54 protein-coding genes (2 of these 54 running past the window's edge) are annotated in these 57,671 nt (G+C 50.0%); 31 read left to right on the top strand and 23 right to left on the bottom strand.

The features are described 5' to 3' along the window. Nucleotides 1–1,060 carry the 5' portion of a peptidase U32 family protein gene (locus GC128_RS05070; RefSeq protein ID WP_151993378.1) on the bottom strand. It extends 905 nt beyond the left edge of the window, so 1,060 of the gene's 1,965 nt are visible here — the first part of the coding sequence; it begins with the start codon at nt 1,058–1,060; its stop codon lies beyond the left edge, outside the window. 289 nt (nt 1,061–1,349) lie between these two features. Between GC128_RS05070 and GC128_RS05065 the strand changes: the two genes are divergently transcribed. Together GC128_RS05065 and GC128_RS05060 are read left to right on the top strand one after the other, a co-directional pair. Then, a complete protein-coding gene (locus GC128_RS05065; protein WP_151993377.1) occupies nt 1,350–3,302 on the top strand; it encodes a putative bifunctional diguanylate cyclase/phosphodiesterase in 1,953 nt (650 codons plus the stop codon). A 164-nt stretch (nt 3,303–3,466) separates the two neighbouring features. Then, nucleotides 3,467–4,633: a benzoate/H(+) symporter BenE family transporter gene (locus GC128_RS05060; RefSeq protein WP_151993376.1), complete on the top strand. Its 1,167-nt coding sequence runs from the start codon at nt 3,467–3,469 to the stop codon at nt 4,631–4,633. Here GC128_RS05060 and GC128_RS05055 read toward each other — a convergent pair. Then, nucleotides 4,613–5,485, bottom strand: a complete 873-nt coding sequence (locus GC128_RS05055; RefSeq protein WP_151993375.1) for an AraC family transcriptional regulator — start codon at nt 5,483–5,485, stop codon at nt 4,613–4,615. The genes GC128_RS05060 and GC128_RS05055 overlap by 21 nt on opposite strands. 177 nt (nt 5,486–5,662) lie before the next feature. On the opposite strand from GC128_RS05055, the gene GC128_RS05050 reads away from it, so the two are divergent. After that, nucleotides 5,663–6,568, top strand: coding sequence for a DMT family transporter (locus GC128_RS05050; RefSeq protein WP_151993374.1), 906 nt, complete (start codon nt 5,663–5,665; stop codon nt 6,566–6,568). 45 nt (nt 6,569–6,613) lie between these two features. On the opposite strand, the gene GC128_RS05045 is transcribed toward GC128_RS05050, so the two are convergent. After that, on the bottom strand, nt 6,614–7,276 hold the full coding sequence (locus GC128_RS05045) for a DUF3313 domain-containing protein (RefSeq protein WP_151993373.1): 663 nt from the start codon (nt 7,274–7,276) through the stop codon (nt 6,614–6,616). 200 nt (nt 7,277–7,476) lie between these two features. On the opposite strand from GC128_RS05045, the gene GC128_RS05040 reads away from it, so the two are divergent. Then, the gene (locus GC128_RS05040) at nt 7,477–7,869 is read left to right on the top strand and encodes a VOC family protein (protein ID WP_151993372.1); all 393 of its coding nucleotides are present in this window, start codon (nt 7,477–7,479) and stop codon (nt 7,867–7,869) included. On the opposite strand, the gene tehB is transcribed toward GC128_RS05040, so the two are convergent. After that, nucleotides 7,866–8,453, bottom strand: coding sequence for a tellurite resistance methyltransferase TehB (gene tehB, locus GC128_RS05035; RefSeq protein WP_151993371.1), 588 nt, complete (start codon nt 8,451–8,453; stop codon nt 7,866–7,868). The two genes, GC128_RS05040 and tehB, sit on opposite strands and share 4 nt — an antisense overlap. Nucleotide 8,454: 1 nt before the next feature. Next, complete coding sequence (gene tehA, locus GC128_RS05030) at nt 8,455–9,444, bottom strand: dicarboxylate transporter/tellurite-resistance protein TehA (RefSeq protein WP_151993370.1); 990 nt, start codon at nt 9,442–9,444, stop codon at nt 8,455–8,457. A gap of 111 nt (nt 9,445–9,555) precedes the next feature. On the opposite strand from tehA, the gene ydcK reads away from it, so the two are divergent. Then, nucleotides 9,556–10,488: a YdcK family protein gene (gene ydcK / locus GC128_RS05025; RefSeq protein ID WP_325063686.1), complete on the top strand. Its 933-nt coding sequence runs from the start codon at nt 9,556–9,558 to the stop codon at nt 10,486–10,488. An 11-nt stretch (nt 10,489–10,499) separates the two neighbouring features. Here ydcK and rimL read toward each other — a convergent pair whose 3' ends face one another. Further along, nucleotides 10,500–11,054: a 50S ribosomal protein L7/L12-serine acetyltransferase gene (gene rimL, locus GC128_RS05020; protein ID WP_151993368.1), complete on the bottom strand. Its 555-nt coding sequence runs from the start codon at nt 11,052–11,054 to the stop codon at nt 10,500–10,502. A 176-nt stretch (nt 11,055–11,230) separates the two neighbouring features. Here rimL and hpxO point away from each other — a divergent pair, with 176 nt between their 5' ends. From hpxO to GC128_RS05005, 3 genes are all read left to right on the top strand, one after another. Next, nucleotides 11,231–12,388, top strand: a complete 1,158-nt coding sequence (hpxO, locus tag GC128_RS05015; protein ID WP_151993367.1) for an FAD-dependent urate hydroxylase HpxO — start codon at nt 11,231–11,233, stop codon at nt 12,386–12,388. A 115-nt stretch (nt 12,389–12,503) separates the two neighbouring features. Continuing rightward, complete coding sequence (locus GC128_RS05010) at nt 12,504–12,779, top strand: type II toxin-antitoxin system HicA family toxin (RefSeq protein WP_151993366.1); 276 nt, start codon at nt 12,504–12,506, stop codon at nt 12,777–12,779. Next, the gene (locus GC128_RS05005; protein WP_151993365.1) at nt 12,776–13,138 is read left to right on the top strand and encodes a type II toxin-antitoxin system HicB family antitoxin; all 363 of its coding nucleotides are present in this window, start codon (nt 12,776–12,778) and stop codon (nt 13,136–13,138) included. The genes GC128_RS05010 and GC128_RS05005 overlap by 4 nt, the downstream gene beginning before the upstream one ends. Before the next feature lie 73 nt (nt 13,139–13,211). Here the strand turns inward: GC128_RS05005 and GC128_RS05000 are convergent, their stop codons facing one another. The 3 genes from GC128_RS05000 to GC128_RS04990 all read right to left on the bottom strand — a co-directional run bounded on the left by GC128_RS05000 (nt 13,212) and on the right by GC128_RS04990 (nt 17,058). Then, entirely contained in the window at nt 13,212–14,867 is a 1,656-nt protein-coding gene (locus tag GC128_RS05000) for a glucan biosynthesis protein D (RefSeq protein WP_151993364.1), read from the bottom strand. A gap of 232 nt (nt 14,868–15,099) precedes the next feature. Then, complete coding sequence (locus GC128_RS04995) at nt 15,100–15,876, bottom strand: transporter substrate-binding domain-containing protein (protein ID WP_151993363.1); 777 nt, start codon at nt 15,874–15,876, stop codon at nt 15,100–15,102. Nucleotides 15,877–15,888: 12 nt separating this feature from the next. Further along, entirely contained in the window at nt 15,889–17,058 is a 1,170-nt protein-coding gene (locus GC128_RS04990) for a pyridoxal phosphate-dependent aminotransferase (protein WP_151993362.1), read from the bottom strand. A gap of 120 nt (nt 17,059–17,178) precedes the next feature. On the opposite strand from GC128_RS04990, the gene GC128_RS04985 reads away from it, so the two are divergent. The 7 genes from GC128_RS04985 (at nt 17,179) to fbpC (ending at nt 26,076) form a co-directional block, all read left to right on the top strand. Further along, complete coding sequence (locus tag GC128_RS04985; protein ID WP_193216220.1) at nt 17,179–18,036, top strand: LysR substrate-binding domain-containing protein; 858 nt, start codon at nt 17,179–17,181, stop codon at nt 18,034–18,036. Between the two features lie 202 nt (nt 18,037–18,238). After that, nucleotides 18,239–18,868 carry a response regulator transcription factor gene (locus GC128_RS04980; RefSeq protein ID WP_151993360.1) on the top strand — a complete coding sequence of 210 codons (630 nt, stop codon included), beginning with the start codon at nt 18,239–18,241 and terminating at the stop codon, nt 18,866–18,868. Further along, nucleotides 18,869–20,410, top strand: coding sequence for an MASE1 domain-containing sensor histidine kinase (locus GC128_RS04975; RefSeq protein ID WP_151993359.1), 1,542 nt, complete (start codon nt 18,869–18,871; stop codon nt 20,408–20,410). 87 nt (nt 20,411–20,497) lie between these two features. After that, the gene (gene uhpC, locus GC128_RS04970) at nt 20,498–21,826 is read left to right on the top strand and encodes an MFS transporter family glucose-6-phosphate receptor UhpC (RefSeq protein WP_151993358.1); all 1,329 of its coding nucleotides are present in this window, start codon (nt 20,498–20,500) and stop codon (nt 21,824–21,826) included. A gap of 9 nt (nt 21,827–21,835) precedes the next feature. After that, complete coding sequence (locus GC128_RS04965; protein ID WP_034495116.1) at nt 21,836–22,867, top strand: ABC transporter substrate-binding protein; 1,032 nt, start codon at nt 21,836–21,838, stop codon at nt 22,865–22,867. Nucleotides 22,868–22,933: 66 nt separating this feature from the next. After that, nucleotides 22,934–25,012 (top strand): ABC transporter permease, encoded by a 2,079-nt coding sequence (locus tag GC128_RS04960; protein ID WP_151993357.1) that lies wholly within the window; start codon nt 22,934–22,936, stop codon nt 25,010–25,012. A 14-nt stretch (nt 25,013–25,026) separates the two neighbouring features. Continuing rightward, entirely contained in the window at nt 25,027–26,076 is a 1,050-nt protein-coding gene (gene fbpC / locus GC128_RS04955; RefSeq protein ID WP_151993356.1) for a ferric ABC transporter ATP-binding protein, read from the top strand. 83 nt (nt 26,077–26,159) lie between these two features. Here fbpC and mazF read toward each other — a convergent pair whose 3' ends face one another. From mazF to hglS, 3 genes are all read right to left on the bottom strand, one after another. After that, nucleotides 26,160–26,492 (bottom strand): endoribonuclease MazF, encoded by a 333-nt coding sequence (gene mazF, locus GC128_RS04950; protein WP_151993355.1) that lies wholly within the window; start codon nt 26,490–26,492, stop codon nt 26,160–26,162. Further along, on the bottom strand, nt 26,492–26,737 hold the full coding sequence (locus GC128_RS04945) for an AbrB/MazE/SpoVT family DNA-binding domain-containing protein (RefSeq protein ID WP_064518659.1): 246 nt from the start codon (nt 26,735–26,737) through the stop codon (nt 26,492–26,494). The genes mazF and GC128_RS04945 overlap by 1 nt, the downstream gene beginning before the upstream one ends. Before the next feature lie 162 nt (nt 26,738–26,899). Continuing rightward, nucleotides 26,900–28,243, bottom strand: a complete 1,344-nt coding sequence (hglS, locus tag GC128_RS04940) for a 2-oxoadipate dioxygenase/decarboxylase HglS (protein ID WP_151993354.1) — start codon at nt 28,241–28,243, stop codon at nt 26,900–26,902. A 253-nt stretch (nt 28,244–28,496) separates the two neighbouring features. On the opposite strand from hglS, the gene pcaH reads away from it, so the two are divergent. The 3 genes from pcaH to pcaQ all read left to right on the top strand — a co-directional run bounded on the left by pcaH (nt 28,497) and on the right by pcaQ (nt 30,947). Continuing rightward, nucleotides 28,497–29,234 carry a protocatechuate 3,4-dioxygenase subunit beta gene (gene pcaH, locus GC128_RS04935; RefSeq protein ID WP_151993353.1) on the top strand — a complete coding sequence of 246 codons (738 nt, stop codon included), beginning with the start codon at nt 28,497–28,499 and terminating at the stop codon, nt 29,232–29,234. Beyond that, nucleotides 29,234–29,854, top strand: a complete 621-nt coding sequence (gene pcaG / locus GC128_RS04930; protein WP_151993352.1) for a protocatechuate 3,4-dioxygenase subunit alpha — start codon at nt 29,234–29,236, stop codon at nt 29,852–29,854. Before pcaH ends, pcaG begins: the two co-directional genes overlap by 1 nt. A gap of 169 nt (nt 29,855–30,023) precedes the next feature. Then, entirely contained in the window at nt 30,024–30,947 is a 924-nt protein-coding gene (gene pcaQ / locus GC128_RS04925; RefSeq protein ID WP_151993351.1) for a pca operon transcription factor PcaQ, read from the top strand. Nucleotides 30,948–31,035: 88 nt separating this feature from the next. Here the strand turns inward: pcaQ and pcaC are convergent, their stop codons facing one another. The 6 genes from pcaC to GC128_RS04895 are packed head-to-tail and all read right to left on the bottom strand — an operon-like array spanning nt 31,036 to nt 36,107. Continuing rightward, a complete protein-coding gene (gene pcaC, locus GC128_RS04920; protein ID WP_151993350.1) occupies nt 31,036–31,422 on the bottom strand; it encodes a 4-carboxymuconolactone decarboxylase in 387 nt (128 codons plus the stop codon). 1 nt (nt 31,423) lies between these two features. After that, nucleotides 31,424–32,182: a 3-oxoadipate enol-lactonase gene (pcaD, locus tag GC128_RS04915; RefSeq protein ID WP_151993349.1), complete on the bottom strand. Its 759-nt coding sequence runs from the start codon at nt 32,180–32,182 to the stop codon at nt 31,424–31,426. Further along, nucleotides 32,179–33,534 (bottom strand): 3-carboxy-cis,cis-muconate cycloisomerase, encoded by a 1,356-nt coding sequence (locus GC128_RS04910; RefSeq protein WP_151993348.1) that lies wholly within the window; start codon nt 33,532–33,534, stop codon nt 32,179–32,181. Before GC128_RS04910 ends, pcaD begins: the two co-directional genes overlap by 4 nt. Before the next feature lie 9 nt (nt 33,535–33,543). Then, entirely contained in the window at nt 33,544–34,746 is a 1,203-nt protein-coding gene (pcaF, locus tag GC128_RS04905; RefSeq protein ID WP_151993347.1) for a 3-oxoadipyl-CoA thiolase, read from the bottom strand. Nucleotides 34,747–34,755: 9 nt separating this feature from the next. Next, complete coding sequence (locus GC128_RS04900) at nt 34,756–35,412, bottom strand: 3-oxoacid CoA-transferase subunit B (protein WP_151993346.1); 657 nt, start codon at nt 35,410–35,412, stop codon at nt 34,756–34,758. Nucleotides 35,413–35,423: 11 nt separating this feature from the next. Beyond that, complete coding sequence (locus tag GC128_RS04895; protein WP_151993345.1) at nt 35,424–36,107, bottom strand: 3-oxoacid CoA-transferase subunit A; 684 nt, start codon at nt 36,105–36,107, stop codon at nt 35,424–35,426. A 170-nt stretch (nt 36,108–36,277) separates the two neighbouring features. On the opposite strand from GC128_RS04895, the gene GC128_RS04890 reads away from it, so the two are divergent. Continuing rightward, a complete protein-coding gene (locus GC128_RS04890) occupies nt 36,278–37,090 on the top strand; it encodes an IclR family transcriptional regulator domain-containing protein (RefSeq protein WP_151993344.1) in 813 nt (270 codons plus the stop codon). A gap of 11 nt (nt 37,091–37,101) precedes the next feature. Here the strand turns inward: GC128_RS04890 and smrA are convergent, their stop codons facing one another. Together smrA and GC128_RS04880 are read right to left on the bottom strand one after the other, a co-directional pair. Continuing rightward, nucleotides 37,102–37,665, bottom strand: a complete 564-nt coding sequence (smrA, locus tag GC128_RS04885; RefSeq protein ID WP_151993343.1) for a DNA endonuclease SmrA — start codon at nt 37,663–37,665, stop codon at nt 37,102–37,104. Between the two features lie 57 nt (nt 37,666–37,722). Further along, a complete protein-coding gene (locus tag GC128_RS04880) occupies nt 37,723–38,619 on the bottom strand; it encodes a LysR family transcriptional regulator (protein WP_151993342.1) in 897 nt (298 codons plus the stop codon). 175 nt (nt 38,620–38,794) lie between these two features. Between GC128_RS04880 and GC128_RS04875 the strand changes: the two genes are divergently transcribed. The 6 genes from GC128_RS04875 (at nt 38,795) to uspE (ending at nt 45,690) form a co-directional block, all read left to right on the top strand. Further along, entirely contained in the window at nt 38,795–40,105 is a 1,311-nt protein-coding gene (locus GC128_RS04875) for a M20 family metallo-hydrolase (protein ID WP_151993341.1), read from the top strand. Further along, entirely contained in the window at nt 40,105–41,550 is a 1,446-nt protein-coding gene (locus GC128_RS04870; RefSeq protein ID WP_151993340.1) for a M20 family metallopeptidase, read from the top strand. Before GC128_RS04875 ends, GC128_RS04870 begins: the two co-directional genes overlap by 1 nt. Nucleotides 41,551–41,592: 42 nt before the next feature. Next, nucleotides 41,593–43,116, top strand: a complete 1,524-nt coding sequence (abgT, locus tag GC128_RS04865) for a p-aminobenzoyl-glutamate transporter (protein WP_151993339.1) — start codon at nt 41,593–41,595, stop codon at nt 43,114–43,116. 20 nt (nt 43,117–43,136) lie between these two features. After that, nucleotides 43,137–43,652 (top strand): methylated-DNA--[protein]-cysteine S-methyltransferase, encoded by a 516-nt coding sequence (ogt, locus tag GC128_RS04860; RefSeq protein WP_151993338.1) that lies wholly within the window; start codon nt 43,137–43,139, stop codon nt 43,650–43,652. Between the two features lie 198 nt (nt 43,653–43,850). Then, a complete protein-coding gene (gene fnr / locus GC128_RS04855) occupies nt 43,851–44,603 on the top strand; it encodes a fumarate/nitrate reduction transcriptional regulator Fnr (protein ID WP_134183258.1) in 753 nt (250 codons plus the stop codon). A gap of 136 nt (nt 44,604–44,739) precedes the next feature. Further along, on the top strand, nt 44,740–45,690 hold the full coding sequence (gene uspE, locus GC128_RS04850) for a universal stress protein UspE (RefSeq protein WP_064554050.1): 951 nt from the start codon (nt 44,740–44,742) through the stop codon (nt 45,688–45,690). Nucleotides 45,691–45,823: 133 nt separating this feature from the next. Here uspE and GC128_RS04845 read toward each other — a convergent pair whose 3' ends face one another. The 3 genes from GC128_RS04845 to pntA form a co-directional block, all read right to left on the bottom strand. After that, nucleotides 45,824–45,979, bottom strand: a complete 156-nt coding sequence (locus GC128_RS04845; RefSeq protein WP_151993337.1) for a Hok/Gef family protein — start codon at nt 45,977–45,979, stop codon at nt 45,824–45,826. A gap of 305 nt (nt 45,980–46,284) precedes the next feature. After that, nucleotides 46,285–47,673, bottom strand: a complete 1,389-nt coding sequence (gene pntB, locus GC128_RS04840) for a Re/Si-specific NAD(P)(+) transhydrogenase subunit beta (RefSeq protein WP_064518602.1) — start codon at nt 47,671–47,673, stop codon at nt 46,285–46,287. Between the two features lie 10 nt (nt 47,674–47,683). Beyond that, a complete protein-coding gene (gene pntA / locus GC128_RS04835; RefSeq protein ID WP_151993336.1) occupies nt 47,684–49,213 on the bottom strand; it encodes a Re/Si-specific NAD(P)(+) transhydrogenase subunit alpha in 1,530 nt (509 codons plus the stop codon). Nucleotides 49,214–49,928: 715 nt separating this feature from the next. Here pntA and cho point away from each other — a divergent pair. The 6 genes from cho to GC128_RS04805 all read left to right on the top strand — a co-directional run. Next, a complete protein-coding gene (gene cho / locus GC128_RS04830; protein WP_151993335.1) occupies nt 49,929–50,756 on the top strand; it encodes an excinuclease Cho in 828 nt (275 codons plus the stop codon). 409 nt (nt 50,757–51,165) lie between these two features. Next, nucleotides 51,166–52,110, top strand: a complete 945-nt coding sequence (ydgH, locus tag GC128_RS04825; RefSeq protein ID WP_151993334.1) for a DUF1471 family protein YdgH — start codon at nt 51,166–51,168, stop codon at nt 52,108–52,110. Between the two features lie 187 nt (nt 52,111–52,297). After that, nucleotides 52,298–53,680, top strand: a complete 1,383-nt coding sequence (locus GC128_RS04820) for an amino acid permease (RefSeq protein ID WP_064518598.1) — start codon at nt 52,298–52,300, stop codon at nt 53,678–53,680. A gap of 31 nt (nt 53,681–53,711) precedes the next feature. Then, the gene (gene folM / locus GC128_RS04815) at nt 53,712–54,437 is read left to right on the top strand and encodes a dihydromonapterin reductase (protein WP_151993333.1); all 726 of its coding nucleotides are present in this window, start codon (nt 53,712–53,714) and stop codon (nt 54,435–54,437) included. Between the two features lie 75 nt (nt 54,438–54,512). Beyond that, entirely contained in the window at nt 54,513–55,241 is a 729-nt protein-coding gene (gene rstA, locus GC128_RS04810) for a two-component system response regulator RstA (protein WP_151993332.1), read from the top strand. Nucleotides 55,242–55,639: 398 nt separating this feature from the next. Continuing rightward, nucleotides 55,640–57,671 carry the 5' portion of an EAL domain-containing protein gene (locus GC128_RS04805; protein ID WP_151993331.1) on the top strand. The gene runs 107 nt beyond the window's last position, so the window shows 2,032 of its 2,139 coding nt (coding positions 1–2,032); its start codon is at nt 55,640–55,642; its stop codon lies off the right edge, out of view.

Here is a 57,671-nt window from a genome sequence, read left to right as displayed (position 1 = left end):
TATCGCGCTTGATCAGCACGTTCAGACCATCACCATTGGTCAAAGTGTCGGTCACGCTAACATCCAGGAAGTCTTTACCCACCTTCAGGACCTCACCTATCGGTAAGCCGATATATTTTGGTGAATCAAAAGCGCCGATATCTATTTTGCGCTCATTCACGAAGTAGTCTGTGCTGCCACGGTGGAAGGTTTTATCCGGTGACGGGATAAAGAAATGCGAAGTCTTGCCAGCGGAAGCACGAACCAAATCGGTGCGCTGCTCCATTAATTCATCCAGCAACTGGCGATAATAAGCGGTGATATTTTTCACATAGCTCATATCTTTGTAGCGCCCTTCAATTTTGAAGGAACGCACGCCAGCATCTACCAATGCAGCAAGGTTGGCGCTTTGGTCGTTATCTTTCATCGACAACAGATGTTTTTCATAGGCCACTACGCGGCCCTGATCGTCTTTCAGTGTGTACGGCAAACGGCAAGCCTGGGAGCAATCACCTCGGTTTGCGCTGCGCCCGGTCTGGGCGTGGGAAATATTACATTGCCCTGAATAGGCCACACATAGCGCGCCATGAATAAAGAACTCAATAGTCGCATCAACGTTTTCGTGAATAGCGCGGATTTGGTTGAGGTTCAACTCGCGCGCCAGAACGATTTGCGAGAAGCCCGCATCAGACAGGAATTTTGCTTTTTCTACGCTGCGAATGTCGCACTGAGTGCTGGCATGAATTTCAATCGGCGGCAGATCCATTTCCAGCACGCCCATATCTTGCACAATCAGCGCATCAACGCCCACCTGATACAGGTCGTGGATCATACGACGTGCAGGTTCCAGTTCGTTGTCATGCAGGATGGTGTTGAGCGTAACAAAAATCTTCGCCCCATAACGGTGAGCAAACGGCACCAGTTCAGCAAGATCTTGCAGACTGTTGCCGGCATTATGGCGAGCGCCAAAGCCAGGCCCACCGATGTAGACCGCATCCGCGCCATGCAGAATGGCTTCGCGGGCGATGGAGGTGTCACGGGCTGGGCTGAGTAATTCAAGATGATTGGCGTGCAGGCGCATAGTGGGTCTATTTCTATGTTATGGGCGAAAGGCGGGTATTGTAGTCAGATTAGCCGCGTAAGCATATACCCGTCATACTTCGAGTATCCAGCAACCTTCAATTTGTTAGTTTCCAACATATATGAAACGGCGCAACAACATAGACGGGTAATAATGCTGACGGCTGCTAAAGACGGTGTATTACAAAATGTTTTCACCTATACTTCCACAAGGAATAATTACAAAGAGTGATCATATTAGACCCATTAAAGTGGGCGCTAGTTAAATGACTCAGTTAAGATGATTAGAAATGAACATAAACACAGAACATTCAAGGCTTTATAAGTCAGAAAGCGTTAAGTTGTTATACAACAACTCATTACCAGGCATTCTGATTACTTTTATTGCATCTACCGCCCTTGCCTTCACTTTTATCGACAATAATAATTTCTACGCCAAAATCACCTGGTGGCTGATCATGGCCCTGGTGCTGGCCATTCGCGTCATTGATACCCATATGTGGATAAAAAGTGACGTTGAATGTAAGGGCCGGAAGGACTGGGTGGTGCGCTTTTCAATAGGTTGCTTAATAACGGCTATGTTATGGAGCGCCTACGCGGTCACTTTCTACCCGCAATTTACCATTGAAGAACTTAGCTCTACGAATGTAATACTTGCCGCAATGGCTGGCGGAGCCACAAGTATCCTCTCAGCAAGCTTTCTGCTATCCGCGCTCTATAACATTATTATTTTAATGCCGATGTCCGTATTGCTGATGCTGCAGCCAGAACAATATAAAATTAACCTCGGCGGGCTGGGTGTCTGTTTTACTTTAATCATGATTATCTCTTCTGCACGCTCAGCCAATTATATTAAAGAAGCTATCTTGTTGCGTTACCGAAACAAAAAACTTGTTTCCAGCATGGAAGAGACCATCCGAGAAAGAACGCAGGAAGTGTATGTAATATCCAATATAGACTCCCTCACGGGTCTGTATAACCGCACTGCTTTTTTGTCGGCAGTAGAAGGCATAGAGCGCGAATTTGAGCAGAACCATATTGCGGGCTTCTCCATTTTCTTTATCGACCTCGATGGTTTTAAAAATATTAATGACACCCTCGGGCACAATGTCGGCGACAAGGTACTGATTGCATTAAGTACCAGACTTAAAAGCTTTATCGGTGACGGTAATTTTATGTGCCGTTGGGGTGGTGATGAATTTATTCTTTTGGTTAAGGAAAGTTCTCATGACATTACCAGTGAGCTTGCTGAGAATATCATCGCCAGCCTCTCCCTACCGATCCGTCTTGATGACCAAACCATTGCCCTGAATGCAACAATCGGTATTTCAGTTTGTCCTGAGCATGAGTCTTCCATCACGCGACTGATTCAGCTTGCGGATATCGCCATGTATTCGCAAAAAGGCAAATATCCTGAACGCTTTGCTTTCTATAATCTCGAACTAGAACACAACTTGCGCCGCAAGATGACTCTCAACGAAGCACTAAAAGGTGCACTTGAGCGTGATGAGTTCCGTCTTGTGTATCAACCGATTGTCGACGCAACCGGCCAAATAGTCAGCTTTGAAGCCTTGATGCGCTGGCGTTATCAGGAGCAGGAGATCTCACCAGTTGAATTTATCCCATTAATGGAACAAAGCGGCCGCATTGTTCAGGTGGGAAGCTGGGTACTGGAAGAAGCCTGTAAAACACTGGCGAAAATGCATAAAAAAAATGCGGAAATCTGCATGTGCGTGAATATCTCGCTGATTCAGTTTTACGGCAAAGGGTTCGTCAATAACGTCAACCGGGTTATCGAACGCTATGCAATACCAGGGCATTTACTGCATCTGGAAGTCACTGAATCACTCTTCCAGTCTGAACAGATGATGATTAATGAGAAGGTCAGTCAGTTACAACAATGTGGCGTGAAATTCTCAGTAGATGATTTTGGGACGGGCTACTCAAGTTTGTCAGTCATCCAGAATATGAATATTGATTACATCAAAATTGACCGCTCGTTTATTCAGCATATTGAACACAAAGGCCTATCTATTGTTCAGGCGATGATGAATATGTCCAAAAGCCTCAACTTCAGTGTTATCGCAGAAGGCGTGGAGACGGAAAAGCAGCGCCAATTACTTGAGCAATGTGGCATCCCTTATATGCAGGGTTACTATTTCTCACGACCTCTGGAGCGCCCAAATGCGTTGGCTTATATCAACGTAGCCGTAGAACAAGAATCCTGTAACGAATACGCATAAGACTTTTAATTGCTCTCCCCCAGGAGAGCAATCCTCCCCTATTCTTGCCCTCACCAAACATTTCACATAAGAATGAACTTGCAGAGTTTTCAACATCATCACGTCTGTTGTTAATGAGTTGTGATGTTATAGTTCGACGACGCTATAAACTATGAAGGGAAAAAATGCGCACAATATCTATCCCATTGCCGACGATCCTGGCAGGGTTTGTTGCTGTTTTAGTTGGTTACGCCAGTTCGGCGGCAATTATCTGGCAGGCGGCGGAAGCTGCTGGTGCTAACACGCTGCAAATCGCGGGTTGGTTGACGATGCTTGGGATTGGCATGGGGGTGAGTACTCTCGTGCTAACGATTTGGTATCGCACCCCCATTCTCACCGCCTGGTCCACTCCAGGTGCGGCTCTGCTCGCGACCAGTTTGCCAGGTCATTCGCTCAATGAAGCTATCGGCGTGTTTATTTTCGCCTCATTTTTAATTCTGCTGTGCGGTGTGACCGGCCTCTTCGCCCGTTTGATGCGCCTGATTCCCTCAACACTTTCCGCAGCGATGCTGGCAGGCATTCTGCTGCGCTTCGGCCTGGATGCATTTACTTCTTTGCAGGGTAATTTCTTACTCTGTGCCAGTATGTTGCTCGGCTGGCTATTGGCAAAAACCTGGGCTCCACGTTATGCCGTTGTGGTAGCAATGGTAGTCGGCCTGCTGGTTTGTATCATCAGCGGAAGCCTGCAAAGCGGCAGCGTGCCGGTCGCAATGGTTATGCCAGAATTTACCGCACCACATTTTTCTCTATCGAGCCTGTTGGGCATCGGTATCCCTTTCTTCCTGGTGACCATGGCGTCGCAAAACGCGCCAGGCATTGCCACACTCAAAGCCTCCGGCTATGAGATTCCGGTATCGCCACTGATTGTGGTTACCGCAGCAATTGCTCTGATACTGGCACCTTTTGGCGTGTTTTCTATTTGCATTGCTGCGATCACTGCCGCAATTTGCCAGGGTTCTGAAGCGCATCCCGATCCGTCGAAGCGCTGGCTTGCTGCCGCTGCGGCTGGCGTGTTTTATTTGCTTGCCGGTATTTTTGGCGGCTCTATAACCACATTACTCACCGCACTGCCTGTCGCCTATATTCATACACTGGCAGGTCTGGCGTTGTTGAGTACCATTGCAGGAAGTTTGTATCAGGCGTTAAACCACGAGCGTGAGCGCGATGCGGCAATCGTCACGTTTCTGGTCACCGCATCTGGCGTCAGTTTGCTGGGGATTGGTTCTGCTTTTTGGGGGCTGGTGGCTGGCGGGATATGTTACGCGTTGTTCTCATTTACCCGCCGCGCGTAGCTGCGACGGTGTCACGCCTATCGTCGCTTTAAAACGATTACTGAAATGGCTTGCCGAGCTAAACCCGCATGCCATCGCAATATCTGTGAGCGATAACGGGCTGTTTTTCACTAATGCTTCGGCGCGTAACATGCGTCTTTGCATTACAAATTGATGTGGTGCGAGCTGGGTTGATTGCTTAAACATGCGCGCAAAGTGAAACTCGCTGAGCCCTGCTTCTTGAGCCAGTTCAGCCAGTGTTAATGGCTCACTAAGGTGCTGTTCAATATATGCCTGGATATTTCGCAGCACCGCAGGTGCCAGGCCTCCACGCACATTAGGCAACCGCCACTGCACGTTGCTGTACGTCTGAACCAGGTGGGTCAACAGCAGTGTTGATGCCGTACTCAACATCAAATGGTTCGCCTGCTGTTGCCAATCACTGCTGAGTAGAAAGTGGCGATACAACTGTGTAATACGCGGATCCTCGCTGAAGATTTTTTCATCGAGCTGAAGAGCCGCCGGGCTGCGATCCCAGATTTGCTCCGCAATATGACGCAGATGTTCATCCGTACAATACAGATGTACAAATGAAAAATGGTTGCGAATATCCCAGGTAGTTTCCCCGTCTTTTGGCATCAGACAGAATCGGTCTGGCCCGCCGCCATTTTTCCAACCTGAGTTGGTTTTTTGGTAGGTTTCATAACCTTCATTCACATACATGCTTAACGTATGGTGATCGCTGCATTGCGTCACACGGTCGAGACTGTTTGACCAGGCCGACAGTTGAATCCCGGAACCCAGCTGCACGTTATCTTCCAGCACGGCGTTGTGCTGGCGAAGATTTTCAAATGCGTGATACGGCTGGGTCATAACTTATTACCATTAAGGTTCGGGACTGACAGTGTATGTAGTGCCAGCACTCGTTACCAGCCATTAACAATCCGCCCGGCAAAAAAACCGCAAGAATATGCAAGCCACGCAAGCTGGTGAAAGCAACGAGCGGCATATTTCCGGATACTCCCCTTAACCGTTTGGGGAGATAACAAAATGAATGCATTGCTTTATATTTCGGTGGTGGTGATTTGGGGTACAACCTGGCTTGCAATTTACATGCAGCAAGGTGTGGTGTCGGTACCCGTTTCTATTTTCTGGCGTTTTGCCGTAGCGGCCGTCGTGATGTTGGTGGTATTACTGGCGCTTGGACGCTTGCGCCGTATCAGCTTACGTGACCATCTATTCTGCATGCTGCAAGGTGGCTGTGTTTTTGGTTTTAACTTCTTCTGTTTTTATCATGCTGCGGCATATATCAGTTCGGGACTGGAGTCAGTAATATTCTCCATGGCCGTGTTGTTTAATGCGGTTAACAGCATGATTTTCTTCCGTCAGCGTCCACACAAAAATTTGCTACCCGCCGCAGTTCTCGGCATTGCCGGGGTTGTTGCGCTGTTCTGGCATGATTTGGTCGCGACACAACTTGCCCCTTCTCTACTGTTGGGGATCGGTTTGAGTGCACTGGGCACTTACGGGTTTTCACTCGGCAATATGATTAGCACTCGTCACCAGCGCCGTGGCCTGGAGACGCTTTCCACCAACACTTATGCCATGTTTTACGGCACCGTCATTATGGGTGTGCTGGCACTGGTACGCGGTGATTCGTTTATCCCGGAATTTACGCTGCGCTATCTCGGCTCGCTGTTCTATCTGGCAATTTTCGGTTCGGTTATCGCCTTTGGTGCCTATTTCACGCTGGTTGGGCGTATCGGTGCAAGCCAGGCCGCTTATAGCACGCTGTTATTCCCTCTGGTGGCATTGAGTCTATCTACGGTTTACGAAGGGTATGTCTGGCATAGCAATGCCATTATCGGGCTTATCATGATCTTGCTGGGCAATCTGGTGATGTTTTCAAAACCGGGGATGTTTAGTGCATTGCCATGGCGCAAGCGGGCAGCATAAGAGGTAAAAAAAGGGAGCTTAGCTCCCTTTTCGTGTAATAGCGCGTTATTTAACTTCGAACATGGACGCGTCTGTCGCCATGTCATCAATCACTGTTTTCAGCGAGTCTACGGTAATCGGTGCACTTTCATTGTTTACCGTCTTACCTTCGCCTTTACGTACCACTTTCATCACGACTTTGTTGGTTGAGGAGTCAATAAGCTCCCCTTCAAAATAGAGGTTTGTTTCCATCGTCCGGTGGCCTGTTGCTGCTTGAGTCCCTGCAACAATCATTGCCACTGGAATCACTTCATAGAACTGCAAACCCTGTTTGCTGCTGTCTACGCCCGTAATTGCACCATGGAAAATCAAAGTACGCGGACCTGGCTTGCTGACCAATTGGATGCGCTTCTCAGCACTCGCTTTCAACTGTTGATTGGCGTAAGCAAGGATTTTATCCAGTGTCTGAGCACCCAGTTGGGTGGTTGGTTTCGGCACTGGGTAGTACGTCAACGGATTGAAGATAAGTTTGTCGTAGTTGCTGCTTTTAAAGCTCGGATCAGCCCAACGTAAAATGGTTTTTCCAGATGCAGATTTTGTTTCCTGAAGACCGGAATAATCTTTTAAAAAACCAGAATACTTCTCAGGAGCGGTAACAGACGAGGAACAGCCGGCCAAGGCTAACAGACCTGTCAGGCAGGCGGCTTTAATACATAAAGAAGTGCGCATATTTTATCCCTGTAAATTGCATGTAAGCCTTTCAGTTATAGCAAAAAATTGGGATTGCGCATGAAGTTATAAATGCTATTTTTCCAAACTAAGATAACAATCGCTAAATTTCTTTTTAACATGCTCATTATTTAGCTCGAATTACATATTTTTTCGTATATAAGATAGCCTTGCATACAATAAATAAATATGGAGTAACCATGATTCCACATCTGCGTATTGCTCGTCCGGTGACCGATCTTACTCAAAGCAAAGAGATGTACTGTCTGGGATTGGGTTTGCAAGAACTCGGGGATTTTAGCGAGCACGACGGTTTTAGCGGCGTGATGCTGGGGCGGGATGATTTAAGCTGGCATCTTGAATTTACTGTTTGCCACCGCCATCCGGTTGAACCCGCCGCAACAGTTGATGACCTCTTAGTGCTGTATTATCCGGATAACGCTCAATGGCAAAAAACCTGCCAGCAAATGCTGAATGCAGGTTTTGTAACCATTAACAGTTTTAATCCGTACTGGGATATCGCCGGGCGCACCTTTGTTGATAACGATGGTTATCGCATCGTGCTGCAAAACCGTGCCTGGCCTACAGCTTAGACTTTTCGTGCCAGCATAGTGGCGAATCGCAGTTTAATGCGGTTACCTTCCGCGTCGGTTTTATGTAATTCACCGACATCTTCGTTGTATTTCAGCAATTCCCAACCCGCGTAATAATGACTCAACTCACCTTCAGTAAAAGCAAACGGGAAGCCGACGGTGCAAGGGAAATCTTCGGTATCCATCGCAGCAACAATCAGGTTGTAACCACCAACTTTGGTGCAGCGCTGCATGTTGCTGATAAGCCCTGGTATGGTATTGCGCTCTAAAAACATCATCACCACGGTTGAAAGAATGAAATCGTATTCACCGTCAAAATGTAATGTGTTGAGATCGACCACATCTGCAGTGATGTTTTTCAGCTCCTCCGCTTCTATAATTTTATTCAGGTTGCTGATACTCATCGGGTTTTTATCCCACGCAGTTACATCAAACCCTTTTTGATTCAGATAAAGGCTGTTACGTCCACTGCCGCAACCGAGATCCAACGTTTTCCCAGGCCTGACAACCGTTACCGCATTCACCACATCAGAATGGGTACGAGTTAAGCTATATTTCTCGGTGAAATAATTCTCAGAAAGCATCTTAGTTTGTCCTTTTTGCAGGCCGTTCGACACGCAGTAGTAATTTACCCTGATAAAGCAGGATTACCGTGCGCACCAGTAGCAGGCCAATAATGAAATTAGTGAAGATAAATAGCGGCACAGCGAGTGCGGTAAAAAGCCCGTCGTTACTCCCCATGCCCAGATGAAGGGCCGTGGCAGCAAGTGCTGAAATACCGAACGAGAAGCTCCAGAACGAGGCATTAAAGGGCTGCATCAAATACCACGGCATCAGGCGCAACATAAACAGTAATTGCAGCAACCCGTAGCCAAACAGCATTTTGGCAAAGAAATCAGGTTGCCCACCGTTAACACTCAAATAAGCGTTGCAAGCAACCAGCGCAGGTGCGAGTTGAATGCCAAGTGAAGTTCGCGTCGATTCAGGGAGCTCACCAGCGCTACGTAAACGATGCAAAATCGCCGGTTCCAGGCTTAGCCAGGAAAATACCCCCGCACCAAAAAACAAAATACCGAGGTCGTGGAAGCCAAGCGCACCGCAGGCCATCGCACTGATAAAATTGTTGGCAACAGTCGGCAAATAGAGTCCCGGAGTGGTATCAGTATGCGGATGGCTGCCACGCCACAACCCGGCACTTTGCCATGCGGCGTATACCAATTGCACTGTCGCCCCAAAAGCAAACATACCCACGGCTAACGGGCGAATAAATGGCACTATGGCGATGGACACTAACATCGTTGTCGCAGGAAAGAGACTCACAAAACTGCCCTTTAACGGGTGGCGAACCTCATCGATTACCGTGTGCGGATATTTCACCAGTCGCACTATAAAAGCCACCGCCAGAGCGAGCCAGATAGCAATCGCCAGGCTCTCAAACGCTTCACCAATTACCGGGGATACTGGCCAGATCGTAGCAGCGTAGCGCCAGGCAAAACCCATTCCGATGGTCCCAAGAACCATACCAAAATACCCGGCCGGGAGATTAAGCATGGTTCGCGTTACTGATTTATTCATTTCGTTTAAAACTTAAAATGTATTTTAGATGCATTTTATGTGATTGCACCGAAGAACGCCATCTGAGGATTTACCTGCTAAGTTTTAAACAGAAAGAAAACTAAGGCGAAGATGATGAACAAGTATCAGTTAACGGGTGATTCGCAGCTACATGATTATCTGGTCGATGGCAAAAAACAGCAGGTCAAACTCTGGCAAGTCATGGCCCTGTGTGATTTCAGCGACATCAAAGCCGGGCAACTGGGCGGCTGGATTGAAAACGAAGACAACCTTAGCCAACAAGGAAATTGCTGGATTTATGGCGGCGATTGCATGGTATACGGCGGCTCAAGTGTTAACGATGATGCGCAAGTTCATGGCAGTTCCACCCTTTGCCACCAGGCGCGTATCAGCGGGAAAAGCATCATTAAAGAATCATTGATTAGCGGTGAATGCCGTATTTACGATGCCGCGCGCATTGTTAACGGCAGCCAGGTGATTGCGGTTCGTGGACTGACTGCCGACAACGATAAAGTGCTGCAAATTTATGGCAACGCTACGGTAAACGCATCGCGCGTGGTTCATCAGGCACAGATCTTTGGTAACGCGGTGGTGAACAATGCCTTTATTGAACACCGCGCTGAAGTGTTCGGACAGGCAATTCTTGAAGGTAATGACGAGAACAATATCTGGGTTTGCGACTGTGCTCGGGTTTTTGATAATGCACGGATTATTGCAGGGCATGGTGATGATCAGATCCCAACCATCCGCTACTCCTCGCAGGTCTACGGCAATGCGCTTATTGAAGGCGACTGCGTGCTAAAACACCATGTGCATATCTTCGATGATGCCACACTCATTGGTGGCCCTATCCAATTAGATAACCAGGTGCAGATTTACGGCCAGGCGCGGGTCACCGGCAATGTTCTAATAGAGAATAATGTGCAGATCTACGATAAAGCGGCGGTTGATGGTCTGGACGGTGAGCTCATTCACATACGTGGGATTAAGGATATTAACGGCGAGCAGCGTGTTACTCGCTCACCGTTTTATGGCGTGTTTTAAGAACCGTCGCGTTAACCAATAATCCGCGCGTAGATGTTCTGGTCATGGAACTCGCCATTTAAAAACTCAGCTTGTTTCAGGCGCCCTTCAAGCAGGAAACCATTACGCAACGCCACCTGATTACTGGCGACATTACTGACAATGCATTTGATCACAAAACGGCGGGCCAACCCTTCTTTGGAGTACTTACGAATGACCGCGTCTAAGGCTCGCGAAATAATTCCCAATCCCAGGACATCTTTATCCAGCCAATAACCGATATAGGCGGTTTTATTGGTCGGCTCTATCTGGTTAAACGAGAATACTCCTACCATTTTTTTATCCTGGAAAATTAGAAACATTTTCGCGTAGCCGCGATGATGGAGGATATAGTTGCCTTGTGCCATTTTGCGCGAGTCCTCAACCGACAACACGAACCTTGGCCAGTCCATCGCTGTTTGTAGCCAGGCTTTGTTCTTTTGTACCAAAGCAAAAATCTCATCCACATAACGTTCATTGATTGAATGAAGTGTTATGTGGTCATCAATATTAATCACGTCGTCTTGCCAGTTATCAGAATCGCGCACGCACCCTCTCCTTCTTTTTATCTGTGGAAAATAATGGTGCAGAAAAATAGATTGCACCACAGACGATCCCCACCAATGCACAAATCAGTTTAACGCACGCCTCGCGCCGCTGCTGGGCTGCTTCACATGCTGGTATAGATATTGCTTAACATCTTTGTAACCCAAAGGAGACTTAGATGAAAGCGATCATAATTGGCGGCGGCATTGGTGGACTCTCGGCGGCAATTGCCCTGAAAAGATGTGGCATTACAACGGAAGTCTATGAAGCGGTCAAAGAAATCAAACCGGTTGGTGCGGCGATTTCGATTTGGCCAAATGGCGTGAAGTGCCTCAACTGGCTCGGCATGAAAGAGCAGCTCCAGCAATTGGGTGGGCCGATGGAATTTATGGCCTATAAAGAATTTGTCCACGGCCAAACCCTGACACGTTTTAGTCTCGATCCTTTAATTCAAAGTGTTGGCGAGCGCCCTTATCCGGTGGCCCGCGCTGAACTGCAAGATATGCTGATTGATACTTATGTGCGTGCGGATATTCAGTTTGGCAAGCGCGTGGCGCGTATCGAAGAGTTTGACGGTGGCGTGCGGGCATATTTTGAAGATGGTCATGTTGCAGTGGGTGATGTGTTAATCGCCGCCGATGGTACCCATTCGGTGATCCGCCCCTATGTGCTCGGCCACCAGACAGAGCGCCGTTATGCCGGTTACGTTAACTGGAATGGTCTGGTCGATATTGATGAATCTATTGCACCTGCTAACCAGTGGACGACATTTGTCGGCGAAGGCAAACGTGTGTCGCTGATGCCTGTTGCGGGCAATCGTTTTTACTTCTTCTTTGATGTGCCATTAGAAAAAGGGCTGCCGGAAGATCGCAGCACGGTAAAAGCCGATTTAACCCGTTATTTTTCTGGTTGGGCAGAGCCGGTGCAAAAATTGATTTCCATAATTAACCCCGACACTACCAATCGCATAGAAATTCATGATATTGAGCCATTTATGCAATTAGTTCGCGGGCGAGTTGCACTACTTGGCGACTCAGGCCACAGCACCACGCCGGACATCGGCCAGGGCGGATGCGCTGCCATGGAAGACGCCGTTGTACTTGCCGTCGCGCTGCAAACCAACTCTCTAGGCATAGAAGATGCACTGCTACGCTATCAGGAGAAGCGCGCATATCGCGTAAAAGACCTGGTGCTCAAGGCGCGCAAACGCTGCGATGTGACCCATGGTAAAGATATGAACATCACTCATAGCTGGTATGAAGAACTAAAAAGCGAAACCGGCGAGCGTGTGCTTTCGGGTATGCGCGAAACCATTCTTGGCGGGCCGCTGGAGTAACGTTGCACAATCTTTCATTCAAATCCTGAAGGCTGTTCCAGAAATGACGTCAGAAATTGACGTCATTTTTTTATATGCTAGCATGACTTCATAAATTGACTTCACGGAAGGGTTCATGGGCTATGGCAAGGATTACCTCAGAAATAAACATCAAGGCACGTTAAAGCAGATTTTCAGCAAACCCACGTCAACGAGCGTCAAATGGCAAGATGTGGAGATGTTGATACTCGCGCTGGGTGGCGAAGTCAGTAACGGAAATGGTTCGAGAGTGCGCTTCCTGCTAAAAGGCAGCATTGCACGTTTTCACCGCCCCCACCCATCGCCTGAAACTGACAAAGGTGCCATCGTCAATTTACGAGAATGGTTTGAAAGTATTGGAGTAACACCATGACGGATTCACATTCAATTCCAAATACAATGGTGATTTGCGGCCAACCGGCGTTAATCACCTGGGTTCCTGAAATCAGCCTGTTTCGCGGCAAATTTCTCGGGCTTTCAGGCTACTGCGATTTTGTGGCAGATAGCGCTAAGGGCTTGATGCAGGAAGGTGAGATTTCGCTGAAAGCGTATCTTGCGGATTGCAAAGAAAGCGGCATTGAGCCGTATGAGCGCGAAGAGAAGATCAAAACCTTTACTCTGCGCTACCCCGAGTCATTTGGCGAACGCCTGGCTATTGCCGCCGCCGAACAGCGCATGTCGGTAAATAGCTATATTGTTGAAATGCTCAGCAAGCAGATGAAACTAAAATGAATCTGTCGGATGACGCTGCACTTATCCGACCTACAAAAGATAAAGCCCCGTATTTGTTACGGGGCTTAAGCTGTTATTTCATAATACGGTCATCAACGTATTTACGTTTATCCGGTGCTGGCGGGAAGTAATGATACAGCCAGGTTTCACTGATGGCATCGCCCTGACAACGCAGGAACATGCGCATATCTACCGGGTCGGTAGAGTCGTCTGTCGGATACCAGTCAAACAGAATACGATAGCCGTCGAATGGCTCAACATACAAAATCTCAATCTGTCTGGCTTCACCGTTCGATAGCGTAATCACCGGCTCGATACCTTTCGGTGCCGCGGCTTTCAGATCACCACCGATAAAATCAATGGCGAAACGGCGTGACCATTTTTCAGGGAAATGCTCGCCAGGTGCCCAACCTTCCGGGAAACTGCCCATACCGGTGCGGGTCGCGTAAACCCGCGCCAGCGGCGACTGAATCGGCGGCAAACCGCTCCAGTACAGACGGTATTTGAATTCCAGCTCATCACCAGCTTTCACCGGTTTTTCCGGCTGCCAGAAGCAGACGATATTATCGAGCGTTTCCCCCGTAGTCGGGATCTCCATCAGCCCAATCGCGCCTTTACCCCACTTATTCAGCGGCTCAACCCACAGACTTGGGCGCTTGTTATACCAGCCCATGATGTCCTGGTAATTGGCAAACTCGTGGTCGAGTTGCAGCAAACCGAAGCCTTTCGGGTTGTTATCGAGATAAGCGTTGAACTGTAATTTCTGCGGGTTATTCAGCGGGCGTGTCACCCACTCGCCGTTGCCACGCCACATTGCCAGACGGTCAGAGTCGTGAATTTGCGGGTGAATGGTGTCGCACATACGGCGTTCGTTAGTGCCGCAGGCAAACATACTGGTCATCGGTGCGATGCCCAATTGCTTAATATCTTCACGAGCATACAGGTGATTATCGACATCCATCACCACGCGCGCAGCTTCACAGCTGATAGTGAATTTGTACGCTCCGGTGACGCTTGCGCTATCTAACAATGCATAGACCACAAACTTCGTGTCACCCGCTTTTGCAGTTTCAAACCAGAAAGAGGTAAAGTCCGGGAACTCTTCCAACTGATCGGTATAGGTATTTACCGCAAGGCCACGCGCTGAAAGCCCATATTGGTATGTATTATCGACCGCACGGAAATAGCTGGCACCGAGGAAGGAAACCACATCACGGCGCGCCAGTTCTGGTGTTTTAAATGCTTTAAAACCGGCAAAGCCAAGATCAATCTGGCCTTCGAGTTGTTTGGTATCAACACCTGCATCGTTGTAGTTAAACAGCTCAGGGCGGAAGTGAATTTCACGTGCCTGATGGCTGGCTGAATCTACGGAGAACATCCGTACACGGCGGCGGAAGCCCATACCAACGTGGAAGAACTGCACGTCAAGTTGGCGGTTTTCGATGTTGTTCCACAGCGAGTGTTCAGCATCATACTGAATCGCGTTGTAAGCCTGTGGAGTTAAGTTTGCCAGTGTGTCCGGCAACGGACGCGGTTTGCCAACCCAAGGTTTCTTCGACAAATCATGAGCCATTGACTGGAGCACGGAGAAATCGAATTCGGTGGTGCGACCATCGGCAATTTCAGACTCTGCCGCGTAAGCTGCACGCGAGAAGAGCGTGGCAATTGAAGTTGTGCCGCTGACAGCGGCGAGAGCCATTGAGGCTTTGATAAAACGTCTGCGGTTCATGCCTGAAAAATTGTCCTTCATTGTCGATGTGTTTCGCCCCCACAAGAGGCAGAACAGCGGCAAAATCTAGACCGCACACTCTAGACAAAAATCACTGAAAAACCAATCGGAGACACAGACCTTTACGCAAAATTTGCGGGGTGGGGTTTGTAGGGTGGATAAGCAAATGCGCCATCCACCATTTACACAGGCAGTGTCGGATGTCGCTACGCTAATCCGACCTGGAGAACACTTATTTGACGGCTACATCGATACCAGGGAAATACTTCTTGGCAAGTTCGGTAATCGTGCCATCAGCACGTACTTTATCGATAGCGGCATCAAGCTGTTTTTTGGTCGCTTCATCGCCTTTACGCAACCCGTAGCCAATACCACTGCCCAGAATCGTATCGTCGCTCACCGGCTTGCCGATAAAGCCAAAACCTTTGCCCTGCGGCTTGCTTAAGAAGCCTGCCTGACCTGCTGCTGACATCACCAAAGACGCATCGATACGGCCATTGAGCAAATCGCCCCACGCCATATTTTGGTCTTTATAAGAAACCACTGTTACGCCTTCTTTTTCCCAGTGTTCTTTCGCATAAGTTTCTTGAATGGAACCTTGCAGAACGCCGATAGTTTTACCTTTCAGTCCGGCAGGCGTTGCTTCCATACCGCTGTCGGCTTTGCCCACCAACTGTGATGGAATGCGGTAAATTGGCTGGGTAAAGTCGATACTTTTACGGCGCTGGTCGGTGATATTCATTGCGGAGTTAATCGCATCGAATTTCTTCGCCATTAGCCCTGGAATCAGCGCATCAAACGACGTTTCAACCCATGAACATTTCAGGCTCGCCGCTTTACAGATCGCATTGCCTAAATCGATATCAAACCCTTCCAGTTCCCCCGCTGAGTTACGACTTTCAAACGGTGGATACTCCGCTTCCACGCCGTAGCGCAGTTCGGTTGCTGCGAATGCCGAGAATGACGCACACATCCCAACCAACAAACTTAACGCATAAACTTTTTTCATTATGACCTCGTATCAGCGTGGCTTAACCTGGCAAAGTGCATGTGCACCCGCACGTAACGTAGCTTCATCTTTTGCAAATGACAAACGAATCAACTTGTTGTCTGTTCCGTCGGTATAAAACGCGGAGAGCGGAATGGTCGCCACGCCGTATTGAGTAATTAAACGTTTTACTAATTCGCTGTCTGATTCATCAGTGAAATGATCGAATTTCGCCAACAAGAAGAAAGACCCGGCACTTGGCAGCAATTTAAACGGAGACTCAGCCAGCAGTGTCTGCATTAAATCGCGTTTGCGTTGGTAAAACGCCGCCAGCGACAGGTAGGTATCTGGGTTCGCCATATATTCAGCAAAGGCATATTGCATAGGAGTATCGGCAGAGAACATCAAAAACTGATGCACTTTGCAGATTTCAGTCATTAATTCTGCCGGAGCCAGGCAATAGCCCACACGCCAACCGGTCACGTGGAAGGTTTTGCCGAATGACGAAACGATAACGCTGCGTTCAGCCAGTGCCGGATGTGTTGCCATGCCGTGATGGCGCTCACCATCAAACACGATGTGTTCGTAGACTTCATCGGACAAAATAATGATGTCGGTATTACGCGTCAGCTCCACCAACATTTCCAGATCATGTGCGCTAAACACCTGCCCGCTTGGGTTGTGCGGTGTATTTACGATGATCATACGGGTACGAGGCGTAATAGCCGCGCGTACTTCATCCCAGTTGACGGTGAAATCTGGCAACGTCAGTTTCAGCGCTACGGGTGTTGCACCTTGTAGGCGAACAATGGGCGCGTAGCTATCAAAAGAAGGTTCGAAGTAAATGACTTCATCACCAGGATGCACTAACCCGCTGATGGCGGAATAAAGCCCTTCGCTGGCACTGGCAGTCACTAAGATTTCATCGTCGACGTCATACGTTGAACCGTAGATCGTAGCGACCTTTTCTGCGATCAGGGTTTTTAACGGCCTGAAACCGGTCATGGATGCGTATTGGTTATGGTTATCCTGCATCGCTTTGGTAACACCGGCTATCAGCTTTGGGTCAGGCGAAAAGTTTGGAGCACCCTGAGAAAGGTTAATGGCGTTGTGTTGCGCCGAGAGTTGGCCAATAACAGTAAAAATGGTGGTTCCAACATCCGGTAATTTTGAACGAAATTGCACCGGGGTTTGCATAGTCATGGCCTCTCCTGTTAAAACGCGATTTGCATAACTATTCAATATGCAACAGGTTGCTACCACAACCGAATTGTTGTCATAATAGCCATGCAAAAAACTCATAGCTCAGCGGAGAGCAATCGAATGCGGCGCAACTTCCCTCTTAATACTGTTGATGCTTTCCTGGTGACAGCCAAACATCTGAATCTGACTCGCGCGGCAAAAGAACTCTGTCTGACACAAGGTGCCGTCAGCCGCAAAATCTCCACGCTTGAGGAATGGCTCGGCTATGCCCTCTTCGATCGTCATGCTCGCGGGCTGCATCTCACACCACAAGGCTCTGCGCTGTTGCCGGAATTGCAGCAATCTTTTGAGCACTTGCTGAATGTCGCCAGTAATGCCTGCCACAAATCCAGTGTTATCCGCCTGAAAGCCCCGACCTGCGCCATGCGCTGGCTGGTGCCCAAACTGGTGCAGCTCGAAAGCGTGTCACCGGATATCCAGGTCGCACTCACCACCACCGTTGAACACGGCGTGAATTTCAAAAATGAACCTTTTGATGCAGCGATTATTTTTGGTAAGCCTTCCACAACGGGTGCATTGCTGTTTGAAGAACGCCTTACGCCCGTGATCAGCCAGCATTTATTGCCTGAAAACGCTTTAACACCTGAAGATTTAAGTCGTTATACATTTCTTCATCCGACGCGCGATCGCACCGACTGGTCACTGTGGTTTGGGCAAAACGTCCCTAACCCTCCCGCTATGAATAAAAATCAACACTTCGATACTATGGATCTGGCGATCAGTGCCGCGATTCAGGGTTTTGGCATTGCCATTGCCGATGCCACGTTAGTGGCGGAAGATTTGCACCGTGGGCGGTTAGTGCAGCCTTTCACGGGGATTGTGAAGACCGGAGCGTGTTATTGCCTGGCGTTGCGGCCGGGGGAGGAAAGCCACGCGGGGCTTGAGGCGTTCAGGCAAGGGTTGCTGGCAGTAAGCTAAATCTACCAGTCCTGCTTTTTTCCGTTCACCGTTCGCAGATTTATGAAGGATCGAATAACCTTCAGGTGAACGGAACACCACCGTTCTCGGCATAGACATGCCCCCCTTTTCTGTTACCCCCGTAACATAATCCCAACATCCCCATTGCGCAGAATTGATTCACCCGCATGATGTCGCCAGACTCCCCTTATTGAGCAGAACGATGATTGCCGTTGCTTTAGTTGATGACCACGTTGTAGTGCGCTCGGGTTTTGCACAGTTGCTGAGCCTCGAAACCGATATCGAAATCGTCGGGCAATACAGTTCTGCCGCCGAAGCGTTCCCTGCATTAATAAAAAATCAGCCCGATGTCGCGGTATTAGACGTCGCCATGCCGGACGAAAATGGGCTGAGTTTGCTTAAGCGTCTGCGCCAGCAGCGCCCCGGTTTTCGCGCCATTATTCTGAGCATTTACGACACCACAGCGTTTGTGCAAAGTGCGCTGGATGCCGGTGCCAGCGGCTATCTCACTAAACGCTGCGGCCCGGAGGAGTTAGTACAGGCGGTTCGTTCCGTTGGTATGGGCGGTCATTATTTATGTGCGGATGCATTACGAGCGTTACGCCACGCAGGGCAACCGGCCAAAGTGCTGGAGGTTCTCACTCCACGCGAGCACGAAGTTTTCGACTTGCTGATCAAAGGCGAAAGCGTGAAGCACATTGCCGAACAGCTCAACCTTAGCCACAAAACAGTGCATGTGCATCGAGCAAACATCCTCGGCAAACTGCAATGTGAAAGCACCATCGAACTGGTACATTTTGCCCTTGAACACCAACTGTTAACCGGGCACTAAATGTCTCGTGCGTGGCGTCATCTGCTGTTATCGCTGTTTATCGTCTTTGCCTGGGGGCTGACCTGGCTTGCCCTGTGGACGATAAGTTTTTACCTCACCGATAACGGCCAGCAGGCCACCTTACTGCTTCCGCAGGGCGTCCATCTCGCATTATTGATTTTGCTACATCGCCGCTATTGGCCAGCCCTTTTTATTCCGGTGATCGGGCTACTTATTTGGCTTTGGCTGCAACAGTTAATGACAGAACCCGTCATGTTGCTTTCCCCACTACTTAGCGCCATTCCTGCGCTATTAGTTCAACACTACTGGCACCGTTTTACGCTTTACTGGCAGCGGCTTTCGCTGCTGATGGCAGCAATTACTGGCGATGCGCTACTACACACCCTGGTGCTGACGCCATTTCTGGCGAGTTCCGCTTCACAAACACTGCTGGCGGCGTTTACCGGCGGTGTGGTGCTGACGCCGTTCGTCTATTTGATTTATGAATATCTGCGCCAACAGCATCTGGAAAGCCTGCTGGCACAAGAAACACCCAATCCCCCGCTACGCACTTCGTTGCTTATCTGGTGCAGCCTGTTTTTCATCATCGGTGTAGGCGCACAAATGGTGGTGTCGCCGGAAATCGAGCGTTTGTTGCTGATTGTGGTTTTCCTGCCAAACGTAGTCATGGCCTACAAATTTGGCTGGCAAGGCGGTGTACTCGCGGCACTGTTGGGCAGCATGATGATTACCATCGCCCGCCAGATAGGTAGCGGCTTTAATGGACTGATGGAGATGGAACTTTTTCTCTCAACCCAGGCGTTGTTGGGCATTGGTCTTGGGATTGCCATCAGTCGCCAGCAGCATCTGGCAAATAATCTTCATCGTTACCGCCAACGGCTGGAAGTTGAGTTACAGGCACGCCGCGAACTGATGGAACAACTGGTGCACACCGAAGAAGACACGCGCAAAGATCTGGCGCGTGAGCTGCACGACGAAATTGGTCAGAATATTACTGCGATTCAAATCCAGTCGATGCTGGTTAAGCGTACTGCCAGCGGTGATGCAACGGTACTCGCCGCCGAGCAAATCAACCAGCTTGCCCAACGTATTCACCACTCGACCCGCCACTTATTGCGCCAGCTCCGCCCACCCGTGCTGGACGAAATTTCCCTCGATAAAGCGCTGCACCATCTGATTCAGGAGTTCGCCTTTGACGAACGCGGTATCACCTGCCGTTTCCATTACGATTTACCCGGCCAACCCGCCAGCGACCCTGTGGTGTTTACGCTCTATCGCCTGGTGCAGGAGTTGCTCAATAACATTTGCAAACACGCTGACGCACACAAGGTTGAGATCGCGTTAACTCGGCAACCCCACGGCGTGCGCCTTGAAGTCAAAGACGATGGTATCGGCTTTAGCGGCAGCACTCACACTGGCCATGGATTACAAGGGATTGCCGAACGAATCCGCGCTTTAGGCGGAGATTTGCAACTCGAAAGCCAGTCTGGCACACGCGTAATTGTTAACCTGCCCACACTTTTCCAACAAACTCAGGGATAACCAGGAATTATTCCTGGTTGGCTAAAACCTTGTCTCATCCCCTTTGCATCCGCGTTTTCTATAGTCATTTCAACCGGGAGGAATCAGATGATTTCCGAGCAAACAATCGGCCGTGATTATCGTTACTGGCGTCCACGTTTGCTGCTGTCGATGGTCGTGGGATACGCCGCATTCTACCTGACACGCAAAAGCGTCAGTTTTGTCCTTCCGGCGATGCAGCTCGATCTGGATTTAAGCAAAAGTGATATCGGCCTGCTGGGCACGCTTTTTTACCTCTCCTACGGCTTGTCGAAATTTGTCGCAGGATTATGGCACGACCGCCGGGGCGCACGCTGGTTTATGGGAGCCGGCCTGCTGGCCACGGGGATACTAAATATCCTATTTGCGTTTGGCAGCAATTTACCGATGTTGCTGGTTATCTGGACGTTAAACGGTTTCTTCCAGGGCTGGGGATGGCCGCCGTGCGCAAGATTGCTAACGCACTGGTATTCGCGCAACGAGCGCGGTTTTTGGTGGGGGTGTTGGAACACGTCCATCAACCTCGGAGGTGCGGCGGTGCCGCTGATTTCCGCGCTGATGGCGCTGTGGTACGGCTGGCAGGCATCGTTATTCGTCTCAGGAACTATCGGCATCATCATTGGTATTTGGCTGTGCCGCAGTCTAAGCGGCACACCGCAAGAGATGGGGTTACCGTCTGTTGGCGTATGGCGACATGACCCGTTGGAAATGCGCCAGGAACAGCTCAGTCCTCCAATGACGCAGTGGCAGATGTTTCGCAGCACGGTGCTGCAAAACCCGATGGTCTGGCTTCTCGGTGTGAGTTATGTGCTGGTGTACCTGATTCGTATCGCATTGAACGACTGGGGCAATATCTGGCTTTCCGAGAGCCACGGCGTGAATTTACTCAGCGCCAACGCCACGGTGATGTTGTTTGAAATGGGCGGGTTATTGGGCGCACTGTTTGCCGGATGGGGTTCAGATTTACTGTTTCGCGGCCAGCGTGGGCCGATGATTTTACTCTTTGCGTTGGGGCTGTTTGTTTCGGTCGCCGCACTTTGGTTATCGCCAGTGCACCACTACGCATTATTAGCAGTCTGCTTTTTTGCCATCGGCTTTTTTGTTTTTGGCCCGCAGATGCTGATTGGCCTCGCAGCCGTGGAGTGCAGCCATAAACAGGCGGCAGGCAGCGTTACCGGGTTTCTGGGTTTGTTCGCCTATTTGGGTGCGGCACTGGCGGGATGGCCGCTGTCGCAGGTGATTGAGCGTTATGGCTGGTCCGGGATGTTCGCGCTGCTCACCGTTGCCGCCGCACTGATTGGATTTTTGCTGATGCCCCTGTTAATGGCGGGCATCAGCGCGCAGGACAGGAGTGTTGGTGCCATGGACCCGGCAGTTACCTTACCTCAGGACACTTAGGATAATAATATGAAACTGACCGTGCTCTCTTCTCTGGTTGCTGCTGGTGTTGCGTTGGCTACCCTGTCAGGTGCCGCGCAAGCCAAAGGCCGTCTGGTGGTGTATTGCAGCGCTACCAACGAAATGTGTGAAACCGAAACCAAAGCGTTCGGTGAAAAATACGATGTGAAAACCTCGTTTATCCGCAACGGCTCGGGCAGCACGCTTGCGAAAGTGGATGCCGAGAAGAAAAACCCACAGGCTGATGTTTGGTATGGCGGTACGCTAGACCCGCAATCACAGGCAGGGGAAATGGATTTGTTGGAGCCGTACAAATCAGCAAATCTCGCGCAAATCATGCCAAAATTCCAGGACCCTGCTAAACGCAAAGGCAACTATTCCTCGGCGGTGTATATCGGCATTCTCGGTTTTGGCGTTAACACCCAGCGCCTGAAAGAGAAGAACCTCCCGGTGCCGAAATGCTGGAAAGATTTGACCAACCCAATTTATAAAGGCGAAATCCAGGTTGCTGACCCGCAAAGCTCGGGCACCGCTTATACCGCGCTGGCAACGTTCGCCCAGCTGTGGGGCGAAGATCAGGCATTTGATTACCTGAAAAAACTCAACGGCAATATTTCCCAGTACACCAAATCTGGTATTGCTCCGGCGCGTAACGCCGCGCGTGGTGAAACCGCCATCGGCATTGGCTTCCTGCACGATTACTCCCTCGAAAAAGAGAACGGTGCTCCGCTGGAGCTGATTTCGCCATGCGAAGGCACTGGCTATGAAATCGGCGGCGTCAGCATCCTGAAAGGTGCACGCAATATGGACAACGCCAAACTGTTTGTTGATTGGGTGCTGTCAAAAGAAGCGCAGGAACTCTCCTGGAAAAAAGGCAAGTCTTATCAAATTCTGACCAACACCACCGCCGAAAGCTCACCGTTGTCACTCAAGCTTGATGACCTGAAGCTCATCAACTATGACATGGACAAATACGGTGCGACTGACATGCGCAAAGCATTGATCAACAAATGGGTTAGCGAAGTAAAAATGGGTAACTAACCCGTTAGCAGGTGACAGCGTCACGTCACCTGCTCCCCTCCTTTTCTTTTGGCCGATGAGGCACTTATGTCTGAAACTTTACTTTTGCGACCTACGCGAAAGCGGGACGCTATTCTCTGGTGGGTGGCGCTGTGCTGGCTGGCGTTTGCCCTGCTGCCTAGCTGGAGCCTCGATTACGGCCTGTTTGAATCGACCAGCGATGAACTGCTCGACGCTTATAGCTGGTCGGGCATCAATATCAGCCTGTTGTGGTACGTTTTGCCGTCGCTGTTACTGCTGCGCCCGTTCAACGAACTCGGGCCAGAAAAGCGCCAGCGTCACTATTTCGACGCAGGCTGGGCACTCTTTTGCATGGCCTTCGTGGTAGTCAGTGCAACCCTTACCGAGCGTGGAATGGGTTACGCTACTATTGTGCTGTTTATCGCCCTCGGCATGGTGATTACTCTCGCCCTGACCCGCCTCGAATGGCTCGGTGGCGACAGCTTTGTGATTGGTTCGCTGGTCACAATTATCGCACTGATTGGTGTGTTTATTGTCTGGCCGAGCATCGCGATTTTTATTCCGATGTTTACCAATGATGCCGGGGAGTTTGCACCGCTGGCGTTTATGGCGGTTCTCAGCCAGGCGCATATCATCCAGGTAATTATCAACTCAATCGCGCTATCGATTGCGGTGGGAATTGGCTGTACCTTCTTTGGCCTGGTGCTGGCGATTTACACCACGCGCATCGCCAAACGTAGCGCTATTATTGGCCGCATTTTCTCGATTCTGCCGATTGTCACGCCGCCGTTTGTGGTTGGCCTTGGCGTCACCCTGATGATGGGCCGTTCGGGGTATATCACCGAGTTGATGGTCGACTGGTTCGGACTGACCAACACCAACTGGCTGTACGGTTTTACCGGTATCTGGCTGGCGCAAGTTTTAGCATTTACGCCGATGGCATTTATGATCCTCGATGGCGCGATTAAAACCATTCACCCGTCGCTGGAAGAAGCCTCTTATACTCTACGTGCTACGCGCTGGAAGACCTTTAAAGGGGTGTTTTTACCGCTGCTGAAACCAGCGCTGGCTAACGCCTTCTTGATTGTGATTGTGCAATCGCTGGCGGACTTCAGTAACCCGCTGGTACTTGGCGGTAACTTCGACGTGCTCGCCACACAAATCTATTTCTACATCACCGGTTCGCAGCTTGATTACCAGGCCGCCAGCACACTCGGCGCATTCTTGCTGGTCTTCTCACTGCTTGTGTTCTGCATTCAGTATATGTGGATTGGAAAACGCTCCTACGTCACCGTTTCCGGTAAATCGAACCGAGGCGACGTACAGCCGCTACCAGTGACGCTGGTGTGGGCTGTTGTTGCGTTATTAGCGGTGTGGATTGCCTTTAACGCCCTGCTTTACGGCAGCATTTTCTACGGTAGTTTCACCGTCAACTGGGGCGTGGATTACACGCTGACGTTCGATAACTTCATCAAGCTCTTCGGCCAGGGAATGAGCGATGGCGCGTGGCCTTCACTGCTCGACACACTGCTGTACGCCGGAATTGCCGCACCGATCACCGCCTTCTTCGGCTTACTGATTGCCTGGGTTGTGGTGCGCCAGCAGTTCCGTGGCAAAAAGACCATCGAGTTCACCACCATGCTGTGCTTTGCAGTACCTGGCACCGTAGCGGGCGTGTCCTACATCCTGGCGTTTAACAGTGCGCCGGTTTACCTGACGGGCACCGCCGCGATTGTGATTATGTCGATGGTGATGCGTAACGTGCCGGTGGGTATTCGTGCCGGTATTGCCGGGCTTGGGCAAATCGACAAATCGCTCGACGAGGCCTCGCTTAGCCTGCGTGCCGGTTCGATGCGCACCATTATCAACATCCTGCTGCCATTGCTACGCCCGGCGATTCTATCCGCGCTGATTTACAGCTTTGTGCGTGCCATTACGACCGTCAGCGCGATTGTCTTCCTCGTCACACCGGATACCCGTGTGGCAACCGCCTACATTCTTAACCGCGTGGAAGATGGCGAATACGGGGTGGCGATAGCCTACGGCTCGATACTTATCGTCGTAATGCTGACCATCATTTTCATTTTTGACTGGCTGATTGGTGAAGCGCGCATTTCGCGTTCAAAAGCCAAAACCAACGCGTGATTATGGAGTAACACATGACACAACCTCATTTTGTAGAACTGCGCAATGTCACGAAGCGGTTTGGTAATAACACCGTCATTGCAGGCATTAATCTGGCAATCCCTAAAGGGGAAATGGTAACCCTGCTTGGGCCATCCGGCTGCGGGAAAACCACGGTTCTGCGCCTGGTTGCCGGGCTTGAAAAACCCACTGAAGGGCAGATTTTTATTGATGGCGAAGATGTGACACACCGTTCCATTCAACAGCGTGACATCTGCATGGTGTTCCAGTCCTACGCCCTGTTCCCACATATGTCGCTGGGCGATAACGTCGGTTACGGACTGAAAATGCTCGGCACCTCGCGTGGGGAAATTAAAACACGCGTGAAAGAAGCGCTGGCGATGGTCGATTTAGAGGGTTTCGAAGACCGTTTTGTTGACCAGATCTCCGGCGGCCAGCAGCAACGTGTGGCGCTGGCGCGTGCACTGATCCTGAAACCGAAAGTGCTGCTGTTTGATGAGCCGCTCAGTAACCTTGATGCCAACCTGCGCCGCAGCATGCGTGACAAAATCCGCGAGCTACAAAAGCAGTTCAACATCACGTCGCTGTACGTTACTCACGATCAGAGTGAAGCGTTTGCCGTGTCGGATACGGTACTGGTGATGAACAAAGGTGAAATCATGCAGATTGGCAGCCCGCAAACGCTGTATCGCCAGCCCGCCTCTCGCTTTATGGCGAGCTTTATGGGTGATGCAAACGTCTTCCCGGCGCGTTTTGGCAGCGATTTCGTTGAGATCCATGGCTATCGTTTACCACGCCCGCCGCAGTTGATCATCACGCAGGCGGAAGGCACGGTTGGCGTGCGTCCGGAAGCGATAACGCTGAGTGAACACGGCGACGAAAGCCAGCGTTGCGTGGTACGCCACGTGGCGTATATGGGGCCGCAATATGAAGTGACCGTGGAGTGGCATGGGCAGTCGCTGTTATTGCAGGTGAATGCAACACGCTTACAGCCTGACGTTGGTGACAATTATTATCTGGAGATCCATCCGTACGGCATGTTTATGCTGGCTGATGCGGCGTAAACATAAGGGCCGCACAATGCGGCCCTGCGACTGATGACAAGCTGTTCTGAAATGGCCACCGTGACGGGAGGCCATTTTCGATATCACCCGATCAACGCTTTTGCTTTCGCCCGGATATCAGCCAGTTCTGTGGCGTTAACTTTACTTTTCTTCTCGACTTTTCGCGCTCTCCAGTCCACGCAGGTGACTTGATCTGCTAGTGCGACGCCTTCCCGGCTCTCGGTTATTTCGACCTCAAAAGGATATCCCTTTGCTTTTGTGGTGCAAGGCACACACAGCAACAGCCCCGTTTTGTTGTTATAAGCAAACGGGCTAAGTACAACCGCCGGACGATGCCCCCCTTGTTCATGCCCTTCAACAGGGTCAAAATTAATCCAGATTAAATCGCCTGCATCTGGTACATAGCGAGAAACCATCAGAGCATTTCCTTGCCAACCGGTGCGCCAAACTCCGCTTTCTCATGCTGATTTTCCGGGGTAATTCCGGCTAACAACGCATCCAGCGAATAGGCTTTCGCTCTCACCGGAACAATAATGATACGACCATCTTCTACGGCAATATCCACCGTATCATCAACATTCAAACTAGCGGCCTGCATGATAGCGGCGGGAATGCGAACTGAAGGGCTATTACCCCATTTTTTGACGACAGATTGTGCCATGCGAGAATTCCTTTGTTGATACGTTTGTAGCAACAGTAATTCAGCCAACCTAATGTGTCAACAATGTATCTACACTGTTGATTGGCAGTCTAAATGGAAGATCTCTGACGGAGTGGTCGGCATTGCGCACAATACCGACCTTTCTCTAAAGTTTTGACGTCGCTACAGCAACCCGCAGCGCTTTTTACTGCGATCTGTAGCCTGTTGGTATAACTCAAACTCATTTGCAACCGGTGCACCGAGCGCTTGTTCAAACTCCTGGCGGCTGGAGTGACCGTGGCTGCGCGCCCCGCCTTCACTCCCCAGATTCGACTGGAAAATTCCCGCAGCACTAACCGGGAGGAAATCTTCATAAATAATCGGCTGCGCCACCAACCAACCCCGTTCAATCAGCGACTGCGGGTCATCACCTGGTTTGATCGCCTGGCGATGCATCTCGCCCACAGGGGTTAAACGGTAGCGGAAGTAAGCCAGATCCTGGCAGCGCATTAGTGTTTCACTATCGGGCAAGCGGCTGAATACTTCCTGCAAATGCTGCTGATGGCTGAAATTATCCTGCCCATTACCGGCTTCATTTAGCAACTCATCGTATAACGCACGCCCTTTTGGCGTTAACGCTACACCCCGCTGCTCAATTTCCCCGAAACGGGCAGTATGTGTGCCGTGATGCACACCGGCGAAAATAATAGGTTCTTCCAGCGCTTTAAAGCTGGTCTGGCGCAGCAAGATTGGGAATGTGCGGCGTGGTGGGCCTTCGATAATTGCTTTTGGCGCAATGCCATATTCAGGCATCAATGCCTGAACGCGGTCGATATCTAACGTGCGTGGAGTCAGATGATTAATATGGCAGCCACGGAAACAGACGACGTCGGCAATCAGGCGATGCTGCTGGTGGAATGCCTGGTAAGTTTGCGCATCGACCGTGGCATGACTGTGCCAACGGAAGGTTTCCAGCGCCTGACTCACAAACTCGTCGGCCTGCTCTTCGCTAAATACGCCCTGCTGGTCGTAAATATCCAGTAATGCCCGGCAACGAGAGGTGAAAATGTCACGTTCTGCGAGAATAGCAGCCGCAGTTTTACGCAGTTCAGCATCGTCAATCAGCTCAAGGCGTAGCAACGAGGTGAAAATACGAAACGGATTTCGCGCCAAAGCCGCATCATCAATTGGACGAAACGCAGTGGAATGCACCGGTACGCCCGCCTGCGAAAGGTCGTAATAGCCGACTGGATACATCCCCATTACCGCAAAAATACGCCGTAAGGTTGCCAGTTCTTCCGCTTTACCCACCCGTATTGCGCCGTGGCGCTCCACATTCAGGCGCGCCAGTTCATCGGCATTTTCTAATTGCTGTTGCAGATCGGGGTTATTTTCCAACACCGCCAGATTTACGTCAGCGACTAACTCTAACAAGGTTCCGTATTGAGGTACTTCTTGCTGGTACATCGCCGACATTGCGTGCGAAAATTTTTCCCGAATATCATCAGCCGTGATGTTGTTCGCCATAATGTCGTACTCCTGTGAATATTGCTCAAAGAGTAGAATGTCGCGCGGAGGTTTTGGGCTAAGAATTTTCGTTTTGTGATCGACTATACAGCCATAGATTATAAGTAATATTTATCGGGATTTTCATAGCTACAGGTTATGTAAATCAGCCTTTAAATTCACTTTAATTTAACAAACCATTAACTGAGACTGTCGGTGGCGATATTTAAAATTAGAATGCATCGCCTCCTGTATCCCACAACTGGAGCTGGCTATGTCACAGATTTGGCAACCTCGTGAGCTTGTACATCGCGACTACGATTCCCACCCTCCGGCTTTCGCGCCGGGGTATAAAACCAGCGTGTTACGCTCACCGCGCAATGCGCTGATCTCCTTGCAGAACTCGTTGTCTGAAATTACCGGGCCAATATTTGGCGCCAAAGATCTCGACCCGCATGATAACGACCTGATTATGAATTACGCCAAAGACGGTCTGCCAATTGGCGAACGCATTATTGTACATGGCTACGTTCGCGATGGATTCGGTCGCCCGATGAAAAACACCCTTGTGGAAGTGTGGCAAGCCAACGCAGGCGGGCGTTATCGCCACAAGAAAGACAAATATCTCGCGCCCATCGACCCGAATTTTGGCGGCTGCGGGCGCGTGCTAACGGACGAAAACGGCTATTACTTCTTCCGCACCATCAAACCCGGCCCGTATCCGTGGCGCAACCAGGCCAGCGACTGGCGTCCTTCGCACATTCACTTTTCGCTTTCCGGCGAGTCATTCGCCCAGCGGCTGATTACGCAGATGTATTTTGAAGGCGATCCGCTGATCAAACAGTGCCCGATTGTGAAAACCATTAATAACGACGACGCCATCCGCACACTGATTGCCGAACTCGATACTCACGCCGCGGTGCCGCTCGATTGCCTGGCGTATCGCTTTGATTTGGTGCTGCGCGGTCAACGCGCCACGCTGTTTGAAAATCGCACTCAAGGAGCCGTGTGATGAAAGATTACTTATCTGAAACTGCCTCGCAAACCGCTGGCCCGTATGTGCATATTGGCCTCGCGCCACAAGCCGCCGGGTTTAATATTTTCGAGAAGAACTTTAGTCATGTATTAACAAACTCCCACACTCAGGGCGAGCGCATTGCCGTTGAAGGCCGGGTGTTCGACGGCTCCGGCACGCCAGTGCGCGACGTATTACTGGAAGTGTGGCAAGCCAATGCCGCCGGGCGTTACAACCACCCTGCCGACCAGCAAACGGATAAAAAGCTGGATGACGACTTCCGTGGCTGGGGGCGCACCTGTTCAGATTTCGACAGCGGCGTGTGGCGTTTTGACACCATCAAACCCGGTGCGGTTGTCGGGCGCGACGGGCGGTTAATGGCTCCGCATCTCAACCTGTGGATTGTGGCGCGCGGGATTAACATTGGCCTGAATACGCGGATGTATTTTTCCGACGAGCAAGCGGCGAACGAAACTGACCCGGTGTTGAATCTTATTGAATGGGAAGTACGCCGCAATACCTTGATGGGTAAGCGCGAGCAGCGCGGCTCTGAGGTGGTTTATACCTTCGATATTTATCTTCAGGGTGAAAAGGAAACGGTGTTTTTTGACGTGTAAGCTCAGATGAAAAAGGGTGGATGACGCTTGCGGTTATCCACCTTACCGTTCATTACCCTCACCTGTTGTTATAAAATATCGAGCGATGTTAATGAAATTTTGCTAGCAAGTTATCAAAATCAAACAACTTATCTTGTCAGCGCTACAGGTCTGTTTTTAACATCAGGTTATGGAAAAAAACGGTTTGTTTAGTCAGCGCATTCGCTTGCGCCATCTTCATACTTTCGTGGCTGTCGCTCAACAGGGAACTCTGGGGCGCGCGGCTGAAACACTTAATCTTAGCCAGCCTGCATTATCGAAAACACTTAATGAATTAGAGCAGCTAACCGGCACGCGTTTATTTGAGCGTGGACGTCTTGGCGCACAAATGACGCTGATGGGTGAGCAGTTTCTGACACATGCGGTAAAGGTGCTTGATGCGCTCAACCACGCCGGGCAATCGTTTAATCAAAAAGATGGGCAAAGTACTACGGTTATCCGTGTTGGTGCGTTGCCAACAGCAGCTCTGGGCATATTACCAAAAGTTATCGGCCAGTTTCACAAGCAGCAAAGTGACGTTACGCTGCAAGTCGCCACCATGAATAACACCATGCTGCTGTCGGGTTTAAAATCGGGTGAGCTGGATTTAGGCATTGGCCGAATGTCAGATCCTGAATTGATGACCGGGCTGAACTATGAACTGTTATTTCTTGAATCGTTAAAACTGGTGGTTCGTCCTGGGCACCCGCTACTGCATGAAAACATCACACTTAGCCGCGTGATGGAGTGGCCGGTGGTGGTGTCGCCAAAAGGAACGATTCCACGCCAGAATGCTGAATCGCTGCTTTCCAGCCAGGGTTGTAAAATGCCTGCAGGCTGCGTCGAAACGCTTTCCGCATCTCTTTCTCGCCAGTTAACCGTGGATTATAACTACGTTTGGTTTGTGCCATCTGGCGCGGTGAAAGAAGATTTACGCCAGGGAACTTTGACCTCGTTGCCGGTGGCAACACAAGGTGCTGGTGAACCGATTGGTATTTTGACTCGCGTGGATAAACCGCTTTCAGCGGGCGCACAAATTCTGCTCTCTTCGATTCGGAAATCTATTCCGGGTTAAGTAACAAGGGTGGATGGCGCATGCGACTCATCCACTCTACAACACCGTTTTCGTAGGTCGGATAAGCGTTAGCGCCATCCGACATTAATTAACCAGCAGCATCCATCTCATCAAACACCTGTTGTGCAAGATGCATAGTAGCGTTGGCTGCGGGTAAACCACAGTACAGTGCTGAATGCATAATCAGTTCTTTGAGCTCATCACGCGTCACGCCGTTGTTAAACGCCGCTCGCAGGTGCATTTTCAACTCAGCCTCACGGTTAAGCGCAATTAACATCGCGATGGTTATCATGCTGCGTGTGTGGCGTTCAAGCCCCGGACGCGTCCAGATATCGCCCCAGGCATAACGAGTAATGAAGTCCTGAAACTCCTCATTTAGCGGCGTAAGCTGCGACAATGTACGATCGACGTGGCTATCACCCAGCACCGCACGGCGCACTTCCATGCCTCGTTGATAATGTTCTTCGTCCTTCATCTCAGTCGCCCTGTTGAATAAAGTTAAGCAACGCGATGTTGAAACCGTGCGCGTCTTCAATGCTGGAGAGGTGTGAAGCCTCGATAGTGACAAGATGCGAACCATGCACCTGCTGATGCATAAACTCACTGTCAGCCACGGTGCAAACCGGGTCGTTGGCTCCGGCGATAAACTGCATCGGTAATGTGATATTGCCAATTTCTGCTCGCAAATCCGCGGCTGCCAGTGCTTCACAACAGGCGGCATAACCTTCTGGATTGGTCTGGGCCAGGGTTGCGCATAACGCATCGACTTGCGCATGATGGTGGTGAACAAAATCATCAGTAAACCAGCGTGAAGGCGCACTTTTGGCAATCGCCGACATCCCTTCGTGGCGAACAGTTCGCGCGCGTTCCAGCCAGCCACTTTGCTCACCGATTTTCGCGGCACTGTTGGCGACGGTTATCGAAAGGAACCGCTCCGGCGCAAAACGCGCCAGCCAAAGACCAGTCAAACCACCCATTGAAATCCCGCAGAAATGCGCCTGCTTAACGCCCGCATCATCCATCACGCTGAGAACATCTTCTGCCAGTTGTGGCAGTGTAGTTTTCTCGTTTTTGGTAGTACGTCCGTGGCCATGCGTGTCGTAACGCAGCACGCGAAAGTTCTCAAGCAACGCCGTCATTTGCGGCTGCCACATTTCAAGCGTGGTGCCGAGCGAGTTCGACAACACTACGACCGGTGCACCGCTGCGCCCTTCCAGTTGATAATAAAGGCTCATTTTACCCTCCTGGTTTGTTGTGCCGCCCGCACCAGAACCTGGCTGATAAAGGTGTCGTTACTGCCAAGAGCTTGTTGCGGGTCGAGTAAATGTTCGATTTGTGTCGAGGAAAGATGGGTGCTGACATCAGGATGCTGTGCGAGCAATGTCGCGAGGGGCTGATTTTCGTCCAACGCGCGATGACAAAGTTGTTCCACAAGATGGTGTGCGGCCTGTTTTCCGATTGATTTCGCCAACGCCAGAGTCACAGATTCCGCCATAATCAGGCCGTGAGTGATATCCAGGTTAGTACGCATTTTCGCGGTGTTAATCTGCATTCCCCGCATCAAATCCAGCGAGGTTTGCATCACACCGCCTGTCAGCATAATCAGCTGTGGGAGCGTTTCCCATTCGGCTTGCCAGCCGCCAAGCGCCCTTTCATGTTGCTGATTCTGGCTGGCGTAGATCGTTGCCATCATTCCCGGAATGCGGGTGGTCGCCGTTAAAATTGCCGCACAGCTTACCGGGTTGCGTTTGTGCGGCATGGTCGAGGAACCGCCGCGCCCTTCGGCAATCGGCTCGCCCACTTCGGCAACTTCGGTTTGCATCAACAGCGCAAAGTCATTGGCGAATTTACCGAGCGTGCTCGCCATTCCGGCAAACCAGGCGGCGGCTTCCAGTAATCGGTCACGCTGGCTGTGCCACGGCGTGTCTGATTGATGAAGATCAAGCGCGTTTGCCAGCGCCTGCGCCACCGGAATGCCCTGCTCTTTAAGCGATGCCAGCGTGCCCGCCGCACCGCCAAATTGCAGAACTAAAACGCGCGGTTTGATTTCATTTAAGCGTTGCTGCCAGCGCAATAGCGCGTCGAGCGTTCCGGCCAGTTTCAGGCCGAAGGTGATCGGCAACGCGTGCTGCATCCAGGTGCGGCCCGCCATTACGCTGTGCTGATGCTGTTGAATTTGTTCGGTTAAAGCGCCGATCAGTGTTTCGAGAAGGTCTTCCGAGGCTGAGAATGCCTGGCGTAGTTGTAACACCAGGCCGGTATCAATCACGTCCTGGCTGGTTGCGCCCCAGTGAACGTAACGTGCGGCCTGTTCATCTTGTTGTTTTACGTTGGCAGTGAGCTGTTTCACCAGCGGGATCGCCAGGTTTCCAGCTGCTGCCGCCGCTTGCGCTAAGGCTTCACTATTAAGTTTTGTGGCCTGACACTGCCCGGAAATGACGTTAACCGCCGACTCCGGGATCTCGCCACATTGCGCACAAGCCCGCGCCAGTGCCGCTTCAAAATCCAGCATCCCTTGTAACGTGTTCTCATCGCTAAAAATTTCGCTTAACGGCGAGTTGCGTAACATCGGGGTAAACAGTGTCATGCCTGCTCCTTAAACACGTTCGATAATCAGTGCAATCCCCTGACCGACACCAATACACATGGTACATAGCGCGTAACGCCCGCCGCTACGCTTGAGTTGATACGCGGCGGTCATCGCCAGACGCCCACCCGATGCACCAAGAGGGTGCCCAAGCGCAATGGCCCCGCCATTCGGGTTTACATGTTCGGCATCATCAGGCAGACCCAGGTCGCGCATCACAGCCAGTGCCTGCGCGGCAAAGGCTTCATTTAATTCAATCACGTCCATTTGTGCCAACGTTAACCCGGTTTGCGCCAGCACTTTGCGCACTGCCGGAGCCGGGCCAAAACCCATAATCCGTGGCGCGACACCTGCGGTCGCCACACCAACGACTCGCGCCAGCGGCTGCAAACCATGAGTGTTGAGCGCCTGTTCGCTTGCGAGCAGCAAAGCACAAGCCCCATCATTAACACCTGATGCGTTTCCTGCGGTGACGGTGCCGTCGGCTCGTACCACACCTTTGAGTTTTGCCAGTGCTTCAATCGAGGTGGAACGAGGATGCTCATCCTGCTTAAACAGCAAGGCTTCACCTCTGCGTTGCGCGATAGAAACAGGAATTAACTCATCATCAAAAATACCCATTTCCTGAGCGCGAGCGGTGCGTAACTGGCTGCGTAAAGCAAAGGCGTCCTGATCCTCACGGTTAATATTAAAGTCGGTCGCGACGTTTTCTGCCGTTTCGGGCATCGCATCAACGCCGTATTGCGCCTTCATCAGCGGGTTGATAAACCGCCAGCCGATGGTGGTGTCTTCCATTTTCATGCTGCGACTAAATGCACTTTCGGCTTTACCCATCACAAACGGCGCGCGTGACATACTTTCCACTCCGCCGGCAATCATCAGCTGCGTTTCACCGCTTTTAATCGCCCTTGCCGCAACACCCAGCGCATCAAGGCTTGAACCACATAAACGGTTGATGGTGCTCCCCGGTACCGTCTCTGGTAGCCCCGCCAGCAACAAAGCCATACGCGCCACGTTGCGGTTATCTTCCCCCGCCTGGTTTGCACAGCCGTAAATCACATCATCAACCGCCGACCAGTCGAGATTTGGATGGCGCGCGATCAAGGCTTTCAGCGGTAATGCAGCTAAATCATCACTACGAACACTGGACAGTGTGCCACCAAAACGACCGAACGGAGTACGCACTCCATCACAGATAAATGCTTGATTCATCATAGTTCCTTACGCGCTTTCTGCCAGTTGTTCGAAACCTAATGTGACCGGGGTAATACGTTGTAATTCTTCAAAAGAGAGGCCATTGAAGATTTCGCGCACCACGGGCCCTTTGTCAGTGATATCAATCACTGCGAGGTCGGTATAAATACGGCTGACACAGCCGATTCCGGTGAGTGGGTAAGAGCAGCTATCCACCAGCTTGCACTCGCCGTCACGGGTGAGGTGATCCATCATCACAAAGACCTGGCGTGCGCCAATGGCTAAGTCCATCGCTCCACCTACTGCCGGGATAGAGTCCGGCGCACCGGTGCTCCAGTTTGCAAGGTCACCAGTGGCGGAAACCTGATACGCACCTAGTACGCAGATATCGAGGTGGCCGCCGCGCATCATGGCAAAAGAGTCGCCATGGTGGAAAAAACAGCCGCCGGTCAACAAAGTCACAAACTCTTTTCCGGCATTGATAAGCTCAGGGTCTTCTTCGCCCTCGGCCGGTTTTGGCCCCATGCCTAGCAAGCCGTTCTCGCTGTGCAAGAAGATCTCTTTATCCGCCGGAAGGTAGTTGGCAATGCGTGTTGGCAAACCAATGCCGAGATTGACGTAAGCGCCTTCGGGAATATCACGTGCGACACGTTGTGCCATTTCATCACGGGTTAGTTTTTTCACCTGTAGGCTCCTTATGCGCTTTGTGCCAGTGATTTTTCGGTAGCGACCAGACGTTGTACGAAAATGCCAGGCGTCACGATATTTTCAGGGTCAAGGTCACCTAGCTGCACCAGGCGGCTGACTTCAGCAATAGTCACGGTGGCGGCAGTTGCCATAATAGGCCCAAAGTTACGCGCCGCTTTGCGGTACACTAGGTTTCCCCAGCGGTCACCTTCATACGCTTTGATTAATGCAAAATCGGCTTTTAGCGGGTATTCCAGCACATATTGGCGACCATCGATTTCACGGGTCTCTTTACCATCGGCAAGCGGTGTGCCAAAACCGGTTGGCGTAAATACCGCCCCAAGCCCTGCTCCCGCCGCCTGGATGCGTGCCGCCAGATTGCCTTGTGGCACCAGTTCCAGTTCAACTTTGCCGCATCGATACAGGTCATCAAAAATTTGTGAATCCACCTGACGTGGGAATGAGCAGACCATTTTGCGCACTCGTCCTGCCTTCAAAAGTGCCGCCAACCCCACTTCCCCGTTCCCTGCGTTGTTATTGATTATGGTCAGGTCACAAGCGCCCTGATCAATCAGGGCATCAATAAGATGGGTGGGTTGTCCTGCGGTCCCGAAGCCACCAATCATGATGGTGGCTCCGTCGAAAATTCCGGCAACCGCTTCTTCAAGCGAAGCCACACTTTTGTTGATCATCACTCTGCTCCTTGGTGTGCGTCATTCGCACAAGTTTGCTTTGTTCGAACAAAATGTGACCCCGTTAACGAAGCTGGTCAAGGGCGATAATCGAAATATGGTGCGATTATCGAACATCATGTATCTTTGTTTTAAGAGTGTGATCAACGGCGAAATTTGAGGAGAACGGCATGGAAATTCAACGTGATGAACCGGTAGCAGGTGAAGTCGATCCCTTTAAGGGCGACCCGAATTTTATGGCATCCCTGGCTCGTGGCCTGGAAGTGATCCAGGCATTCACTCCACAGCGGCGACAAATGTCTATTTCGCAAATTAGCCAGAAGACCGGGATCCCTCGCGCTGCGGTGCGACGCTGTTTGTACACTCTGAGCAAGCTTGGTTTTGTCTACGCCGAAGACGGAAAATACTACCAATTACGCCCGCGAATTTTATCACTAGGCCACGCTTATCTGGCCTCGACACCACTTGCGAAATCCACGCAACCGGTGCTCAAACATCTGAGTGAAATGCTCAACGAGTCCTGTTCAATCGCCACGCTGGATGGCGACGATATTCTGTATATCGCCCGCGCTTCCAGCTCGCGCATCATGACCATTGATTTGGATATCGGCAGCCGCCTCCCCGCGTGGTCAACGTCCATGGGGCGCGTGTTGCTGAGTTATTTGCCGGAGGAACAGCTCAATGATTTCCTGGCGCGTATTACGATGATTCGCTACACGCCGCAGACGGTGGATTCGGTGAGTAAGCTTCGTGAGGAGTTAAAACGCGTGCGCCAGCAAGGCTACGCGCTAAACGATCAGGAACTGGAGATGGGATTGCGGTCAATTGCGGTGCCGTTGGTTAACCCGGAAGGCGCGGTGGTTGCGGCGTTAAACGTCGGGGTTCACGCCGGGCAAGTTTCCGCGCAGGAGTTGCGCAGCCGCGTGTTGCCTGAGCTAGTTAAAGCGGCTGAGGAATTGTCGTTGTTGTTGAAATCAGATTAGTTGAAAGCAGATCAACGGCTGCGTTTGGCGTGGCGTTCCCAGTTCTCGGCTTTCGCCTGTTCGGATTTTTTGAGCGCCACGTAACACGCCCCGCTGCCGCCGTGATGCGGCATGGCGCTGCAAAACGCCTGCACGTCTTCAAATTCCACCAGCCAGCGGGCAACGTAACTGCGCACGATATTGGCATGAGATTCGTCGTCGCGCCCTTTGCCATGAACGATCAGCAAATTACGCAAACCGTCTTTTTTGGCTTCCTGAATATAGGCAAAAAGCATCTGACGGCACTTTTCAACCGGCTGGCGAATCAGGTTCAGGCTTGCTTCTTGTTTGTATTTGCCATGTCGCAGTTTATCCAGCACACCGGTTTGTAGCCCTTCACGCTTAAATTCCAGCGGTGCGGCGAGCGGAATAATTTCCAGAAAACCGGTGGTGAGAAAGTTATCTAACTGGAGTGTGTCGGGCTTTTGCACCACTTTCTCTTTGACCGGTTTTAACCACTGGCTGCTGTTGCAATCTTTCAGCGGTTTCACGTCTTCCATCGCATCGAGAAACAGCGATTTTTCGTCAAGGTTCATGGGCAAAATCCTCCAGGCTTTATTCAGGAGTCACTATAGCCGCCGATGTGCCGTGGCTCAACGGCATTCGCGGCGAAATTGATTGATAAGCGCGGTGGTTAACGGAGCCTGGGTTACATCACGCCGCTGAATCAAATAGTAAGTGGCGTTCGGTAGCGTTTCGACGATTTTGATTTGTTTGAGTCGGTGCGCCAACAACGGATCGTGGCCGAGTTCTGCGGGCAAAATACTGAGGAAATCACTTTGTGCCACCAGGCTGATGCAGGCCGAAAAGGTTTCACAGAACACGCTAACATTGGGAATTTCTGAGCGCTTATGGAATAACTCTTCCAGTTGTTTGTAGTAACTGCCGCGTGGCGTTGGCAGCGTCCAGTTGTAGTGCAGGAGTTCTTTTATTGATGTGGCGTTAATTGCCGGATGATCTTCGCGGCCAAAGATGGCGAACGGTTTTTCAAACAGCCGTTCAAAGGTAAATTCCTGGTCGTATGGCCCCTGATAATAGGTGTTGATGGTGAAATCCAGCTCGCCCTGGCGCAGCGAGTTGATCATCGACACCAGTTGCCCTTCCATAATGCGCACTTTCACTTGCGGGTGTTTTTGATGAAAAGCGGTGATAACCGGCGGCATTAATGTGCGGGACACACTCGCCCCCAAACCGATATTGATTTGCCCGGCAAGTTGCCCCTGACGTTGCAAAATATCTTCCTGTGCGGCGCGTAACTCTTCGAGAATCAAACGGGCGTGGGAGTAAAAACTTTCACCGCATTCGGTTAACGCCACGCCCTGACTGCGCCGAATGAACAGACGCGCCGCCATCCCTTCTTCTAATTCTTTTATCGCTTTTGTGAGCGCGGGCTGCGAAATATTTAACGCCCGGCTGGCTCCGCGAATGCTGCCATTTTGCGTCACCGCCACGAACGCGCGGATTTGATGGAGCTTAACCTGGAAGGTCACATTGCCTCCTGATAACCATTAGCTATCAGCCGAAAGAATTTAGCATCTACTGTAATTCAAACTCTTGTGCCAGGGTAATCCCATGACGGCGAAAACTACCAAATATCGCTGAGCGATAAGTAAAAACTATCACAGCGTGAAGTTGATCACAGAAGATGCTTATACAGGATGGGTTATGTCGCAATTAGAACTGGCAGTACATGAACTGGCTCCGCGCATGCAGCACTGGCGGCGTGATTTTCACCATTTTGCCGAGTCCGGCTGGCTGGAGTTTCGCACCGCCACGCTGGTGGCTGAGACACTACATCAATTAGGTTATCAGCTGGCGTTAGGCCGTGATGTGGTTGACGACGCGGCGCGCATGGGGCTGCCAGCGGCAGAAGTGCTGGCGCGTGAAGAGCAACGTGCGCTGGCGCAAGGCGCATTACCGCAATGGCTACACCATTTTTCCGGTGGATTTACCGGAATTGTCGCCACCCTGGAAACGGGTCGCCCTGGCCCAACTCTCGCGTTTCGCGTGGATATGGACGCACTGGATTTAGGCGAGATGCTCAAGCCCGCGCACCGCCCGTTTGCCGAAGGTTTTGCTTCGTGTAATGCCGGAATGATGCACGCTTGCGGCCATGACGGACATACGGCGATTGGCCTCGGGTTAGCCTCGGTATTGCAACAGTTTTCCAGCCAGTTAAACGGCACCATCAAACTCATTTTCCAGCCCGCCGAAGAAGGCACACGCGGCGCTCGCGCCATGGTGGCAGCCGGTGCGCTCGATAATATTGATTACTTTACGGCGATTCACATCGGCACTGGCATCCCTTCCGGCACCGTGGTGTGCGGCAGCGATAACTTTATGGCAACCACCAAGTTTGATGTGGAATTTACCGGTGTCGCGGCACATGCGGGCGGTAAACCGGAAGAAGGCCGTAACGCCCTGCTCGCCGCCGCGCAAACCGCATTGGCTTTGCACAGCATCGCGCCGCACAGTGCGGGTGCATCACGCGTTAACGTCGGCGTTTTGCAGGCGGGCAGCGGACGAAACGTGGTGCCAGCACAGGCGTTATTGAAAGTAGAAACCCGCGGCGAAACCAGCGCAATCAATGACTATGTCTTTGACCGGGCACAGGAAATTATTCGCGGCACGGCAACGATGTATGGCATCGAAGCTGACGTGCAGTTAATGGGTGCGGCGACCAACAGCGTGCCATCGCCAGAATGGGTGGCGTTTATCCACCAGCAGGCGTTAGAAGTGAACGGTGTAAAAGAAGTGGTCGACACGGTAAAAGGCGCAGCCGGTTCCGAGGATGCGACGTTGATGATGGCGCGCGTGCAGGAACAAGGCGGCAAAGCATCTTATATGGTGTTTGGCACCGAATTGAGCGCCGGGCATCACAATGAGAAGTTTGATTTTGATGAAAAAGTGATGGAAGTTGCCGTCAGCACCATGGCACGCCTCGCACTTAATTTCCCGTGGCAGAGAGGTGTGTGATGAGTTCGATTTATCAGTTTGTCGATGATGCGATTGAAGCAAAGCGTGGCGAATTTACCGCGATTGCCGATGATATCTGGGATCATCCGGAAACTCGTTTTGAAGAGCACTGGTCTGCGGAACGCCTGGCCTGCGCGCTGGAAGCCGAAGGTTTTAGCGTCGAGCGCAATGCCGGGAATATCGAAACCGCGTTTGTGGCAAGTTTTGGTTCCGGTAAACCGGTTATCGCCCTGCTCGGCGAATACGATGCGCTTGCGGGATTAAGCCAGTGTTCGGGCGAAGCCTCGCCCAGTCCACTGGTTGAAGATGCGAACGGCCACGGCTGCGGCCACAATTTGCTGGGTACGGCGGCCTTTGCAGGCGCGGTGGCGGTGAAGAACTGGCTTGAACAATACGGCGCTGGCGGAACAGTACGATTTTACGGCTGCCCCGGCGAGGAAGGCGGTTCCGGCAAAACATTTATGGTGCGTGAAGGCTTGTTTGACGACGTGGACGCGGCCGTGACCTGGCACCCGGAAGCCTATGCCGGGATGTTCAGTACCAGTTCGCTGGCGAACATTCAGGTGGCGTATCGCTTCCACGGAATTGCGGCACATGCCGCAAATTCACCGCATCTCGGGCGTAGCGCGTTAGATGCCGTCACGCTGATGACCACCGGCACTAACTTCCTCAACGAGCACATCATCGAAAAAGCGCGCGTACATTACGCCATCACCAACACCGGCGGGATTTCGCCGAATGTGGTGCAAGCACAAGCCGAAGTGTTGTATTTGATTCGTGCCCCGGAAATGGCGCAGGCGCAGCATATTTATGAGCGCATCAATAAAATCGCCGAAGGTGCGGCGCTGATGACCGAAACCTCGGTGAAAGTGCGTTTTGATAAAGCCTGTTCCAATTATCTACCCAATCGCCAACTTGAAGGCGTGATGTACGAGGCTTTACAGGCACTTGGCTTGCCGCAATGGAGCGAAGAAGAACAGGCATTCGCCAAACGAATTCGCGCTACGTTGACCGAAAATGACCTGCAAAACAGCTTAAATAATATTGCTAATACCTCCAATGAAGAGGGAAAAGCCTTTGCCCGTCGCCATCGTGAAACGTTACTGATTAACGAAATTGCGCCATACGCCCCAAATGACAAAATTTTGCCGGGTTCTACGGATGTCGGTGATGTGAGTTGGAAGGTGCCCGTCGCACAATGCTTTAGCCCGTGCTTTACCGTCGGCACACCGCTGCACACCTGGCAATTAGTGAGTCAGGGACGCACGTCGATCGCTCATAAAGGGATGTTACATGCGGGCAAAGTGATGGCCGCGACGGCTCTGCAATTGTTTATCAACCCACAGACGCTGGAAGCCTGCCAAAGCGAGTTGCACGCACAACTCGCCGAGCGCCCTTATCAGTGTCCGATCCCAGATGACGTGACACCGTCACCTTTAAAATAATTATATAAAACACAATATCGCAACTTCACCCGAGGTAAGCCCATGAGTATGTCCTCCATACCCACGCACTCCGGCTCTGGCAAGCTGTATGGCCTTGTCGAGAAAATTGGCAATAAAGTGCCCCATCCTTTTTTGCTGTTTGTTTATTTGATTGTTGTTTTATCAGTCAGTACCGCCGTGCTTTCTGCGTTTAACGTCAGCGTTCGTAACCCCGCTGACGGCAGCCTGGTGCAGGTCAAAAACTTGTTGAGCGCCGAGTGTGTGCACTGGTTTTTGCCAAACGTGATTAAGAACTTCAGTGGGTTTGCGCCGTTAGGGGCAATTCTGGCGCTGGTTTTAGGGGCGGGCCTGGCGGAGCGCGTCGGGTTGTTACCGAGTTTGATGGTAAAAATGGCGTCACACGTGAGTGCACGTTACGCCAGTTATATGGTGCTGTTTATCGCCTTCTTCAGCCATATTTCTTCAGATGCCGCGCTGGTGATTATGCCACCGATGGGGGCGCTGATTTTCCTGGCCGTGGGTCGCCATCCGGTCGCCGGATTGCTGGCAGCGATTGCCGGCGTGGGCTGTGGATTTACCGCGAATTTACTGATTGTGACGACCGATGTGCTGCTTTCGGGTATCAGCACCGAAGCGGCGCATACCATCGATCCCGCGATGCACGTTAGCGTGATTGATAACTGGTATTTTATGGCGACCTCGGTGATTGTGCTGTCGATTGTCGGTGGCCTGATTACCGATAAAATCGTCGAGCCACGCCTGGGAACGTGGCAAGGCGAAAACAAAGAAAAGCTGCAACAACTGGATGATGTTCAACGCTTTGGATTGCGCGTTACCGGGATTGTGTCGCTGCTGTTTATTGCGGTTATCGCCCTGCTTTTAATCCCGGAAAACAGCCTGCTGCGCGACCCGGTGAAAGGCACGATTATCCCGTCGCCATTTATTAGCGGTATTGTGCCGCTGATTATTCTGTTCTTCTTCGTCATCTCTCTGGCCTATGGCATTGCGACCGGGAAAATCCGTAAACAGGCTGATTTGCCGCAGCTCATGATTGAGCCGATGAAAGAGATGGCCGGTTTTATCGTGATGGTGTTCCCGTTGGCGCAATTTGTGGCGATGTTCAACTGGAGCAATATGGGCAAGTTTATGGCGGTCGGGCTGACCGACGTGCTGGAAGGCTCTGGCCTAAACGGTATTCCGGCGTTTCTGGGCCTGGCGTTGCTCTCGTCATTCCTGTGCATGTTTATCGCCAGCGGTTCGGCAATCTGGTCGATTCTGGCACCGATTTTCGTGCCGATGTTTATGCTGTTGGGTTTCCATCCGGCGTTCGCGCAGATTTTGTTCCGCGTGGCGGATTCTTCGGTTATCCCGCTGGCACCGGTTTCGCCGTTTATTCCATTATTCTTAGGCTTCCTACAACGCTATAAACCCGATGCCAAATTAGGGACTTATTACTCTTTAGTATTACCTTACCCCCTCATCTTTTTGGGTGTCTGGTTGCTGCTATTGGTGGCGTGGTATCTTGTTGGCTTGCCTATTGGGCCGGGAGTTTACCCGCATCTCTAATTAACCGGAGCGAACAATCAATGCTGACATTGCTGGAAGACAAGATCGTTACACCATTAGGGCCGTTATGGGTCATTTGCGACGAGCAGTACCATTTGCGTGCGGTGGAATGGGAAGAACATAGCGACAGAATGGTGCAATTACTGGGTCTTCATTATGGCTCTGGCGGCTATCAACGTGTGGCTTGCACGAATCCAGATGGATTAAGCGGCAAGCTACGCGATTATTTTGAGGGTGATTTAGCGGTGATTGAAACGCTCCCTACCGCGACGGCGGGAACGGCATTTCAGCGCGAAGTGTGGCAAACGTTGCGCACCATCCCTTGCGGACAGGTTATGCATTACGGACAGTTAGCAGACCAACTTGGCAGGCCGGGTGCAGCGCGTGCAGTGGGTGCTGCAAATGGTTCAAACCCGGTCAGCGTGGTGGTTCCATGTCATCGCGTGATTGGCCGTAATGGCACAATGACGGGTTATGCGGGAGGCGTAAGCAGGAAAGAGTGGTTACTGCGGCATGAAGGATATTTGTTGCTGTAGCACCCTAAGCGCAGAGGAATGTTCTTTATTCACACAACAATAATGTGGATTAATATACAGTTCTATTAATTTCAATAGGATAGCTCTATAACCACAAGGGTATTAGCTGATATATTCTGAATGCGCTTTCATCATACTTACGTGCTCAAGAAAAAGATGTTAAAATTGACCAATATCAATAACGGCCCGAGCATATCTATGATCCCTGAAAAGCGAATTATTCGACGCATTCAGTCTGGCGGTTGTGCTATCCATTGCCAGGATTGCAGCATCAGCCAATTATGCATCCCCTTCACGCTCAATGAACATGAGCTTGATCAGCTTGATAATATCATCGAGCGTAAGAAGCCTATTCAGAAAGGACAAACCCTGTTTAAGGCTGGTGATGAGCTGAAGTCGCTGTACGCAATTCGTTCAGGGACCATCAAGAGCTACACCATTACTGAACAAGGTGACGAGCAAATTACCGGCTTCCATTTAGCAGGCGATCTTGTGGGCTTTGACGCTATTGGCACGGGTATGCACCCAAGCTTTGCGCAAGCACTTGAAACCTCAATGGTTTGCGAAATCCCATTTGAAACCCTTGATGATTTGTCCGGTAAAATGCCTAACTTGCGCCAGCAGATGATGCGTTTAATGAGCGGCGAAATTAAGGGTGACCAGGATATGATCCTGCTGCTTTCCAAAAAGAATGCAGAAGAGCGTCTGGCCGCATTTATTTATAATCTTTCACGTCGCTTTGCCCAGCGCGGTTTCTCCCCTCGGGAGTTCCGTCTGACCATGACGCGTGGTGATATCGGTAACTATTTGGGTCTGACGGTCGAGACTATCAGCCGTTTGCTGGGCCGTTTCCAGAAAAGTGGCATGCTGGCCGTGAAAGGAAAGTACATTACCATCGAAAATATCGATCTTCTTGCACAACTCGCTGGTCAATCGCGTAACGTTGCCTAGTATCTGCTTTCCTCTGTCGGATCATTAAATTTTCCTGATTTATTGATCCCACAGAGACTTATCACCTGTTTCATTCATCGCATATGGGTTAATCTTAATTTACAGACTGTGGTTAAGCAGTTGTAAGGAGACCTGTATGGCAAAGTATCAAAACATGCTAGTCGCTATAGATCCTAATCAGGACGATCAACCCGCCCTGCGGCGTGCTGTTTATTTGCATCAACGGATTGGTGGCAGGATCAAAGCATTTCTGCCTATCTATGATTTTTCCTACGAAATGACCACCCTTCTGTCACCAGATGAACGCACAGCTATGCGCAAAGGCGTGATCAGCCAGCGTGCGGCCTGGATAAAAGAACAAGCCCAGTACTACATCGATTCGGGTGTACCGATTGAGATTAAAGTGGTTTGGCATAATCGTCCCTTCGAGGCGATTATTCAGGAAGTGATCAGCGGTGGTCATGACCTGGTGCTCAAAATGACGCATCAGCACGATAAACTGGAAGCGGTAATTTTCACACCAACCGACTGGCATCTGCTGCGTAAGTGCCCAAGCCCGGTATGGATGGTTAATGAAAAACCGTGGCCTGAAGGCGGCCGAGCGGTCGTTGCGGTCAACCTTGCCAGTGAAGAGCAATACCACAACGCGCTCAATGAAAAGCTGGTTAAAGAGACCATTCGCCTGGCCGAGGATGTTAACCACACTGAAGTTCACCTCGTTGGTGCTTATCCAATTACTCCAATTAACATTGCCATCGAACTCCCTGATTTTGATCCAAGCGTTTATAACGATGCCATTCGCGGCCAGCATTTAGTTGCGATGAAAGCGTTACGCCAAAAATTTGGAATCGATGAGAAAATGACTCACGTCGAGAAAGGATTACCGGAAGAGGTTATTCCTGATCTCGCGGAACATTTGCAAGCGGGTATTGTGGTGCTCGGCACTGTAGGACGCACCGGTCTTTCTGCTGCATTCCTTGGCAATACTGCCGAACAAGTTATCGACCATTTGCGCTGCGATTTGCTGGTCATCAAACCTGATGATTACCAAACACCGGTAGAAATGGATGATGAAGAAGACGATTGATTTGTCGTTCAATCGGTAAAGAAAAGCCCGTTCATTAAACTGAATGGGCTTTTTGTTGGGTGGCGTGCTGAATCTCATACCAGATACCCATGTGTGGCGGGAAATGTTCATTCCCGCCACTGACCTCAAAACTTCACGATTGCGACTTGTGACAAGCTAAGAATGCCGCCATCTCAATGCCTCCTTTTCGATAGTGAAATTCACACAGTGAATCTTTCACCAGAAAAATAATCATGAGAATTGTCAAACAGATAACGATAACGGTGAACAACCTGTTCTTTGACGACATCTTCGCCTCCTGCGTTGCAAACACAAAGTGAAGAGGCTACTATCATGGTGTCTATGCATGAGAGGGCCTCGGGTTGGTTAAACTAACTCGGGGCTTTTTTCTGTCTGCTTTTCACCATTGGCATTGAAGCAAACAGCTTCAGCACCCGGTGATACTTTACTCCTCACACCTTCTCTCATCTAAATTATTTTTCTATAGATTCAGTCAGTTAAATGTAATATTGCATTCACTTGAGTGATAGGCACGCGGAAAAAAACCGCCCCGAAAGGCGGTTATGGTATGCGGCTCGCACTATTATAAAAAAACTAGAGCGCTTTAAGAATCGCTTCAACGCTGGCTTTGGCATCGCCAAACAGCATTTGAGTATTCTCTTTAAAGAACAGCGGGTTCTGCACACCTGCGTAACCTGTGTTCATTGAGCGTTTAAAGACGATTACGTTTTGCGCCTTCCACACTTCCAGCACTGGCATACCAGCGATTGGGCTGCGCGGATCTTCAAGCGCGGCCGGGTTAACGGTGTCATTCGCGCCGATAACCAGAACTGTGTCGGTATCGGTGAAATCATCGTTGATTTCATCCATTTCCAGAACCACATCGTACGGAACACGGGCTTCAGCCAACAGAACGTTCATATGGCCTGGCAAACGCCCAGCAACCGGGTGGATGCCGAAGCGAACTTTGATACCACGCGCACGCAGCTTCTCAGTAATCTCTGCCACCGGATATTGCGCCTGCGCAACAGCCATGCCGTACCCTGGAGTGATGATCACAGACGTTGAGTTTTTCAGCATGTCTGCTGTGTCTTCAGCTGTGATTTCACGATGCTCACCGACTTCGTCATCTTCACCAGTAGAAGAACCGTCAGTACCAAAACCACCGGCAATTACGCTGATGAAGGAACGGTTCATTGCCTTACACATGATGTAAGACAGAATCGCACCGGACGAACCAACCAATGCACCGGTTACAATCAGCAAGTCATTGCTGAGCATAAAGCCCGCTGCCGCTGCTGCCCAACCGGAGTAGGAGTTCAGCATTGAGACGACAACTGGCATATCTGCACCACCAATTGACGCAACCAGGTGCCAGCCAACAATCAGTGCGATGATAGTCATCACCAACAACGCTAATACTTGCAAGCCAACGCTTTCAGTACGCACGAAGATGATGAGCATAGCGAAGGAAACAACCAGCGCCGCGAGGTTCAGTTTATGACGATGTGGCAACATTAACGGTTTAGAGGAAATCTTACCGCGCAGCTTACCAAACGCCACGATGGAACCCGTGAAGGTCACCGCACCAATAAAGATACCGAGGAAGACTTCCGTTAAGTGGATGTTTTCCATAATCGGCTCAAGGCCAGGAGCATGATCCAGATAGCTGTTAAAGCCAACCAGAACCGCAGCCAGACCCACGAAGCTGTGCAAAATTGCTACCAACTCCGGCATCTCGGTCATTTCTACTTTCTTGGCAAGATGGATCCCGATGGCACCGCCAATCACCATGGCAACGATAATCCAGACCACGTTGCCAGTTTCTGGCCCGAAGATGGTCGCAACCAATGCGATACCCATACCGGCCATACCGAACAAGTTGCCTTGCTTAGATGTTTCGTGTTTTGACAGCCCCGCCAGGCTGAAAATAAACAGAATAGCGGCAACAATGTATGCTGCTGTAACTAATCCACCAGACATGTGTTACCCCTTAGTTCTTCCGGAACATTTTCAGCATGCGCTGAGTGACGGTGAAACCACCAAAAATATTGATACTGGCAATCAGTACGGCAACAAAGCTCAGGAAGCTAACCCAGCCGCCATGACCAATTTGCAGCAATGCCCCTACCACGATAATCCCTGAAATGGCGTTAGTGACCGACATCAGGGGCGTATGTAGAGCGTGTGAAACATTCCATACAACGTAGTAACCAACAACACACGCCAGCGCAAACACGGTGAAGTGGCCGAGGAACTCTTTAGGCGCAACGTCAGCAAGCCAGCCGAACAGAATGATCGCCAACGCCATAAACGCATATTTGCGCCATGGTGAAGCCGGTTTTTTATCTTCGACAGGAACAGCGGCTTTCTTCGCCGCAGCTTGAGGCTGTGCAGAAACCTGAATTGGCGGTGCCGGCCAGGTGACTTCTCCATCACGAATAACCGTCACACCACGAATGACAACATCTTCAAAATCAATCACGGTATTGCCATCTTTCTCTTTGCAGAGCAGTTTCAGCAAGTTAACCAGGTTGGTACCGTAAAGTTGAGAGGATTGCGTTGGTAGGCGTCCTGGCAGATCGGTGTAACCAATAACTTTCACACCGTTTGGCGTTACAGTCACCTGGTCGGCAACGGTATATTCACAGTTACCACCGTTTTGCGCAGCAAGATCGACAATCACGCTGCCCGCTTGCATGGAGTCAACCATTTCACGGGTGATCAGTTTTGGAGCCGGTTTGCCTGGGATCAACGCGGTAGTAACGATGATGTCGACTTCTTTCGCCTGGGCTGCAAACAACTCCATTTCGGCTTTAATGAAGGCTTCAGACATCACTTTGGCGTAGCCATCACCGCTGCCTGCTTCTTCTTTAAAGTCCAGTTCAAGGAACTCAGCGCCCATACTTTGCACTTGTTCTTTAACTTCTGGACGAGTATCGAAGGCGCGCACAATAGCACCAAGGCTGTTGGCTGCACCAATCGCCGCAAGGCCCGCAACACCAGCACCGATGACCATCACTTTCGCCGGTGGTACTTTGCCCGCAGCGGTAATTTGCCCGGTAAAGAAGCGGCCAAATTCATGAGCGGCTTCAACAATTGCGCGATAACCCGCAATGTTGGCCATTGAACTTAGGGCATCGAGCGACTGCGCACGTGAAATACGTGGCACGGAATCCATCGCCATTACGGTGACATTTTTAGCGGCAAGCTTTTCGAGCAACTCAGGATTCTGAGCAGGCCAGATGAAGCTCACCAGCGTGGAACCTTCACGCAATAGCTCAATTTCGCTATCTTGCGGTGCATTCACTTTCAGAACGATGTCAGATTGCCAGACGTCAGCGGTATCCGAAATGGTCGCGCCAACTTGTACAAATGCTTCGTCATCAAAGCTCGCCAGTTTACCCGCGCCGCTTTCGACTGTGACGGTGAAGCCCAGTTTCAGCAATTGCTCCACTGTTTTTGGCGTGGCTGCCACGCGGGATTCGCCCGCCCACCGCTCTTTTGGTACCCCAATACGCATAGTATTCCCTTCCATCTGATTTTTTGTTGATGGTTTGTCAGACATTGCCTTGGCAATCGTCAGTTCCGTTACCAGTTCAATTAAAAATACATCTGTAACAAACTATTTATAACCTACTGAAAATAACGCCTGTGATCTAGATCAGGATCTCAGTATTTGTATCATTATCGTAAAAATTTAGCTCCAGGGCCTTAAGACAGCTCTTTTCGACTAATTTTCATCTACAACACCTGATAATACGCTTCATCAGTGCGGCAATTCACGATTCTGCGCCGCTGCAAATTGCACATTTAACATTACATTAACCAATTAAGTTGTAAGCTTTACCACTTTTACTGGTCAAAGCACTCTTTTATGAAGCTATAAATTTTCGTTATGAAAAGTAGCTGGAATCAATAATTGCAGGGTGCGAGATACCGCAGGCAGTTACACGTTGCAACCTACAACCTTAAGCCTGCCAACTTACACAATTTTTTCCACTTTTCATGCCCCTTTCGTCATAGAACACCGAATTTTAAGCCCTTTATCTGAAGCCTCAGTCCGCGATAAAAGCAATGAAACAAACCAATCCTATGCGGAATTAACACACGCCATAAAGTTGCATGAATGATGAGAGAACATTACGATGAACTGATTAAAACACGCGCAATCTACAGACGTCTCAAGCAGCCGCCTTTGATCAACCCAACTTTCAAATAAATTAGCTAATAGAAGCATGACCCTACAGTACCAGTATCCAGAGCATCTTCGTCATACACTTAAAACTCTTCCATCAAGTCCTGGTGTATATATTTTCTACGGTTCGGATCAAAGCTTTCCTCTCTACATCGGGAAAAGCATCAACATTCGTAGTCGTGTTCAGTCGCATTTCAGAACACAATCTGAAGCGAAATTACTGCACATGACCACTCGTATTGAATTTCACCAAACCATTGGTGAAATTGGCGCCCTGTTACTTGAGTCCCAACTCATAAAGAATCACAGCCCACTCTTCAACAAAAGGTTACGAGTGACGAGAAAGCTTTGTTCTCTTCGTATTACTGACCAAACAACACAATTTGTATTCAGCAGCGAAACCGACTTCACAAATGTTAATGGCTTATTTGGGCTGTTTAAAACCAGGCATGCAGCTATAGACCAGTTAAGAGAGTTGGCAGACAAGGAACAACTTTGTTGTGGGGTATTAGGTCTTGAAAAGTTGACTGCTGGCAGGCCGTGTTTCCGTTTCTCGTTGAACAAATGTGCGGGTGCGTGTTGCGGGAAAGAGACTATTGAGCATCACCAGGAACGGCTTAGAAGTTCTCTTGAATCGATAAGAGTCCGGAGTTGGCCATACCCTGGACGCATTGCTATAAAAGAGAAATCAGGAGATCAAACTGAGTACCATATATTGAATAACTGGCTGTATTTGGGAACGGTAAACACTCTGGAGTCAGGTAAAGCAATGGTTACTCCCCCCTCACATTTTGACCGGGACAGTTACAAGATTCTTTGTCGATATGTTTTCCAGAGCGATGCCGTAAAAATCGTTGAGCTAGACTGACTGGCAAATTCTACTGCTCTTTGCTTCATATCTTTGTTGAGATAAACACCGTGCTAACCAAATACGGCATATATACCCTTACTGGGCGGTTTCAGCTGGTGCAAATCCTGCTTTTATCGCCGGACAGATGGGACACGAGAATGCGCAAATGGTATATACGGTCTACTCTGCGTGGATTTCAGGATTAGATGCTGATCATGTCAGTCTTTTGAATAGCAAGATTGGTAATGCATAAACGGCTGCCATGCCCCTATTATGCCATTTTATCAATAAGTTAACTTGATAACGCAAGCTAAATCAATCAGTTGTAGATTAGCCACTATTTCAATGCAATAATCGGCGGCTAACAGGTAACCCTCAGAGAATGCGGTATTTGTATTCATTTTGCGCAAGGCGAAGGACTATTTTTATGAAGCTCAAGAACACCCTTCTGGCATCAGCACTGATTTCCTTAATGACGCTGTCTGCTCAGGCGGCAACGGAACTGACACCGGATCAAGCTGCAGCTCTTAAACCATTTGATCGCATTACTATCACTGGTCGTTTCAATTCGATTGGTGACGCTGTCGATGCTGTTTCCCGTCGTGCGGATAAGATCGGCGCCGCATCTTTCTATGTTCAGGGTACAAGTGATGCCAGCAGTAGCGGTAACTGGCGCGTAGTCGCTGATGTGTATCATGCTGATGCCCCTAAAGCCGAAAAGACGTCCAACCGCGTTATTAATGGTGTGACGGAGTTACCGAAAGACCAGGCATATGCTCTTGAACCATTCGATACAGTGACAATTCAGGGCTTTTATCGCAGCCAACCTGAAGTTAATGATGCAATCACTCGTGTAGCTAAAGAAAAAGGTGCGGACTCCTTCTTTATTGTGCGCCAGATTGATGCAAACTCCGGTGGTAACCAACGTATTACCGCTTTCATCTATAAAAAAGATGCCAAGAAACGTGTTCTGCAAAGCGCTGACGTGATTCCTGCTGATTCAGAAGCAGGTAAAGCCGCGCTGGCTGCCGGTGGTGCTGCAGCGGCCAAAGTTGAGATCCCAGGGGTTGCAAGCTCCAGCACACCAAGCTCTGATGTTGGTCGCTTCTTTGAAACACAAACCACTCAAGGCGGGCGTTACACTGTAACGCTACCAGACGGCACTAAAATTCAGGAACTGAACAAAGTGACTGCCGCTCAAATGGTTCCATTTGATAGCGTGAAATTCACTGGCCACTATGGCAGCGGTACTGAAATTTCTTACCAGGTTGCAAAACGTGCGGCCAAGAAAGGTGCGAAGTTCTACCACATCACTCGTCAATGGGATGAACGTGGCGGTAATATGACAATTAGCGCTGATTTGTATAAATAAGCGCAGCTTTTGTAGCAAAAAGGGTGGCTCTGCCGCCCTTTTTTTATTTCCCGAGCATTTTATGGCTCATGTCATTGCAAGCAGCGTCTACACTCCGTAAAATTCCGCGCCTTAGTGTTACCCACCATTTTTATGCATAAAAACATGATAATTATTCTGGGTCTTATTTGAATATCACGGGACTGCTATGGAAAAGAAACTTGGCCTCGCCGCATTAACTGCATTGGTATTGAGTTCGATGCTCGGTGCTGGTGTATTTAGCCTGCCGCAAAACATGGCGAGTGTAGCCAGTCCCTCAGCATTACTGATTGGCTGGGCCATTACCGGTGCAGGTATTTTGTTGCTGGCGCTGGCAATGTTGGTGCTAACACGCCTGCGGCCCGATCTGGACGGCGGAATTTTTACTTACGCACGCGAAGGTTTTGGCGAACTGATCGGATTCTTCTCCGCATGGGGCTACTGGCTTTGTGCAGTGATCGCTAATGTCTCCTATCTGGTTATTGTTTTCTCCGCACTGAGTTTCTTCACCGATACGCCGGAACTGCGCTTGTTTGGTGATGGGAATACCTGGCAGTCGATTATTGGAGCATCGGTGCTACTGTGGATGGTTCACTTCCTGGTACTTCGCGGCGTGCAAACGGCGGCCAGTATCAATCTGGTTGCCACACTTGCGAAGTTATTGCCGTTAGGTCTGTTTATCGTTCTCGCCGCTTTGGCCTTTAAACTTCGTACCTTCACCCTAGATTTTAGCGGGATTGCGCTAGGTGTTCCCGTTTGGGAACAGGTCAAGAACACCATGCTGATTACCCTTTGGGTATTTATTGGTGTTGAGGGTGCAGTGGTGGTTTCTGCTCGTGCGCGTAATAAAAATGATGTCGGGCGAGCAACACTTCTTGCTGTGACTGCGGCATTAGGCGTGTATCTGCTCGTCACATTGCTTTCGTTGGGGGTAATTGCCCGTCCGGAACTCGCCGGAATGCGCAATCCTTCTATGGCCGGATTAATGGTCGAAATGATGGGCCCTTGGGGTGAAGTTATTATCGCTGCTGGACTTATTGTTTCAGTGTGTGGTGCCTATCTGAGCTGGACTATCATGGCCGCAGAGGTGCCATATCTTGCAGCCACACATAAGGCCTTCCCGAAGATTTTTGCTCGTCAGAACAAGAATAATGCCCCGTCTGCTTCGCTGTGGCTTACCAATATTAGTGTCCAGATTTGCCTGGTTTTGATTTGGTTGACGGGCTCAGATTACAACACGCTGCTGACAATCGCTTCAGAGATGATTCTGGTTCCCTACTTCCTGGTAGGTGCCTTTTTGCTAAAAGTGTCGACACGCCCGCTGCATAAAGCAATTGGCTTTGGGGCATGCATTTATGGCTTATGGCTGTTGTATGCATCAGGCCCCATGCATTTACTGCTTTCGGTGGTATTGTATGCGCCGGGATTATTAGTCTTTATGTATACGCGCAGCACACATACGCATGACATCAAACTTAACTTCAAGGAAAGATCTGTCATTTTCCTGATGCTGGTGGCTGCGTTTCCTGCAACATGGGTACTGGTGAAGTAAATCACCAGAAAACAACAGTAAGGAGTCGTCGATGGAGATAACATCATCCGCCCGTCCTATTTTGATTACTGGTGCCGGTAAACGAATTGGCCTGGCACTGGCGCGACACTTCCTGGCTCAAAAGCAACCCGTCATTATCAGCTACCGTACGCGTTATCCGGCGGTAGATGAGCTAGAACAGGCAGGAGCAACTTGCCTGTTCGCAGATTTCTCAACTAACCAGGGTATTGAGCAATTTGCCCTGAACGTCACACAGTGTTGCGATGGCCTGCGTGCCATTCTGCACAATGCCAGTGCCTGGCTTCCCGAGCCCTCTCACTCGTCACCCGCTCAGACCCTGGCTGAAATGCTACAAATTCACGTTAACACCCCCTATCTTCTCAATCATCTTCTTGAGCCACTATTGCGTGGATGTGGGCATTCCAGTGCCGATATCATTCATTTCACCGATTACGTTGTAGAACGTGGAAGCGATAAGCACATTGCCTATGCAGCCAGCAAAGCTGCTCTTGATAATATGACTCGCTCGTTTGCCCGCAAACTGGCACCTGAAGTCAAAGTGAATGCCATTGCGCCTGCAATGATCATGTTCAATGAGCATGACGACAGCGAGTACCGGAAAAAAGCATTGAATAAATCGTTGATGAAAATAGCGCCAGGTGAACAAGAAATAGTTGGGTTAGTGAATTATCTGTTGAACAGCAGTTACGTGACAGGCCGCACCCATTGCGTTGATGGCGGCCGCCCGCTTAGATAATTTTGTTTACCCTCGATTTATGGCATTAAAACCTTTTGCAGTGTATGTTTTCTTTTTGATCCAATGTATCGGGCTATGAGCAAAATCGTATACGTAGAAGACGATCCTGAAGTAGGAGCGTTAATCGCCGCTTATCTCGGCAAACATGACATTGACGTTATTGTTGAAAGCCGTGGTGATTGCGCTGAGGCAACAATTCAGCAGCAGCGCCCTGACCTTGTGTTGCTTGATGTCATGCTCCCCGGCAAAGATGGTATGACATTGTGCCGTGACTTGCGTCCTCAGTGGGATGGCCCGATTGTGCTGCTTACCTCTCTGGACAGCGATATGAACCACATATTGTCACTGGAGATGGGCGCTAACGACTATATCCTCAAAACCACGCCTCCAGCCGTTCTTCTTGCACGCTTACGCTTGCATTTACGCCAACGCGTTTCTGCGCAACATACTGTCGAAAGTAGCCCTACAGCGCTCAAACCTCACAAAGCTATGCGCTTTGGTGCGTTGTGTATTGACCCGGTCAATCGTCAAGTCACCCTTGGTTCAGAGAACATCACACTCTCCACTGCTGATTTCGATCTACTTTGGGAACTGGCGACTCACGCAGGGCAAATTATGGATCGTGATGCGCTGCTTAAAAACTTGCGTGGGGTGACCTACGATGGTCTGGACCGTAGCGTTGACGTCGCTATTTCACGTCTGAGAAAGAAACTTTACGACAGCGCGACTGAGCCATTTCGTATCAAGACAGTGCGTAATAAAGGCTATTTATTCGCCCCACATGCCTGGGAAAGCGAAGTTTAGGTGTTCAATATTTTATTTGCTTAACACTATAAGTAACCGTTCATTTAATGAGCTGTTACTTTGATTCAGCTACTTCCTTTCGAAATCCTTCCTCATATATTTCACAGACTCACCCGACGGGTTTTAATTGTGTAAACTTATGTATAGAAATACACCTAACTTATATGATAGATTTCTGTCTGTGATTTGCTTCAAAAAAAATCAGACTGATATTTCACAAAAAAACTATTTTATTATTACTTTGTGTTCTTTTTGTTATTTATCTGAATTAACAAAAAAACCTTTAAACTTCATTCACGGGCAAAAATCCGTGAATGTAGAAAAATAGCTAATTTCACCTTGTCGTAACACCGGATAACTCGCTCTGACAATCCAGTTATCTGTTTAAAAACACCATTATGAGCGTAATTGCTTCAGGTAATTTTGTGATAAAAGTGTGGCTACAAAACAATCTTTTGCATCGTTTGAATAACAGTCAAATCAAGTTATTAAACAATCGTTATGCCCATGCCATTATTGCCAGCACCATGGCTATTGTTCCCTTATCGATTGTTCGTGGTTTAGTCATCACTGCGTCGGTACTTTGTGATACTGCAGGATTTAACCAGGCAGCGCTGTGGTTTATGCAGCTACAGATTGGCTTCTTAGCACTAGCACCACTGGTGATGAATATCTATGTTGCGGTCCACTGGGCCGTTAGAAACCGCCTATCGCAAATATACTGTATCGCGTTAAGCATCAGTACGTTGATGATCTTCCGACGAATCATGGATGATAACGCACAATTTTTCCTGGATATCAGCATTCCTATGGCTTTGGCTTCCGGGATAATTGGTAATGTATTACAGGAAATCGTCAGTAAGAATCTGTTAAAACTTCGCCAATGGAAGGATAACAATAACGTCACAATTGTTTCGTTTTTTGTTACGTTAATGGTAATCGCCCTATTCAGCAGCATTATAAAATTAGCTGCTGAAGCTGGCTTACACCATACAATGAATTTATTCAGCCAACTGTCACTTTATTTTTACCCGACTAATTTTTTAAATGGCATTTCATACGTTCTGTTGCGCAGTGTTCCGTGGTTCTTTGGTCTACATGGCTATTATCTATTTATGGACATTGATGTTGCTTTTACTGCAGCTGCAAAATTAAATATTAATGATTGGTATTCAGGACGTGGCGCACTCAATATTCTCAGCCCTGTCTTCTACGACATGTGGTGTAATTCTGGTGGTACAGGAAATACACTGAGTTTGGTCATCTGCATTTTAATGCAGAAAAACAGTCCGCACCGCCGCCTGTTAACCATCGCCGGGCCAATGGCATTGTTTAACATCAACGAACCGCTGATTTTTGGTTTTCCGATTGTTCTCAACCCGGTAATGATTATTCCGTTCGTCCTGACCCCGTTAGTCTCTTACATCGTGGCGTACGGTGCGACTTACTATAGTTTCATCCCGCGGATTACCGCAATCGTTAGTTGGTCAACGCCAGGGCCTATCAAGGTGTGGTTAGCCAGCGGGCAATCCAGTGCTGCCGTCATGCTATATATTGCTCTTGTCGCTCTAGGTGTGGCTATTTATTACCCATTTGTCAAAAGTACATTAAAACAAAAAAGCGCTGTAAATAATGACATGGACTTACTTACCGGTGAGGTAAAAACCAGCCAACCCACTAACTTTGAGATGGTGCCTAACTACAATCATATTGTAGAAGAAAACAGTAACCTTGAAGCACAAAGACAGATAGAAAAACTGCAAACCAGTGGTCAATTCATCCTGTATTTCCAGCCGCAGTTACGTTTATCTGACAATAAAATCTTTGCCGTTGAGGTTTTAATCCGCCATCAGGATGACCACGGAAAGATAACGCCACCAACATTCCTGAAATATTATGAGCGGGCTGGTTTGATGCCGGAGATAGATTTCTGGGTGATGGAAAACGCACTGGATTATGTGCGAGCCAATATGCCTGAAACAGAGGGCATGACTCTATCGGTCAATATTTCCCCACAAACGTTGGTCGACTATCGACTTCTGCACATTGTGAATAAAGTGCTGACTAAACCATTACCTGCTGGCTGGAATCTTGAGTTTGAGATAACAGAATCACAAAAGGTTCACGAACCGGTGCGTGTCGCAGAAGTGTTGGAAAAGTTGCGCAGTCTAGGTATCAAAATCGCCCTTGATGATTTTGGTTCGGGATATTCGACGCTGCACTATTTGACCCGCTACCCACTAGACAAGATAAAGCTCGATAGATCGATGGTTCTCGGTCTGGCCAAGCCGGATGGCTTTAGCTTCCTGCAACAGGTAGTTAAATTATGCATGGTGGTTCAGTGTGAAATACTCATCGAAGGTGTTGAAACCGAGCAAGAATTAGAACTAGTGAAAATGGCGGGCATTGAATTGTGCCAAGGTTTCTTGT

The sequence above is a fragment of the Buttiauxella massiliensis genome (genome assembly GCF_902500225.1).
GTDB lineage: Bacteria > Pseudomonadota > Gammaproteobacteria > Enterobacterales > Enterobacteriaceae > Buttiauxella > Buttiauxella massiliensis.
The sequence above is the reverse complement of the archived record's forward strand: the minus strand, read 5'-3'. Positions and strand labels throughout refer to the sequence as shown.

Excerpts from the sequence above, each read along its gene's own strand:
- GC128_RS05065 (WP_151993377.1), top strand. The coding sequence starts at position 1,350 with ATGAACATAAACACAGAACATTCAAGGCTTTATAAGTCAGAAAGCGTT.
- GC128_RS05060 (WP_151993376.1), top strand. The coding sequence starts at position 3,467 with ATGCGCACAATATCTATCCCATTGCCGACGATCCTGGCAGGGTTTGTT.
- GC128_RS05055 (WP_151993375.1), bottom strand. The coding sequence starts at position 5,485 with ATGACCCAGCCGTATCACGCATTTGAAAATCTTCGCCAGCACAACGCC.
- GC128_RS05050 (WP_151993374.1), top strand. The coding sequence starts at position 5,663 with ATGAATGCATTGCTTTATATTTCGGTGGTGGTGATTTGGGGTACAACC.
- GC128_RS05045 (WP_151993373.1), bottom strand. The coding sequence starts at position 7,276 with ATGCGCACTTCTTTATGTATTAAAGCCGCCTGCCTGACAGGTCTGTTA.
- GC128_RS05040 (WP_151993372.1), top strand. The coding sequence starts at position 7,477 with ATGATTCCACATCTGCGTATTGCTCGTCCGGTGACCGATCTTACTCAA.
- tehB (WP_151993371.1), bottom strand. The coding sequence starts at position 8,453 with ATGCTTTCTGAGAATTATTTCACCGAGAAATATAGCTTAACTCGTACC.
- tehA (WP_151993370.1), bottom strand. The coding sequence starts at position 9,444 with ATGAATAAATCAGTAACGCGAACCATGCTTAATCTCCCGGCCGGGTAT.
- ydcK (WP_325063686.1), top strand. The coding sequence starts at position 9,556 with ATGATGAACAAGTATCAGTTAACGGGTGATTCGCAGCTACATGATTAT.
- hpxO (WP_151993367.1), top strand. The coding sequence starts at position 11,231 with ATGAAAGCGATCATAATTGGCGGCGGCATTGGTGGACTCTCGGCGGCA.
- GC128_RS05010 (WP_151993366.1), top strand. The coding sequence starts at position 12,504 with ATGGGCTATGGCAAGGATTACCTCAGAAATAAACATCAAGGCACGTTA.
- GC128_RS05005 (WP_151993365.1), top strand. The coding sequence starts at position 12,776 with ATGACGGATTCACATTCAATTCCAAATACAATGGTGATTTGCGGCCAA.
- GC128_RS05000 (WP_151993364.1), bottom strand. The coding sequence starts at position 14,867 with ATGAACCGCAGACGTTTTATCAAAGCCTCAATGGCTCTCGCCGCTGTC.
- GC128_RS04995 (WP_151993363.1), bottom strand. The coding sequence starts at position 15,876 with ATGAAAAAAGTTTATGCGTTAAGTTTGTTGGTTGGGATGTGTGCGTCA.
- GC128_RS04990 (WP_151993362.1), bottom strand. The coding sequence starts at position 17,058 with ATGACTATGCAAACCCCGGTGCAATTTCGTTCAAAATTACCGGATGTT.
- GC128_RS04985 (WP_193216220.1), top strand. The coding sequence starts at position 17,179 with ATGCGGCGCAACTTCCCTCTTAATACTGTTGATGCTTTCCTGGTGACA.
- GC128_RS04980 (WP_151993360.1), top strand. The coding sequence starts at position 18,239 with ATGATTGCCGTTGCTTTAGTTGATGACCACGTTGTAGTGCGCTCGGGT.
- GC128_RS04975 (WP_151993359.1), top strand. The coding sequence starts at position 18,869 with ATGTCTCGTGCGTGGCGTCATCTGCTGTTATCGCTGTTTATCGTCTTT.
- uhpC (WP_151993358.1), top strand. The coding sequence starts at position 20,498 with ATGATTTCCGAGCAAACAATCGGCCGTGATTATCGTTACTGGCGTCCA.
- GC128_RS04965 (WP_034495116.1), top strand. The coding sequence starts at position 21,836 with ATGAAACTGACCGTGCTCTCTTCTCTGGTTGCTGCTGGTGTTGCGTTG.
- GC128_RS04960 (WP_151993357.1), top strand. The coding sequence starts at position 22,934 with ATGTCTGAAACTTTACTTTTGCGACCTACGCGAAAGCGGGACGCTATT.
- fbpC (WP_151993356.1), top strand. The coding sequence starts at position 25,027 with ATGACACAACCTCATTTTGTAGAACTGCGCAATGTCACGAAGCGGTTT.
- mazF (WP_151993355.1), bottom strand. The coding sequence starts at position 26,492 with ATGGTTTCTCGCTATGTACCAGATGCAGGCGATTTAATCTGGATTAAT.
- GC128_RS04945 (WP_064518659.1), bottom strand. The coding sequence starts at position 26,737 with ATGGCACAATCTGTCGTCAAAAAATGGGGTAATAGCCCTTCAGTTCGC.
- hglS (WP_151993354.1), bottom strand. The coding sequence starts at position 28,243 with ATGGCGAACAACATCACGGCTGATGATATTCGGGAAAAATTTTCGCAC.
- pcaH (WP_151993353.1), top strand. The coding sequence starts at position 28,497 with ATGTCACAGATTTGGCAACCTCGTGAGCTTGTACATCGCGACTACGAT.
- pcaG (WP_151993352.1), top strand. The coding sequence starts at position 29,234 with ATGAAAGATTACTTATCTGAAACTGCCTCGCAAACCGCTGGCCCGTAT.
- pcaQ (WP_151993351.1), top strand. The coding sequence starts at position 30,024 with ATGGAAAAAAACGGTTTGTTTAGTCAGCGCATTCGCTTGCGCCATCTT.
- pcaC (WP_151993350.1), bottom strand. The coding sequence starts at position 31,422 with ATGAAGGACGAAGAACATTATCAACGAGGCATGGAAGTGCGCCGTGCG.
- pcaD (WP_151993349.1), bottom strand. The coding sequence starts at position 32,182 with ATGAGCCTTTATTATCAACTGGAAGGGCGCAGCGGTGCACCGGTCGTA.
- GC128_RS04910 (WP_151993348.1), bottom strand. The coding sequence starts at position 33,534 with ATGACACTGTTTACCCCGATGTTACGCAACTCGCCGTTAAGCGAAATT.
- pcaF (WP_151993347.1), bottom strand. The coding sequence starts at position 34,746 with ATGAATCAAGCATTTATCTGTGATGGAGTGCGTACTCCGTTCGGTCGT.
- GC128_RS04895 (WP_151993345.1), bottom strand. The coding sequence starts at position 36,107 with ATGATCAACAAAAGTGTGGCTTCGCTTGAAGAAGCGGTTGCCGGAATT.
- GC128_RS04890 (WP_151993344.1), top strand. The coding sequence starts at position 36,278 with ATGGAAATTCAACGTGATGAACCGGTAGCAGGTGAAGTCGATCCCTTT.
- smrA (WP_151993343.1), bottom strand. The coding sequence starts at position 37,665 with ATGAACCTTGACGAAAAATCGCTGTTTCTCGATGCGATGGAAGACGTG.
- GC128_RS04875 (WP_151993341.1), top strand. The coding sequence starts at position 38,795 with ATGTCGCAATTAGAACTGGCAGTACATGAACTGGCTCCGCGCATGCAG.
- GC128_RS04870 (WP_151993340.1), top strand. The coding sequence starts at position 40,105 with ATGAGTTCGATTTATCAGTTTGTCGATGATGCGATTGAAGCAAAGCGT.
- abgT (WP_151993339.1), top strand. The coding sequence starts at position 41,593 with ATGAGTATGTCCTCCATACCCACGCACTCCGGCTCTGGCAAGCTGTAT.
- ogt (WP_151993338.1), top strand. The coding sequence starts at position 43,137 with ATGCTGACATTGCTGGAAGACAAGATCGTTACACCATTAGGGCCGTTA.
- fnr (WP_134183258.1), top strand. The coding sequence starts at position 43,851 with ATGATCCCTGAAAAGCGAATTATTCGACGCATTCAGTCTGGCGGTTGT.
- uspE (WP_064554050.1), top strand. The coding sequence starts at position 44,740 with ATGGCAAAGTATCAAAACATGCTAGTCGCTATAGATCCTAATCAGGAC.
- GC128_RS04845 (WP_151993337.1), bottom strand. The coding sequence starts at position 45,979 with ATGTCGTCAAAGAACAGGTTGTTCACCGTTATCGTTATCTGTTTGACA.
- pntB (WP_064518602.1), bottom strand. The coding sequence starts at position 47,673 with ATGTCTGGTGGATTAGTTACAGCAGCATACATTGTTGCCGCTATTCTG.
- pntA (WP_151993336.1), bottom strand. The coding sequence starts at position 49,213 with ATGCGTATTGGGGTACCAAAAGAGCGGTGGGCGGGCGAATCCCGCGTG.
- cho (WP_151993335.1), top strand. The coding sequence starts at position 49,929 with ATGACCCTACAGTACCAGTATCCAGAGCATCTTCGTCATACACTTAAA.
- ydgH (WP_151993334.1), top strand. The coding sequence starts at position 51,166 with ATGAAGCTCAAGAACACCCTTCTGGCATCAGCACTGATTTCCTTAATG.
- GC128_RS04820 (WP_064518598.1), top strand. The coding sequence starts at position 52,298 with ATGGAAAAGAAACTTGGCCTCGCCGCATTAACTGCATTGGTATTGAGT.
- folM (WP_151993333.1), top strand. The coding sequence starts at position 53,712 with ATGGAGATAACATCATCCGCCCGTCCTATTTTGATTACTGGTGCCGGT.
- rstA (WP_151993332.1), top strand. The coding sequence starts at position 54,513 with ATGAGCAAAATCGTATACGTAGAAGACGATCCTGAAGTAGGAGCGTTA.